The sequence below is a fragment of the Nonomuraea sp. NPDC050643 genome (assembly GCF_040654715.1).
Classification (GTDB): domain Bacteria; phylum Actinomycetota; class Actinomycetes; order Streptosporangiales; family Streptosporangiaceae; genus Nonomuraea.
This window is the reverse complement of the sequence record NZ_JBFAIM010000098.1, coordinates 1-47,729: the sequence shown is the minus strand read 5'-3', so window position 1 is coordinate 47,729 and position 47,729 is coordinate 1. Positions and strand designations below refer to the sequence as shown.

The window sequence follows — 47,729 nt, the reverse complement described above, 5'->3', positions numbered from 1 at the left end:
GCAGCGAAAGAGGCAACTGTTGACGATGATGCTATAGCAAATGTACGGTCGCGATGTCGCAGCGCCCACGACCGTTCGAGGGGCCCTGGAAGCCCGGGTGGCCCTGGAAGCCCGGGTGGCCCTGGAAGCCCTGGCGGGCCCGGAGGCCCTGGCGGGCCCGGAGGCCCTGGCGGGCCCGGAGGACCGGGGGGCGACGGTCCCGGCGGCCGGCGAGGGCGGCCCGACGAGGACGACGGCCGGCCTGCCCGTAGCGGCTGGAAGCGTTTCATCCCGAGCTGGAAGATCGTGGTCCTCGGCGTCACGGTCCTGGCCGCGGGCCTGTTCGGCATGATCATGGTGGCGTACGCCAACACCCCGCTCCCTCTGGAGACCCAGCGGCACGCCGTCGAGCAGGGCAGCGTCATCTATTACCGGGACGGCAAGACCGAGATCGCGCGCCTGGGCACCAAGCGCGAGATCGTTTCGATCTCCAAGATCCCGCTGCATGTCCAGGACGCCTTCATCGCCGCGGAGAATCGTACGTTCCGCACCGACCCGGGCATCTCGGTGTCGGGCATCGCGCGAGCGGTGTGGAGCACGGTGACCGGACAGCAGGTCCAGGGTGGCTCGACGATCACGCAGGAGATGGCGCGAGGGTATTACGACGGCCTCAGCCAGGAGCGGACGCTCCAGCGGAAGGTCAAGGAGATCTTCGTGGCCATCCGCGCCGGCAAGGAGATGTCGAAGGATCAGATCCTGGCCAACTACCTCAACACGATCTACTTCGGCCGTGGCGCGAACGGCATCCAGGCCGCCGCTCAGGCGTTCTTCGACAAGGACGTGAACAAGCTGACCCCCGCCGAGGGGGCCTACCTGGCGGGCCGGATCCAGAGCCCGGACGCGTTCGACCGGGCGGAGGCGGAGAAGAACTGGGCGCCGACCCGGGAGCGGTTCGCGTACGTCGCCGACGGCATGGCGATCGTCGACCCGGCGAAGTACGGGCAACTGCCCAAGACGGCGAAGTTCCCCAAGCTCGCCAGGCTGGACAAGAAGGAGACCCTCAAGGGGATCAACGGCTATATGGTCGACATCGTCCAGCGCGAGCTGGGTAGGCGGGGGATCACCAAGGAGAGCCTGCGCCGCGACGGCTACCGCGTCACCACGACGTTCGACAAGAAGCTGATGCAGGCCGCGAAGAAGGCGGTCGAGACCAACCTCGTCACCGTCCGCGACAAGCACGTCCGCGCGAACATGGCCGCCGTGGACCCGCGCAACGGCCGGGTGATCGCGTTCTACAGCGGCCGCGACTACCTGAAGAGCTTCACCAACAACGCCTTCGACGCCTACAAGCAGGCCGCGTCGGCCTTCAAGCCGTACGTGCTGGCCGCCTGGCTCGAGAGCGGCTACAGCCTCAAGAGCTACGTGTCCGGCAAGGGCCCGGTCACGCTGCCGGGCACCAAGCCGATCGGCAACTCGCACGACGTGGGCGTGGCCGTGCAGATCGACCGGGCCACCGCCGAGTCGGTGAACACGGCGTTCGCCACGATGGCGCAGGAGGTCGGCCTGAAGGAGGTCGAGAAGATCGCCGAGGGCGCCGGGATCGACAAGAAGGGCCTGGAGGAGGCCATCAAGGAGCACGCGTACGGCATGTCCATCGGCGCCGGCCTGGTCACCCCGGTCGAGCAGGCCGCCGGGTACGGCATCTTCGCCAACGGCGGCGTCCACCACGACGCGCACGTGGTCGTCTCGGTCAAGACGTTCAAGGGCGTGACCGTCATGAAGGAGGCCGGCCAGCCCAGAACGGTCATCACCGCGGACACCGCCGCCGACGCCACCTACGCGATGCAGCAGGTGGTCAAGTACGGCACCGCCGCCGGCACCGCGCTGCCCGGCGGGCGGCCGATCGCCGGCAAGACGGGCACCAACAACGAGAACAAGGAGGCCTGGTTCGTCGGCTACGCCCCGCAGCTCTCCGCGGCCGTCGGGATGTACAAGGAGATCCCGCAGATCGACCCGAAGACCAAGAAGGTCGTCAGGGACGCCAACGGCTACCCCCTGCCCAAGGAGGTCTCCCTCGGGAACATCCAGGGCGCCGGTGCGCCCACCAAGATCTGGCGTGACTTCATGACGATCGCGATGAACGGCAAGCCGGTCGAGCAGTTCCCGGCGCCCACCTTTGGCGGTCAGTCGCACGACCTGGTGCAGAAGCCGACGCCCAAGCCGACCCAGGACCCGTCCGAGAGCAGCGACGACGACCTCGGCAGCGACCCGGCCTGCGCCGCCGACCCGGCCTGTGGCGGCGGCGACCCGGACGACGGCTTCGACGGCGACGACGGCCCCGGCAGGGGCGACGGCCCGTTCGGGAACGACCGAGACGAGAGGCGCGACGGCCGCGACGATCGCGGCGATCGCGGCGGTCCCCGCGGCACCACCACCTCTGACACCGCCCAGACCGCCGGAGGCGGATAGGGGCGGGGCCGGGCCACGGCCCGGCCCCGCCCGGCAGGACGTCGGACGCTCCTAGGCCGGAATGACGCCGAGCTGCCGAAGCTGTGAGTAGACGTCGACCACGCCCCAGATCTCGGCGATCCGGCCGCCGGCGAACCGGATGATGAAGATCTCGTTGTACGTGACGGATGTGCCGGTGGGCGGCAGGCCCCGGTATTCGCCCTGGTGGGTCCCGGTGACCGTGTTCCGGAAGACGATCTTGTCCCCCTCGGCGATCGCATCCTCGATCGTCACGCGAATGTCGGGGAACGCGCGAAGGAGCACCGCCCACACCTGTTTGAGCGCCTGCGTTCCCGTCACGCCCGTCGGCACCGGCGCGTGGAACAGCACGTCCGGATGGACGACCTCGTCGATCGCCTTCGCGATGATCTCGGCGTCGCCGCTGTTGATGGCGTCATGGAAGCGGCTGAACACCTCTTTGTTGCTCGCCGCCGTGGTTGCTGACATGAGTTCTCTCCTGAGAGTCTGGATTCGTGAGGGTGGCCGGACCTGCGGGGGCTACGTGCTGTAGTTCTTCCCGATGGGCCGGCCAGGGATCGGCTTGGCGATGAGAGCGACGGGCACGAACAGGCAGAAGTGCCCGATCGCCATGGTGAGCGTCCAGAGCGCCTTGTCGTCGTAGAGGGCGGACGCCCTGGCGAACAACTCGTCGGAGACGCGCTCCCCGAACGGGTTCGGGGTGAGGACGGCCTCCACGATCTCCAGCGCGACCCGTTCGGCCTCGGTGAAGTAGGGGGCGTCCGGCCAGGTCGCCACGGCGGTGATGCGCTCCTCGGTCTCTCCAGCCTGACGCAGGCCGCGGGTCACCTGGATGGTGTGGTACGTGCTGCCGACGACCTGCGCGGCGCGGAGCATGACCAGGCTGATGGTGGACCGCGGAACCGCGCCGTTCCGGGCGATGTTGTGCACCGCCGCGGAGAGTTTCGCCAGCTCAGGGAAGAATTGGGTGAGATCGGGCAGACGCGATTTGACGTCGTCCTGCTCGGTCGCCGTAGGCGTGGACATGGAGGAGCCTTCCATCTCGACTTGAGCGGTTTCACCAGTCCGACAGCGCAGCACCCCGAAATGTGAGGAGGGGCGCCGGCCTCACAGTTCGCCGCGCTGTCTTGTCGAAGGGGTGAGGGCAGAGCCGACCGAGGGAGCCGACGACACCGTGACCATCCAGTCCGTGACCATCCAGTCCGAGCCAGGAGGAGGCCGGCCCGATCCCGGCATGAACGCGATCATGAGCGAGCGGCGGCAGCTCATCAATCTCGCCTACCGGCTCCTCGGCTCGCTGGCCGACGCCGAGGACGTCGTACAGGAGACCTACGCCCGCTGGTACGCCATGTCGCGGCAGCAGCAGGAGGCCATCGAGTCCCCCGCCGCCTGGCTGACCAAGGTCGCCGGGCGCGTCTGCCTCAACCTGCTCTCCTCGGCGCGGGCCCGGCGCGAGACCTACGTGGGCGAATGGATCCCCGAGCCGCTGCCCGAACCCAGGGAGTGGCTCACCGGTCGGCCGGACGTCGTCACCGCCGACCCGGCCGACCGGGTCACCCTCGACGAGTCGGTCAACATGGCCTTCCTCGTCGTGCTGGAAGCGATGACGCCGGCCGAGCGCGTGGCGTTCATCCTGCACGACGTCTTCCGCTACCCCTTCGCCGAAGTGGCCGAGATCGTCGGCCGGAGCCCGGCGGCCTGCCGCCAGCTCGCCTCCTCGGCCCGCCGCCGCATCCGCGACGCGCAGGCCCCCGCCACCCCGGCGGCCCGGCAGGCCGGCATCGTCAGGGACTTCAAGCAGGCCTGGGAGGCCAAGGACATCGAGGCCCTCGTCGGCCTGCTCGACCCCGACGCCACGGTGATCGCCGATGGCGGCGGCCTGGTCGGCGCCGCGCTCCGCCCGATCGAAGGCGGCGAGAAGATCGCCCGCTACGTCGTCGACATCGCGCGCAAGGCACCCGGCCTGACGATCCTGGAGCGCACGGTCAACGGCCGGCCCGGCCTCGTGGCTCAGCACGACGGCGGCACCGTGGTCGTGGCGGCGTTCGACGTGACCGGCGACCGGATCAGGCACATCTGGGCCGTGCGCAACCCCGACAAGCTCCGGCCGTGGACGGTGGGGGAGCGAGGCTGACCGGGCCGCCTCACATTCCTCACGGTTGCGCCGTCGGGCTACTGAGACGCCGTCCTGGGCGGCGTCGCCGGTCTCGTAGCCTCCAAGGAGTCACCCATGTTCCTGCGTGTCGCGGTCGCCCTGCAGACCCTGGCCCTCTTCGCCGCACCGATCACCGCCGGACTGCTGCTGTCCTCGCCCGGGGGACGGCTGCTGCACAGCATCTCGGCGTACGGGGTGTTCACCGTGGCCGTGCTGCACCTGGCCACCGCGATCCTGGTGTGGCGGCCGGGCGGCGGCCCGCCCAGGCCCATCCTGTACGCGGCCGTGTTCCTGGGCCTCACGCTGGCCCAGATAGCGCTGGGCATCGCGCAGGTGAAGACCCTGCACGTCCCCCTGGGCGTGCTGATGTTCGGCATGAGCGTCCTCCAGCTCGGCCGGGTCTGGACCGGCCACCCCGCTGGGGCGGCCGCCCCAGCGGGCCGGTAGGGCGGGCACCCGCCGTCCCGTGCGGGTCAGTCGCCGTTCTCCCACTCGAACGTGACGCTGACGACGGGCGTGTAGGCCATGATGCCCAGACTGTCGGTGACGAGGCAGCGCCACTGCGAGGACCAGACGCCGCTGTGGCCGTTCGGCGGGATCGGGCGCTGCCAGCCCGTGCTGCTGCCCGTGGGGCTGGCCGCGTTGGTGGCGTGGTCGCCGCTGATCTTCTGCCACGCGTACGAGTACGGCGGCACGCCACCCGTCGCCGTCACCGACACGGGCGGGCTGATGTACGGGGGCTGGGTGAAGACACGCAGGTAACCCCAGCTCGTGGAGCTCACGGTCGGCGGGTCGAGCAGGGCGGCCACGCGGACGGCCCCCTGTGCCGCGTGCGCGGCCGGGGCGAGAAGAGCCGTCGTGGCCAGCAGAATGACGGCACCGAGGGCAGGGCGGAGCAATCGGCGGACGCGCATGGGTTTCCCTCCGAGTCCAGGCGTGCACGTACGGTCGGCAAGACAGTGGAACGGGGAAGAGCAGAGAGCGCCTCCGTAGCGTAAATCAATCCTTCGGCGCGTTCCATCCGGCACGTCTCGCCCGCACCACCGGCACCACCGGCACCGGGCGTCGCGGCGGGCCCGGACGCGTGATCAGGGCTTGCGCCAGACGATGCTGTAGCGCAGCAGGAGGTGACGGCGGTACTCCGAGCCGGGCAGGATCTCGGCGGCCAGCTCGCGCATCTGCGCGTACGTCACCGGCGGCGGCCACACCATGGGCGACGGATGCTCCCAGCGGCCCTTGGCGACGCGGTGCAGGGTGCCGACGACGACTCCGGCCAGGTCGCGCGGCAGGTCGTGAGGCATGTCGCTACGGGCCAGGCCGACGACGGCCAGGACGCCGCCGGGGCGCAGCAGGTCGCGCATGCGGGCCAGCCCGGCGGCGGCGTCGAGGTGGTGCAGGGTGGCCACCGACGCGATGACGTCGAACGAGGCCGGCTCGAAGGAGTGGGTGAGGAAGTCGCCGAGGACGTAGTCGATGTCGTCCGGATGTTCGCGGGCCTGGCCGAGGCTGAGCGCGTCGAGGTCGATGCCGGTGACGTGTGGCACGGCCCGCCGGAGCGCGCGGGAGAGCATGCCCTCGCCGCAGCCGACGTCGAGGGCGCGCCGGGCGCCGTCGGGGACCGCGCCCAGGATGCGAGGGTGGTAGTGGATGTTGTGGTTCCACCGCTTGGCGTCCGTCACTGTCATGCGGTCATCCTGCCGGACACCTCCGGTTGGCGATCACCGTTCGGCGGCATCCGGGGACGGTCGAGCGCGGCGCCGGAGGTTCCAGATCCGTCTCACGGGGAATTGTCATAGATTGTCATAGAATGTCGGAATGTGGGGGGTGGTGTAGCGGCTGTGCTGATTCGGAATCCTGAAGAGGTGCGTCGGGGGTAAGCCAAGTGGCAGACATCCGGGACAGTGACGGACCCGCCGAGCAGGTCTTCGAGCGGTTCCTTCAGGGCGAGCAGGTGGACCAGAGCGTGCGTCCCGCCATCCTGAGGTCATGGCGGCGATGCCAGGAGTTCGGGCGCGCCCCGGAGAAACTGGGTTTCACCGACCCGATAGAGCTGGACCCCGACAGCTTCCTGATCCGGATGGCCCGGCCGATCCTGGAACGGGCGCAGCACATCGTCGCCGACGCGAACGCGGCCCTGCTCCTCGTCGACGACCAGGCGACCCTGCTGCTCCGCTACCTCAGCGACCCCGAGATGCGGAGATTCTTCGACAAGGTGCAGGCCGTGCCCGGAGTGGGATATTCCGAAGACCTCCTCGGGACCAACGGCACCGGCACCGCGCTGTGCGAGAAGCGGCTGTTCCGCGTCACCGCATTCGAACATCCGGCCCCCTGCGTGCGGCCGTTCACCGCCACCGGAGTCCCGATCCTGGACCCGCTCACCGGCCACGCCCGCGGCGCCGTGAGCATAGTCAGCCCCAACGAGCGCGAGGACCTGGCGATGAGCGTCCTGGTCCAGCGGCTGGCCCAGGACATCGAACGGCGGCTCCTGGAGCACAGCAACGAGCGCGAGCGCTCCCTGTTCGAGGCGTTCCTCCGGGCCGGAGACCTGCCCTGCCCGGTGTCGGCCGAGGACGTGGGGCCGTTCCTGCGCGACCTGCCGCAGGACGACCGCTTCCGGCTGGAGGAGCAGGCCACCGAGTTGATCGCGCACGGGCAGCGGGCGGCCGTCGAGGTCCCCCTGTCCCGGGGGCGGGTCGCCGTTCTGCGCTCGGTGCCGATGACCGAGCCCGCCGGCGTGGTCGGCGTCGTGGCGCAGGTGAGAATCCAGGGCGGCCCATGGGAGCGGCTCTCCGACGTCACCCTCTCCGAGATCCCGGATCTCGCCCCCGGCCACCGGCGCCTGACCCCACCGGACGCCGCGGAGGCGGCGGCGACGGGGAACGGCGCGGGTTCGAGCGGTAGTACGAATTTCGTTCCGGCGCCGAGGGCCGAGTCGCCGGTGGAGTCACAGGTGCCGGCCGATCCGTGGCTGTTCCTGTTCGGCGAGCCGGGCGTCGGCAGGCTCGCCGCCGCAGCCCGCAGGCGTATCAGGCTCCTGTACGAGGTCGCCACGAACATCGGCAAGACGCTCGACGTGACGCGCACGGCCGAGGAGCTCGCCGAGATGACGGTTCCGCGGTTCGCCGACTTCGTCACGGTCGATCTGCACGAGTGCGTCCTGCGCGGGGAGGAGCCCTCCGACCAGGTGGACACCGACATGTGCCGCGTCGCGTCCCGCCCGGACCGGGAGGATCTGTTCCCCGTCGGCGTGGGCGACGCGGTCCACTACCTCCCGTTCTCCCCGCAGGCCGACTGCCTGCTCGCGCAGGAGGCCGTGCTGTGGCCGCACCCGGGCACGGCCACGGCCGGTGACGCGAGCCTGTCCTCCGGGAACGGGATCCGTTCACTCATCGCCGTCCCGCTGCTCGCCCACGACAGGGTCCTGGGGCTGGCGACGTACATGCGGCTGGGGGCGTCCCCGCCCTTCGAGGAGGACGACGTCTCCCTCGCCGAGGAGCTGGTCGGCCGCGCGGCGGTCTGCGTGGACAACGCCCGCCGTTTCACGCGGGAACGGGCCACGGTCCTGGCCCTGCAGCACAGCATGCTGCCCGGCAGCCTGCCCGAGCAGAGCGCGGTCGAGGTGGCGCACCGGCACGTCCCGGCGCAGGCGGCGGCCCACCTCGGCTGGTTCGACGTCATCCGCCTGCCGGGCACCCGCGTCGCCCTGGTCGTGGGCGACGTCGCCGGGCGCGGCCTGCAGGGCGTGGCCACCATGGGCCGCCTGCGTACGGCCGTCGGCAACTTCGCCGCCCTCGACCTGCCGCCCGCGGACATCCTCGGGCATCTGGACGATCTGGTCCGCCGCTTCAGCCAGGAGGAGCACGAGCAGGCCGGCAGCGAGGAGAGCCGCCTGCTGCGGGACTTCGCCGCCCGTGACGCCGGATCCGGCGTCACCGGGACGACCTGCGTGTACGCGATCTACGACCCCACGTCCCGGCGCTGCACCCTGGCGTCCGCGGGCCATCCGACACCCGCGGTCGTCCACCCGGGCGGCGCGGTGGAGTTCCTGGACCTGCCCCCGGGGGAGCCGCTCGGGCTCGGGGGCCCGCCCTTCGAGACGGCCGAGGTGGAGCTGCCCGAGGGCAGCAGGCTCGTGCTCTACACCAACGGGCTCCTGGCCGACGACCGGGAGAGCGGCCCTCTCACCGGAACGGAACGCCTGCGCCTGGCCCTGGAGCGGGCCGGCGGCACGGCCGAGCAGACCGCCACGTCCGTCCTGGCCGCGGTGCCGCCCGGCGGTCTCACCGACGACGCCACCCTGCTCGTCGCCCGGACCTGTGCGCTGGAGCCCGGGCACATCGCCTCCTGGGACCTGGAGTCGGACCCGGCCGCGGTGGCCGGCCTGCGCACCGAGATCGCCAGGCAGCTCGCCGCCTGGGATCACGAGGAGCTGGCCTTCACCGCCGAACTGATCTTCAGCGAGCTGGTGACCAACGCCATCCGCTATGGCAGCGAACCCATTCAGGCGCGCATGATCCTGGACCGGACGCTGATCTGTGAGGTGTCCGACGCGAGCGAGACCTCCCCACGCCCGCGTCGGGCTTGCGATACCGATGAAGGAGGACGCGGGTTGTTCCTGGTCGCGCAGCTCGCCGAGCGCTGGGGCACTCGCTACACGCGCCGCGGCAAGGTCATCTGGGCCGAGCAGCCTCTGACCGGTGACGAGAACGAACCGTCACCCGCGTTCTCCTTCTTCGCCGACGACCTGTGATCGTGCCGCTTACCGGCGGCGGGCGTGCCAGTTGAGGTAGGCGACGGAGCTCAGGTAGGAGCCGTACTGCGGCTCGACGGCACGGGCGTCGTAGATCGAGCGTGAGTGGGTGAACACCGCGTCGTCCCACTGCGCGACCGCCATCCAGCGGGGGGCCTGGAGGTACTGCCCGGGGGTGGTGGTGCTGCCCGTGCCGTCGACGCGCAGGTAGGCGGTCGGGTGGCCGTCGGCGCCGGTCGGGGCGATCAGGTTCCTGCTGTACGTGCGCGCGAACCTGGCCATGTCCCGGCCGGTGAAGGCCAGCTTGGCGCGGAAGGCGGCGGCGGCGAACTCGGCGTCGATCGCGCCGTGGCTGAGATCCTCGACGGTGCGGACCGGGTTGCTGGACGGGGTGTACTCCGAGACGCCGTCGGCCTTGGCGAAGCCGGCGTACGTCCTGCCGAACGCGGGCCAGTACGACCACACGTAGGCGTCGTCGGCGTCCACCGTGAGCTCGCGGGCGAACATGCGGGCCATCCGCCGGGTCCGGTCGCGGTAGAACGGGTCGCCCGTGGCCGCCGCCAGCTCGGCGTAGGTCTGGCCGAGCGCCAGGCTCTGGTTGGTGGGCTGCTCGGTGCCGTCGTAGCCGAGCGGGGTGCCCTTGTTCCAGACGAAGTATCCGTACCCGTCGTCGGTCTGGCGCCACTCGTCGTCGTGCGCGGCCGCCGCGTCCCGCGCCGCCTTCAGGTACTCGACCGCCTTGCGCCGGTATTTCGCCACGGCCAGCAGCCGGGGGTCACGCAGCACGATCTTGGCGAACGTCGCCATCGGGTAGGTGATCATCCCGGTGTGCACGGTGAAGACGACCGGCTGCGAGACGAACGGGGTCGCTCCCAGGACGGGCACCGCGTTGCCGGACGGCGACGGCCGCAGGTCCTTGGCCGTCACCCGCGTCGGCGTCGGGAAGGCGTCGAGGATCCGGCGCACCGCGTAGTCGGCCGCCGACGGGTCCAGCGACAGGTCGGGGAACGTGGCGACCAGGTTGGTCCGGTTGTTCCTGACCTCCAGGGTGAAGCGGTCCGCCGAGCCGCCCGCCGTGACGGTGGCGACCGCGTCGTTGGCGTAGGTGAGCGAGCTGCGCACCTCCAGCAGCGGCGTCCCGCTCGCGTCCTTCAGCGTGACGGTCCCGACGGTGTACGGCGCCATCGCCCGCCAGGCCGGCAGCGAGCGGCCACGGTAGTCGCGCACCCCGCGCACCGAGTCGCGGCCGGCCAGCACCAGGTCGATGTTGGTGATCAGCCGGTCCAGGTAGTGGGTGTCCCGGTAGGCCTCGTACATGCGGATGAAGCCGGCCAGGACGTACGACTGCCCCCAGGCCAGCCCGCCGGCCTCGTTGGTGTCGCCCGGCTGCCCGGCGCCGCCGCTCGCGTGGAACGTCCGGTCGAACAGGTCGAACGTCTCGCGTGCGGTGTAGTCGAGGCCGGCCGTGGCGCGGGCGGTGCCGGTGAGGGGCGCCAGGAGGCCCATGGCCAGGGCGCCGGTGGTGAACTGCCTGCGGGACAGATGCATGGAACGAACCTTCCGAGAGGGGGGTGGAACGCGGTGTCAGCCTTTGACCGCACCGCGCATGCCTTCCAGGACATGGCGTTGCATGAGCATGAAGAAGACGATGACCGGCAGGATCGAGATCACCGTGCCGGCGGCCAGGCTGCGGACGTCGGTGCCGGTGATGCCCGCCAGGTAGGCGATGCCCAGCGCGATGGGGTAGAGCGAGGAGTCCTTGAGCACGACCATCGGCCAGATGAAGCTGTTCCAGACCGAGATGAAGCCGAAGACGCCGAGGACGGCCAGGGTGGGCCGGGCGGCGGGCAGCATGATGTGCCAGAAGATGCGCAGCTCGTGGCAGCCGTCCGTCCTGGCGGCGTCGACCACCTCGCGCGGCACCCCGGCGAAGGTCTGGCGGAGCAGGAAGATCCCGAACGCCGAGAGCACGCCGGGCAGGATCAGGCCCAGATAGCTGTCGGCCATCCCGATCTGGGAGACCACCAGGAACCTGGGCAGCAGCATGACCTCGCCGGGCATGAACATCGTGGCGAGGATCGCGAAGAAGATCAGGCTCCGGCCCCGGAAGCGCATCTGGGCGAGGGGGTAGGCGCACAGCGCCGAGACCAGGATGTACAGCGGCACCGTCACGCCCACCAGGAGCACCGAGTTGAGCAGGTAGCGCAGGAACGGGATCGCCGTCCACGCCTCCTCGGCCCAGGTGAGCACCGGCGGCCGGGGGATGATGTCGGGCGGGAAGGAGAAGACGGCCTGGCCGGCCGGTTTGAGCGCGGCCGACAGCAGGATCAGGAAGGGGCCGACGAACATCAGGGCGATCGCGACGAGCAGCACGTACATGCCCGCGCGCCGCGCGTAGAAGCCGAGCCTGTGGGTCAACGCTCCGCCTGCTTTCCGCCGGTGAGCCGATAGTTGAGCAGGGCCATGACGATGAGCAGCACCCACAGGACGAGGCCGACGGCGCTGGCGTAGCCCATGTCGTACTTCTCGAACGCCTCGGACCAGATGTAGTAGCCGAGCATGAGCGTGGCGTCCTGCGGGCCGCCCTTGGTCATGACGAACACCGTGGTGAACGCCTGCATGGCGTCGAGCATGGCCATCGTGATCGCGACCGCGATGTAGGGCGTCATCAGCGGCACTGTGATGCTCCACATCCGCCGCCAGGCGCCGGCCCCGTCGACGCGCGCGGCCTCGTACAGGTTGGCGGGGATCGTCTGGAGGCCGGCGAGGTAGATCATCATGTAGACGCCCATGCTCTTCCAGCCCTCCACGAGGATCAGCGCGGGCAGGGCCCAGCCGGGGTCGAGGAGATACTGGACGGGCTCGTCGAGCAGGCCGAAGCCGGTGAGCAGCCAGTTGAGGACGCCCTGCTGGTGGAAGACGTAGTTCCAGGCCACCGCCACCGCGACCATCGAGGTCACGACGGGCAGGTAGTAGAGCATCCGGAACGTCCTGATCCCCGGCAGTTTCTGGTTGACCAGCGCGGCCAGCGGCAGCGGCAGCACGACCAGCAGCGGGAACAGTCCGAGCAGGAACAGCAGCGAGTTGCGCAGCGCCGTCCAGAACCGGGCGTCGTCGAGGATCCTGGCGAAGTTGTCCAGGCCGGCGAAGACGGGCGGGCTCACGCCGTCGTAGTCGGTGAAGGAGAGCTGGAGCGCGGTGATCGCCGGCCAGGCGAAGAAGACGCCGAACAGCACGAGGGCCGGGATCGGAAAGAGGTACGGCGTGTACCAGCGCTGTCCCGGGATCCGACTGATGGCCATCGGCATCACATCCCTCAGAACCTAATTGTGCTGGCCGAAGTTCCTATAAAAACTGGCCAGAATGTGGACGGAGCCTATAAACGGCGTACGAAAGTCGTCAAGGTCCACGTCACCAGAGACTTGACGGTAGACGCGGCGGACTGCCAAGGTGCCGAAAGAGGCATTAAGGACGGCCATAAGAGCCTGGAGGTCTGCGGTGATGAGAAGAGGCGCCTTAAGGTCAGGAGCGCTAGCCCTGGCGCTCCTGACGTCCGGCTGTGTCGCCGGCACGTCGGGCGGCACCGCGGGAACGGCCGACGACCAGCCGTTCGAAGGCGAGGTCGAGTTCTGGACGATCAACCTGAAGAAGAACTACGGCGCCTACATCGACGGCCTGATCGCCCAGTACCAGAAGGACCACCCCAAGGTCACCGTGAAGTGGGTGGACGTGCCCGGCCAGGACATGGCCACCAAGCTGCTCGCCGCGGTGGCCGGCGGCGACGTGCCCGACGCGGTCAACCTGGCCTCCAGCGACCTGGGCAGGTTCGTCCCCTCGCTGGCCCCGCTCGACACCCTGATCAAACCCGCCGACCTGGCCGACTTCCAGCCCAACCTGGTCGAGCCGCTGCGCGTGGACGGCAAGCTCTACGCCATCCCCTGGTACAACGGCGGCACCCCGGTGGGCATCTACCGCAGGTCCGTCGTCACCAAGGCCGGCTTCGACGAGAAGGCCCCGCCGAAGACGTTCGACGAGGCGCTGGCCCTGGCCGGCAAGGTCTACGAGAAGACCAAGGTCTACGGCACCAACGACATCCCCGGCATCAACGCCGCCTCCGTCCTGCGCTACTACGGCATCGACCTGCTGTCGGCGGACAAGAAGAAGGCCGCGTTCAACACCCCGGAGACGGCCGAGCTGCTCGGCCGCTTCAAGAAGAGCTACGACGAGCACGCCATCGCGCCCGGCGCGGTCTCCAAGGACGTGCGCAACTTCCCGCAGAGCCTGGACAACGGCCAGCTCGCCCTGTCCGCGAGCACCTTCGCCGCCACGCTGCTCAACATCCAGAAGAACGCGCCCGAGATCTACGACGACCTCGTCGTCACCGAGCCGGTGCGGACCGAGACCGGTGGCTACCTGCTGCTCGCCCAGCAGACCTTCGCCATCCCCAAGTCCTCGCAGCACCAGCGGGCCGCGGCCGAGTTCGTCAAGTTCTTCGCCAACGGCGCCAACCAGCTCGCCTTCTGCAAGCTGGTGCCCATCTACCCCTCGACGATCTCCTCGACCAAGGACCCCTTCTTCGCCGGCACCGGCGGCGACGACCCGATGGACGTGGCCCGCCGCGTCATCGTCCAGGGGCTGCCGAAACTGGAGTACACCCCGCTCGGCACCCAGAAGGACATGGAGCTGTCGGAGTCCCTGGCCGAGGAGCTGAGGGCCTTCCTCCAGGGCTCCAAGTCCGCCGAAGAAGCACTCCAAGCCGCCGAGAAGCAATGGAATGACGCACTTGCCTAAGCTCAGAATCGGGATCATCGGGGCCGGGATCATGGGTCGCGGCCACGCCGAGGTCCTGGCCGCCCACCCGCACGCCGAGATCACCGCGGTCGCCCGCCGGCCCCTGGAACACGCCCCGGAGGCGGTCGTCCACCCCGGCTACCGGGAACTGCTCGCCTCCGGCACGGTGGACGCCGTGTCGATCACCACGCCCGACCACCTGCACGCCGACGTGATGGTGGCCGCCGCCGAGGCCGGCGTGCACATCCTGGTCGAGAAGCCGTTCACCACGACGGTCGAGGACGCCGACCGCTCCGTCGCCGCGATCCGGCAGGCGGGCGTGAGCGCGATGTGCCTGTTCAACCACCGCTGGGTGCCCGCGTACGCGCAGGCCAAGGAGCAGATGCCGCTCATCGGCGAGCCCGTCGTCGGCTACGCCCGCAAGGACGACACCATCCACGTGCCCACCGAGATGATCGGCTGGGCCGACCGCACCACCTGCGCGTGGTTCCTGTCCAGCCACGACATCGACCTCGTCACCTGGCTGTACGACGACCACGTGGTGGAGGTCTTCGCCACCGCCCGCCACGGCAAACTGCGCGGCCTCGGCATCGACACCCCCGACGCCATGCAGATCCAGGCCAGGTTCTCCCGGGGCGCGGTGGCCACGTTCGAGTCGGCCTGGATCTACCCCAGCACCTTCCCGACCATGGTGGACAGCTACGTCACCGTGGCCGGGGAGTCCGGGGTCATCCAGCTCGACCGGCAGAAGGAGAACATCCAGCTCGCCACCGAGCAGGCCTACTCCTACCCCAGGAACATGCTCCAGCGGGTGGTCCACGGGGTGCCCGCGGGCGCCTACCGCGACGCCATCCACCATTTCGTCGACTGCGTCCGTACCGGTGCGGAGCCTCTCGTCAGCGTGGAGAGCTCGCGGCACGTCACCGCCGTGCTCGCCGCCGCGCACGAGTCCGCCCGCACGGGGCTGCCGGTGAAGCCCGCATGAGCGACGACATCACGTACGTCGAGAAGCCGCCGCACGTCGACCGCGACCGGATGCGGCACATCAGCGACGAGGCGCTGCTGGGCGCGCTGGGCGCGCCGGACGTGGCCGAGGCCAGGCGCCGGCGGCGGCCCCGGCCGGTGCCCGCCGCGCTCCCCGCCGCCGGGGCGGACGAGCTGCTCGGCGCCGAGGTCGACTTCCTCGACAAGGGCCACGGCCGCTCCCGCCTGTACGGCTTCCACTACCTGCGCTGGATGAGCCCGCTGGTCACGGCCTACGCCGAGACCGGCGACCCGCGCTACGCCGCCGAGTGGGACCGCCTGTTCCGCCAGTGGTACGACGGCCGCGACCAGGTCCGGGGCGACTGGCCGGGCCTCGACGTGGTCTGGTACTCCCTCGGTGTGCGGGCCCGCGCCATGTACGTCACCGAGGCCCTGGCCGTTTTCGGCGACGAGCCCGCGCTGAGCGACGGGTGCTGGCTGCGGATGATGAAGACCGTCCTCGGCGGCGCCCGGTGGGCGGCCGAGGAGCACGACGCGTTCAGGTACGGCAACTGGCAGTTCGCCACCGCCTGCGAACTGCTGCACACCGCCCGGATCTTCGCCGACCTGCCCGAGTCGGCCGGATGGGCCGCCGTCGCGACGGCCCGCGTCCTGGAACACCTGGAGCACGACGTACGGGCCGACGGCGGACACCACGAACGCTCGCCCGGCTACCACGGCATGTGCCTCGAAGGTCTCGGCCGGGCCGCGGCCGTCGAACCCGGCCTCGACGCGCACCCGCGCTACCAGGCCATGCGCCGCTGGCTGGCGGTCCTCGCGACCCCCGCGGGCTGGGTGCCGCACCTCCAGGACAGCGGTGTCGTCTGGCTCGACGGCGACCTGCCCGCCGACGGCTCGCACAACCTGGCCGCCAGCGGCTACGCGACCTTCCGGCACGACCACTTCCACACGGTGGTCAACTACGGCCCCTACGTCGGCCACGAACTGGAGCCGCACAGCCACCACGCCGCGCTCGACTTCGTGCTGTCCGGCTGGGGCGTGCCGCTGGCCTGGGAGGGGGGCGGCCCGCCGTCCTACGACGACCCCGGCTACTACGACTGGTACCAGGCGACCAGGGCGCACAACACCTTGCTGGTGCCCGGCGAGGAGTACACCGAGGACCGCCGCGCGGCCTGCGACCTGTTCTCGGTCTCGCCGGAGGCCGACGTCTTCGCCGGGCACCACCACGGCTACGGCGCCCGCCACGACCGCGAGATCCGGTTCGTCAAGGGGCCGTCGCCGTACTGGGTGATCACCGACCGGATCGACGCGGAGGCGATCTGGCAGATCCACGGCCTCTCGCCGTGGACCGAGCGGGACGGGGGATACGCGGGCAGCCGCGGCCCGGGCCTCCTCGTCGTCCCCCTCGACCCACCCGACGAGGTCCTGTACGGGAGCGGCCCCGCCAGGATCCCCGACCCGCTGACGCGCACCGCCGAGTACGGCGAGATCCACTCGCTGGGCCTGCGCCGCCGCGACGGCCGTTTCACCGTGGGGGTCTTCCCCTACCGCGACGAGCCGCCCTCGGTCCCCGACGGATGGACGGTCCATGCTCATCGACGCTGACGCCATGCTCGGCCGCCACCCCCGCAGGGACGCCGGGCCGGGCACGGTCGCGCGGGCCCTGGCCGACATGGACCGCTTCGGCATCGCCGAGGCCGTGGTCGGTCACACCCTGTCCTGGCTGCACGACCCCGCGACGGGCAACAGGGAACTGCTCGGCCTGGTCGCGGCGGAGCCCAGGCTGCACCCCTGCTGGGTGCTGCTCCCCGACACCTGCGGGGAGATGGGCGGCCCCGCCCGGTTCGTGGCCGCCGCCCTCGACGGGGGCGTCCGGGCCGTCCGCGCCTACCCCGCCGACCACGGCTACGACCTGGCGGGCAGGGACGCGGCGCCGATGCTCGCCGCGATCGCCGAGGCCGGGCTGCCGCTGCTCGTGGACGCGCCGCAGATCGCCTGGCCCGCCGTGGAGGCGGTCGCCGACGCGCACCCGGGCCTGCCGATCGTCGTCGGCTCGCTCGGCTACCGCCTGCTCAGGCAGGCCGCCGGCGTACTGTCGCGCACCGGCAACGTGCACCTCGGGCTGGCCAACCTGTCCTCGCACCGGGGGCTCGAATGGCTCGCCGAGCGGTACGGCGCCCACCGCCTCGTCTTCGGCACCGGAGCCCCGCTGCGCGACCCGGCCGAGGCCGTCACCCGGCTGCTCTGGGCCGAGCTGGACGACGACGCCGTGGCCGCCATCGGCTCCGGCACCCTGCTGGGCCTGCTCAAGGCGGAGGCCGCGTGAACCCGCTCGTGTCCGCGCTGCGGGAGCGGCGCCCCCAGACCGGCGTCCGGATCGTCGACGCGCACGCGCACGCCGGCCCGTACAGCCTGTTCTTCATCCCCGACGCGGGACCGGAGGCGATGGTCAGGGTCATGGACCGGTGCGGCGTGTCGCACGCCGTCATCTCCAGCCACCTGGCGATCCAGCTCGACGCCGCCGCCGGCAACGCCGCCACCGCCGCGGCGGTCGACCTCGCGCCCGGCCGCTTCACCGGCTACCTGACCGTCAACCCCTGGCAGGATCCGGTGGGGGAGCTGGACAGGTGGGGCGACGACGAGCGCTTCGGCGGCATCAAGCTCCACCCCGACCTGCACGACTACCCGCTCACCGGCCCGCGCTACGCCCCGGTGTGGGACTTCGCCCAGCGCACCGGCTGCCCCGTGCTCACCCACACCTACGACGGCTCGCCGTACAACGACCTGCCCATGGTGGACCACGTGGCGGCGGACCACCCGGACGTGGTGATCCTCGCGGGACACGCGGGCGCCACGCCGCTCGGCTTCGAGGCCGCGATCGAGGTCGCGCTGCGGCGGCCCGGGGTGATACTGGAGGTCTGCGGGTCGTTCAACACCGGCGCCGACATCTCCAGAATGGTGCGGGAGGTGGGCCCGGACCGGGTGGTCTACGGGTCCGACTTCCCGTTCATCGATCTTCGGATGTCGCTCGGCCGGGTAATCTTCAGTGATCTGGCCGAGGAGGACCGGGCGGCGGTGCTCGGGGGAACGATGACCCGCCTGCTTCGATGGCGTTCGGGACTGGGGTGATCAAGAACATGGATCGGTTGCGTCCCGAGACACGGTCCAGGGTCGGGATCGGGGTGGTCGGCCCGCACGACCTCGTCGAGCAGATCGTGATGGTCGGCGCCGACCTGCCCGCCGCCGCCGACTGGCGGCTCGTGGGCGCCCCGCACGCCGGGGAACACGAGACGTACGAGAAGTTCGCGCGCATCGCCGACAGCATCGACGTCGTCCTGTTCACCGGCCCGCTCCAGCACGACCTCGCCCGGCAGGCGGGCGAGCTGCCCGTCCCCGCCACGCACGTCCCGATGAGCGGGGCCGGCCTCTACGCCAGCCTCCTGCGCGGCGTGCTCACCCAGGGCGTCGACCCGGCCAGGGTGAGCATCGACTCGCTGCCCGCCGCCGACGTCGACGAGGCCTACGGCGAGATCGGGGTGAGCACCGAGGGCGTCCACCTGTCGGAGTACGACAGGCCCGAGTCGGTCCGCGGCTTCATCGGCTTCCACGAGCAGCTCTACCGGCAGGGCGCCACCACCGCGGCGCTGACCACGATAAGGAGCGTCGCCAAGGCGCTGGCCGCCGCCGGGGTGCCCGCCCTGCGGATGATGCCCACCTCCCACACACTGCGCCTGGCCCTCAACACCGCCGCCCTGCTCGGCACCGGCAGCAGGCTCGAGGAGGCGCAGATCGCCATCGTCGTGGTCAAACTCGCCGCCTCCGCGCGGCCCGGCTACTCGGGGCCCGGCAACTACTGGCAGCAGGAACTCAAGCTCAAGCTCCACCAGGCGCTGCTGGCCGACGCCCGGCTCATGGGGGCGACCGTGGCCCCCCGCGACGAGAACAGCTACGTCGTCACCGCCACCCTCGGCGCGCTCGGCCAGGCCACCGACGGGCTGCGGGCGGCGCCGTTCATGGACCGGATCCGCTCCGACATCGGCGTCGAGGTCGAGGTCGGCATCGGCCTCGGCGGCACCGCCCGGGACGCCGACGCCAACGCCCAGGTCGCGGTGGACAAGGCGCGCAACGCGGGCGCGGCGGCGGCCTTCCTGGTGGGCGTCGACGGCGCCGTGCTGTCACTGCCGGTCCGCCGGCGCAGGCGCGCCGAGGCCGAGCCCGCCGTCGCCACCAAGGCCGCCAAGCTGCTGGAGCAGCTCATCGAGAAGCTCGACGACGGGCCGGACGCGATGGTGGTGGACGCCGAGATCGTCGCCGACGTGCTGGCCATCGCGCCGCGCAGCGCCCGCCGGGTGCTGCAGAGCCTGGTGGAGGAGGGGCTGGCCTGGCCCATCCCTCCCGTCAAGGGCGCCCAGGCGGGCCGACCGCGCCAGCCGTACCGGCTCGTCCGGGCCTGACCGATCCCTCCCCCCAGCCACTCCCAGGACCCCCAGGCACTCCCACAGGCACTTCCTGGGCGCCCCCGGCCGCCGCACGCGGCCACCAGGGCGTCGTTGCGCGTCGCCGCCCGGGGCGTGGGCCGCTCCCTCGGCACCCGCGCCTGGCGGCTTGGGCGGTGCGGGCCGACGAGGTGATCGCGATCACCGGATACCCGCGGTCGTCGGGTGCCCGCGCTCGCCTGGCGGGCCTTTTCGACGATCGCCGCGTCGCCGCCGAGTTCGGGACGATCACGAACACGTCGGCGGACCGGCTGCGGGCCAGTTTCCGGATGCGCTCGGCCGGCCCGGGTTCCCGCTCGATCCTCGGGCCGAGGATGGCGCGGGTCCGCCGGGTGAGCGGGCCGCTGCGGGCGCGACGGTCGGATCCCCGGGCGGCCGTCAGCCGTCATCGACGTTCATGCCCAGGGCGATCGCCCCCGTGCCCGCTCCTAGTGCCCGCCCCCGTGCCCGCTCCTCGTGTCCGCCCTCGTGTCAGCCGCCGTGCCCGCCCCCTGGACTGCGCTCGGCTCGCTCGTGGACGGGTCCGCGTGCGATGTGGCCATGTCCGTGGTGTTCAGCACCCGCAGGGCCGTTCCGGGCGGCCGGGTGGCCGGCTCTTCTGGGTCGTCGAGGGTGGTGGTCGCCGGGTTCTTGTGGTGCTCCTTCAGGAGCCGGAGCGGAGTCCGGCTCGGCGGTATTCGGTCGGGGAGCAGCCGACGTGCCGTCTGAACGCGCCGCGCAGGGCCTTCGCGCTCAGGTAGCCGGTGCGGGCGGCGATCACCTCGACGGGCAGCGGCGAGGTGGCCAGCAGCCGGCGCGCGTGCTGCAGCCGCAGGCCGGTGAGGTGGCGCAGGAACGTGGTGCGGCGCTCCTCGGCGAACAGGTGTGAGATGTAGAACGGGCTCGCGCTCACCGCCTCCGCCACGGTAGCCAGGCGCAGCCCCGGATCGGTGTAGTGCTCGGCCAGGTACTTCTCGGCCAGCGTGAGCACGTCACGGCGCGGAGGCGGCGGCATCAGCCGGCCGAGCGTCCCGCGCAGCCAGATGTGCAGGTAGGAGCGCTCGTGGATGTCGCCGACCGAGACGATGTCCTCGATCGGCAGCCGGGCGCACGCCTCCACCCAGTCGGTCGAGCCGTCGGTCAGCCTGGACCGGTTGGCCACGTCCACCACGAACAGCAACTGCCCGATGAGCCAGTTGCGCAGCGTCCGCGGGTCCACGTCCGGCTCGCGGGCGCACCGGTCCACCCACCCCGCCAGGAGCCCGGCCGCGCCGTTGCGGTCGCCGGCTCGTACCCGCCTGGAGAGCTCCTGCTCGATGCGGACGGGAGGCGCGAGCGCCACCCGCGCGGGCGGCGGCGGGGCGATCACCCGGTCGCCGCCGAGCACGAGCTTGTAGTCGTTGGCCATTGTGGCGTCCCGCTCGGCCGCCCCGGGGCCGCCCAGGCTCGGTGAGCCGAGGCTGACGGTGGCGGTCCAGGCCGTCTCGCGCACCATGTGCGCGCGTACCTCCTCCGCCAGCGTGGCGGCGTCGCTCATCAGGGCGTCGGGGTCGGCTCCGGTCATCAGCACGAGCCACTCCTCCGGCGGACGCGGGCGGCAGGTGGCCCCGGGGAGGCCGCGGGTGGCCGCCCGTACCACCTGGTCGGCGTGCTGGAGTTGGCGGCGCGCCCATGACCTTCCCCGAGCCTGCTCGGACGCCAAGTAGTCGTCGATGTCCACCAGGGCAGCCACAGCGTAGTCCATGCCTCTACTTTAGGCCGGCCGAAATTTGACCGTATTTACCAGCGTGCCGACTCCCGCCACCGTCGCCCTCATGGTGTCGCCGTCCTTGAGCGGGGCGATGCCGGCCACGGTTCCGGTCGCGATCAGGTCTCCGGGCATGAGCGTCATCCCGTCGGAGAGGTCCTCGATCAGCCGGGGGAGGCCGAAGACCATCTGCTTGGTGTTCGCCTGCTGCCTGACCTCGCCGTCGACCTCCAGGACCAGGTCGAGCGACTGCGGATCCGGCACCTCGTCCACCGTGGCGAGGAACGGACCGGCCGGGGCGAAGGTGTCGAACCCCTTCGACTGGTCCCACGGGACGTTCCTGCCGATGTTGACGAGCTGCAGGTCCCGGGCCGTCATGTCGTTGATCACGGTGTAGCCGGCCACGGCCTCGCGCCAGCGTTCGGCGGGCAGGTCCCTGGTGACCTTGCCGATGACGACCGCCAGCTCCACCTCGTGCTCCAGGTGCCGGGTGCGGGCCGGCGCCACCACCGGGCGGTTGTGGCCGGTGAGCGCGGACGGCGGCTTGAAGAACAGCACCGGCTCGGGCGGCACCTCCATGCCGCTCTCCTCCGCGTGCGCCCGGTAGTTGAGGGCCAGACAGCAGATCTTCGTACAGGTGGCCACCGGCGGCTCGAAGAGCACCGCGCTCTGGTCCAGCACGGGCCCCGCCGACCGCGCGGCCACCAGTTCGGTGAGCCGGTCGAGCCCGTAGGTGTGCAGGGCGGCCACCGGGTCGTCGCCGAGGTCGGCCAGGCTCAGCAGGCCACCGTCCGCGTGCAGGGCCACCAGCTCGACGGGGGCGGAGGGGTCTCGCCGAATACGTCCAAGGAACATGGCCGTAACCCCATCAAGGGCCCGCGACCACCACAAGCACCGAAATTTGCGCTGACAACCCGCTTCTTGTCCTCTTTCTTGTGGCCAGGCGAGGTCTGACCGTTTGATGGTCGGCATGACCCGGACTCTGGACGTCAGCCGCGACCTGTTCACCACCGCCCAGCGTTACATCGCTGGCGGCGTCTCCAGCGACGCCCGCCGCATGGCGGGCGTCCCGCTCTACGTGGACCGGGCGGCGGGCGCGCGGCTCTGGGACGCCGACGGCAACACCTACCTCGACTACGTGCTCGGCCAGGGGCCGGCGCTGCTCGGCCACTGCCCGCCCGCGGTGGTCGAGGCGGTCACCGCTCAGGTGGCCCGCGGCATCGTCTACTCCGCGCAGCACGCGGCGGAGGCCCGCGTGGCCGAACGGCTCTGCGCCATGGTGCCCTCGGCCGAGCGCGTCCGGTTCAACACGGTGGGCTCGGAGGCGGTGCACGCCGCCTGGCGGCTGGCCCGCGGCTTCACCGGACGGCCCAAGATCCTCAAGTTCGAGGGGCACTACCACGGATGGCTGGACCCCGTCCTCTACAGCGTGCACCCGCCCCTGGAGGCCGCCGGGCCCGCCGACCGTCCCGCTGCCGTACCCGGCACGGCCGGCCAGCCGGAGGCCGCCGACCTGGTGGTCTGCCCGTGGAACGACCTCGGCGCCCTGTCCCGGCTGATGGACGAGCACGCGGGGCAGATCGCCGCCGTGGTCACCGAGCCGGTGCTCTGCAACACCGGCGCCATCGAGCCCGACCCCGGCTACCTCCAGGGCGTGCGCGAGCTCTGCGACAACCACGGCAGCCTGCTCATCTTCGACGAGATCATCACCGGTTTCCGGCTCGCCCCCGGTGGCGCCCAGGAGTACCTCGGCGTCTCCCCGGACCTCTCGGTGTTCGGCAAGGCGATGGCGGGCGGGATGCAGGTGTCGGCGCTCGCCGGCCGCGCCTTCGTGATGGACGCCATCTCCTCCGGCAAGGTCGCGCACGCCGGCACGTTCAACTCCCAGCCCATCGGCATCGCCGCCGCCGAGGCCACCCTGCGCATCCTCGACGAGCAGCGGGACGAGGTGTACGGCACCCTGTACGCCCGGGGCCGGCAACTGATGCGCGGCCTGGCGGAGGCGGCGGCCAAGGCGGGGGTGCCGCTGCTGGTCGACGGGCCGGGGCCGGTCTTCCAGATCTACTTCACCGAGGCGTCCACCGTGCGCAACTACCGTGACTTCGCGGCGACGGACCGGGCCATGATGGGCCGCCTGCACGCCGCGCTGCTCGACCAGGGGGTCAACATGGTGCCGCGCGGCCTGTGGTTCCTGTCGACCGCGCACACCGAGGCGGACGTCACCGCCACCGTCGAGGCGTTCTCGGCGGCGCTGACCTCTCTGTGACCGGCGCGCCACGGCGTGCGCCGTGGCGTGCATGGTGGCGTGCATGGCGGCGTGCATGGCGGCGTCGCGCACGCCGCCGGCGTCAGGCGTGCGTGCCGGCGTTGTCGGCCCGCGCCGGGAGGAGCAGGGCGGTGACGACCACGGCCACGGACAGCACCGCGCCGATGATGAAGGCCAGCCGCATGCCGTCGAGGGCGGCGACCGTCTCGGCGACACCCGCGGACTCCAGGGCGTCGGCGCGCGCGCTCATCACGGTGATCACGAGCGCGGTGCCGAAGGCCGCGGCGACCTGCTGCAGCGTGCTCAGGATCGAGCTGCCGTGGGAGTAGAGCCGCGGTGGGACCGCCCCGAGCCCGAGGGTGAACACCGGGGTGAAGGTCGCGGCCAGGCTCACCATCAGCAGCGCGTGCAGAGCGAGGATCTGCCAGTAGGGCATGGTCATCGAGACCTGGGTGAAGCCGGCGAGCGCGAGCATGATCCCGATCGCGCCCGGGATGACCAGCACCCGGCCGCCGAACCTGTCGAACAGGCGGCCGACCGTCGGACCCAGCAGGCCCATCGCGAGCCCGCCCGGCATCACGAGGAGCCCGGTCTCCAGGGCGTTGAGCCCGCGGACGCTCTGCAGGTAGAGCGGCAGCAGGATCATCGAGCCGAGCATCGCCATGAAGGAGACCGACATCAGGATCAGCGCGACCGTGTAGGTGCGGTGGCGCAGGGTGCGCAGGTCGAGCAGCGGCACGCCGCGCCTCTGCAACGAGAGCTGGCGGAGCACGAAGACGACGATGGCGACCAGCCCGGCCGCCACGATCGCGGCGGCCACGCGGACGTCGCCGCCCTCGAACCGGCTGAGCCCGTAGACCAGACCGCCGAAGCCGGCCGCGGCGGCCGCCACGCTGAACCAGTCGATGCTGCTGATCTGGGGCGTGCCGATGTTCTCGAGCCGCTTCAGGCCGCTCCACGTGATCACGGCGGCGATGGGAAGCACCACGGCGAACAGCAGGCGCCAGGACCCGAACTGGAGGATCACTCCCGAGACCGCCGGGCCCATCGCGGGCGCGACCGAGATGGCCAGGGTGACGTTGCCCATCACCCGGCCCCGGTCCTCCTCGGGCACGACCTGCATCAGCGTGGTCATCAGCAGCGGCATCATGACGGCCGTGCCGGACGCCTGGATGATGCGGGCGCCCAGCAGCACCTCGAACGTCGGCGCGACGATGGCCAGCGCCGTGCCGAGCAGGAACAGGCCCATCGCGGTGGTGTAGGCGCCGCGGGTGGACACCCGCTGCAGGAACCACCCCGTGATCGGGATGACCGCGGCCATGGTCAGCATGAACGCGGTCGAGAGCCACTGCGCGGTCTGCTCACTGATGCTCAACGCGCTCATCAACCGCGGGATGGCGTTGATCATGATCGTCTCGTTGAGGATGACCACGAACGTGGCGAGCACCAGCAGTCGGATCACGGCCGGTGTGCGGCCTGAAGCGGTGGCCGCCGGCTTGGCGGGTGAGTCGAGCTGGGGGCTGGTCACGGTACCTCGATCGGGGTTGTCGGACGAAACACGGACAAGGCCGGCGTCCCGGTCTTCGGTCTCACACGAAGTTGTGGTCATGCACAGACTGACCGGCGCCACCGACAAAACTCATCGCCCGCCCACAACATTCCGGGAAGTGACACGAAAAATCACCCCGTTTTCCCCGGCAGGCGAACACCCCACCGCCGCCCAGGCACGATGACCGAGGGGCCAGGATGCTTTCAGGCGGTGGTGCGGGGCGGCGGCACAAGGTGGGCGCACAGGATGGCGGCGCGGGCGGTGCAGGGTGGCGCAGAGCGGCGCGGGCGGTGCAGGGTGGCGCAGGGTGGCGCAGGGTGGCGCAGAGCGGCGCGGGCGGTGCAGGGTGGCGCAGAGCGGCGCGGGCGGTGCAGGGTGGCGGCGCGGGGCCGGGCTACTCGAAGAGGGACGGGTCTCCCGTGCCTCGGCGGAGAATCTCGGGCTCACCCTGTGAGAGGTCGACGACGGTCGTCGACGTGGCGCCGCACTCGCCGGAGTCGATGACGGCGTCCACCACGTGGTCGAGCCGCTCCTTGATCTCCCAGCCCTGCGTCATGGGTTCGGTCTCGTCGGGCAGCAGCAGCGTGCTCGACAGCAGCGGCTCGCCCAGCTCGACCAGCAGCGCCTGGGTGACGACGTGATCGGGGATCCGGACGCCGACCGTCTTCTTCCGGGGGTGCAGCAACCGCCGGGGCACCTCCTTGGTCGCGGGCAGGATGAACGTGTAACCGCCCGGAGTCGCCGCCTTGACCAGGCGGAACAGCGCATTGCTCACATGAACGAATTGGCCGAACTGGGCGAAGTCCCTGCAGACCAGGGTGAAGTGATGGTCGCTGCCCAGACTGCGGATCTCCCTGATCCGGTCGATGCCCTCCTTGTTGCCCAACCGGCACCCCAGGGCGTAGCACGAGTCCGTCGGGTACGCGATCAGCCCGTCCCCGTGCAGAAGCCCGACGACCTGGCTGATCAGGCGAGGCTGGGGGTTGTCCGGATGCACATCGAAATACTTGGCCACACCTTGGATCTTAGAAGCGGGCCCGGCATCGCCGGCACGCGCCCCAGGGAGCCGCACCCGCGCGAGCCGCCGGCCGTGGCGTCACAGGGTATTCGTAGCGCATCCGCCCGTCCTCACATGTCGCGCGGAATACGGGTGAAGGGCGCGATTTCCCGGATACAGGCCACGCCCACCACGTCACCGGAGTCGCCGTGCGGTTCCTAGGGCGGCGGATCCCAGGACGGCCCCGGTCCCAGTCACCCTCAAGGCCGAGCCAAGCCGATGACAAGACCGGCTGTCTACGTTTCTCCGCTGGGGCCCGCGACTCCAGCATTCAAGGGGGACGAACAACGTGTCGTTACGAACGAAGATCGCGAGCATCATCGTGGCGGCGGTGACGGTCACCGTCGTCGCCGCTCCGGCCGTCGGGGCGCAGAGCCCGGGGCCGGTCAAGGGGACGCCGGCCGCTCGGTCCGGCCCGGCGCCGTACCTGACGCCGGACCTGCGGGAGGTCGTGCGACGGCAGGCGCCGCTGGTCGCGGCCGCCGACGGGATCAGGACGGCGGTGGAGGACGGCGGCGGCCCGCCCGCCGGGTACGCGGGCATCGAGCTGACCGGCGACCGGGTGGTCGTGTGGTGGAAGGACGAGGTTCCCGGCCCCGTCCAGGCCGCGATCCGCCGGGCGCGGCAGGGCGTCACGGTGGAGGTGCGGCCCGCCGCGTACTCGCAGCGCGAGCTGTCGCGGGCCGCGGACCGGCTCTGGGCCGCCTCGGGCGCCGGCAACGGCGGCCGGGTGCACGCCGTGAAGCTGTCCCTCGACGGGAGCGGGCTCACCGCGTCCGTCAAGGAGCGGGACGCCGCCGTCGCCCGGCGCGCGCTGCCGGAGGTGGGCGTGCCGATCAAGGTGACCGCGCAGGAGCCGATGAGGCTCACGACCTCCCGATGCGACGACGACGCCCCCTGGTACGGGGGAGTGGCGATCCGCAACAGCGGCTTCGACGGCGGCGGCTCCTGCGGCGGCGACGGCAACCTGCGCAAGCACTGCACCGCCGCCTTCGCCGTACGCCTCAACCTGGTCCGTCACCTGCTGACCGCGGGCCACTGCGGCGCGCCCGGCGACGAGTTCACGGACGCCGCGGGCCAGAGCATCGGCATCGCCGAGGCCGAGCACGTCCGGCACGACCTGCTGCTCATCAGGGTCACCGGCGTCGTCTCGGTGGGCGATGCCACGGGCTGGATCTGGGACGGCGCACCCGGGGTGAGCGACTTCGTCAAGCCGGTGGCCGGCTGGGTCTGGCCCCACAAGGGACAGTCGCTGTGCGTCTCCGGCGCGACGAGCGGGGCCACGTGCGGGCACGTGGTGGACGGCAAGTACAGCAAGATCTGCGGCGAGGACATCTACGGGGCCCGCGAGTGCTACGACGACCTGATCTCCGCCAAGCGGCCGAACGGCAGCACGAGCGGCGGTGACAGCGGCGGGCCGGTGTTCGACCTGACCGGCGACTTCACCATGGTGCGGGCGGTGGGCTCGCACACGGGCACCATCGCGTCGGGCGGCAGCGAGTGGACGATCTTCCAGGACTTCGGCACGGCCACCCGCGACTTCCCCGGGCTCGAGCCGTACCTCGGCTTCGAGGGGGATCCCGCGTAACCGAGGGCGGCACGCGCGGGGCCGGCCGGCGTGGCATCTCACGTGCCACGCCGACCGGCCCATCGTCCTGTTTGTCCGATAGATGCTTGACATCCGCAGATCCGACAAGTTAGCGTCCTCGAAACCTGGAATTAACGTTCACGTGAACGTTCATCAAGCCCAGGGACTTTCGATGGGAAGGACGCCTTGAGCGTGGAGACCACCCATGTCCCGGCCGACGATCTCCGCCGCGCACTGATCGCGGCGGATCCGAGGCTTTCCAAGTTCAACCCCCTGCCCCGCATTCTCGCTTTCGACGAGTTCAACACCGGAACGCACGGCTGGTGCGAACTCATCGGAAATCACGACGGCCACGGAGATCTCGACACGGTCGACGTCCACATGCGCGACTTCCGGCCGCCGCAGCTCAGCTCGTGCGATTTCTTCGACATCGGCACGCACGCCGCCATGAGCGGGAATTACGCGCTCAAGGTCGCCACCCGCCCGGTCACCGGGCACACCGCGGTCGCCATCCGCCGCCTGACCATGGCCCAGCGCGGCGTGGTGCAGTTCGAGACGTACTTCACCTACAAGAGCGAGGCGGCCACCGCCGAGTCGTCGCTCGGCAACAGCTTCGGCGACATCGAGTGGGACGGCAACCTGCACCCGTCGGAGGCCCAGTTCGGCGCGTTCACCGTGGCCACGGACCTGTGCGACGGCGAGGGCATCCGCTATCACTGCGTCGCCCGCTACCAGAACACCGACCTGGACAACCGGTTCACCAGGCGCTGGATCTACCCGGTCGTGCCCGAGCCCACGCCCAAGGAGAACCTGCACAACCAGGAGAACCTGTCGCCGGTCGAGGACTTCACCGCGCCGGACCCGGCGGACTGGCGCGCGCTGGACGAGGAGCCGCAGTTCCTCTGCTACAACGAGGTCCCGACCAAGGTCAATTGGCATTACCTGCGCTGGCAGTTCGACACCAGGACGCGCACGAATATCGAACTCCAGGTCAATGACCGGGTGATGGACATGCGCCAGGTCCCGGTGCCGCAGTACGCCGACAAATATGACGGCCTGGAGAACCTGCTCAATTTCTATGTGAGTGTGCGCACCCATTCTCCGGTGCGCAACTTCCTCTTCCTTGATTCCGCACTGATTTCCGTGGATTGGTGAGCACCGGCATGAGGCATGCTCTTACCGCCGTTCTGGAGCGTAATTCCACTTTCACCGCCGACTTCGCCACCGAGCCGTACGAGGCCGGGTGGGCGGCGGAGGCGCGCTGGTTCGTGAAGACCCTGGCGCTGGAGGGCGAGGAGCCCGCGCTGGAGCTCACCGCCCAGATCTCCCCCGACGGCCTGCACTGGTGCGACGACGACGAGAGCACCGCGCGGATCACCACGGAGCCGGGACTGGTGTCCCTGCGGGTGCGCGAGTTCGGTCACTGGCTGCGGCTGCGCGCCACCCTGCGCGGCGGCGACCCGAAGGCGAAAGTCCTGATCTACCTGGCGCTCAAGAGCTGAGAGGAACAGACATGACTGCAACGGAGGGAGTGGGCAGGCGACGGTTCCTGGCCCTCCTGGGAGCCGGGGTCGCCGGCGCCTCCCTCCCCGCGTTCGCCACCGGGTGCGCCCCTGGCGGCCCGGGGACGGCGCCCGCGTCCGGGCGGAGCCGGCCGTTCAGCGCGGCCTTCTACCAGGCGATCAACGACCTGGATCCGCACGGCGCGAGCGCGGTCGACGAGGCGTCGCTGCTGGCCAACCGCCAGATCTACGACACCCTCGTGGCCAGGAAGGGCACCGGGCTCGCGCCGAGCCTGGCCACGAACTGGCGTCAGCCCGACGACACGACGTGGGAGTTCACCCTTCGCGACGACGTCGTCTTCCACGACGGCAGCAAGCTGACCTCGGCCGACGTGAAGGCGTCGCTGGAGCGGCTGATGAGCTCCGACGGACCCCAGAAGCCCCTGTGGAGCGCGCTGGACGCCGTCGAGGCCCCCGACGGAAGCACCATCAAGATCACCACCACGGATCCCCTCGGCACCCTGCTGGTGAACCTGACCCTCGCCTTCATCGTGCCCGCCGCCCAGATCGGCAAGGCGGACCTCTCCCGCAAGCCCATCGGCAGCGGCCCCTTCGCCGTCGAGTCGTTCACCCCGTCCTCCCAGCTCATGCTCAAGGCCACCGCGAACCACTGGGGCGGCAAGGCCAAGGTGTCCGGCCTGCGCATGCCGTACATTCCGGAGGCGTCCACGCGCATGACGTCGCTGCAGAACGGCGAGGTCGACGTCACCTGGATCATCCCGCCGGACGAGCTCAAGCGGCTGGGCGGCGTCGAGGGCGTGAAGATCGAGAGCGAGCCGGGCCTGAACTACTTCCTCGCCTGGTTCAACTGCGGCCGCGAGCCGTTCTCCGACCCGCGCGTGCGCCGCGCGCTGTATCGCGCGCTCGACGTCAAGACCATCGTGTCCAGCCTGTACGGCGACGCCGCCACGGTCATGGACGCGCCCATCCCGCCCGCGGTCTTCGGCCACGCGCCGCAGCAGCCGTACGACTACGACCCGGAGCTGGCCAAGCGCGAGCTGGCCGAGGCCGGCCACGGTTCGGGCATCCGCACCTCGATGATGTGGTTCAAGGACACCGGCCCGCTGGCCACCGAGCTGGCGCAGTCGATCATCTCGGCCTGGGCCAAGGTCGGCGTCGTGGTGGAGCCGCAGCAGATCGAGAAGGCCGCCTGGATCAAGCGGCTGACGGCGCTCGACTGGGACATCGAGCTCCAGGTCAACACCGTGACCACCGGCGACGCCGACTACACGCTGGGCCGGCTCTACACCAGCGAGGCCAACCGGATGGGCTACAAGAACAAGGAGCTCGACGGCATCCTCGCCAAGGCCAAGTCGACGCCCGATCAGGAGGAGCGCAAGTCGCTGTACGCGCGGGCGTGCGAGATCATCTGGCGTGACGCGGTCGGCGTCTTCCCCGCGGCGCTGTCGGCCACGTACGGGCTGCGCTCCTCGGTGACGGGATTCGTCCCGGTGGCCAACAGCCAGCCCGAGTTCCGCACGGTGTCGGCCGCGGGGTGATCCACGTGGACCGCGACCGAGTTTGGGGATGCCATGCGTGAGGCACGCCGCACGACCCTGAAGGACATCGCCGAGAGCCTCGGCGTGTCGGTGAACACCGTCTCCCGCGCCCTCGCCGACAAGGACAGCGTGGGCGTGGAGACCAGGAACCGGGTCAAGGCCGAGGCCGAACGCCTCGGCTATGTGCCGAACGTCATGGCGCGCAACCTGGTCCTGGGCTCCGCGAGCACGCTGGGCATGGTGATCACCAATCCGTCCAACCCGTTCTACGCCCAGCTCATCAGCGGGATGGAGCAGCACTGCCGCCGGCACGGCTACTCCTTACTGCTGATGGCGACGGAGGAGAGCCTGGCCAACGAGCGGCGCGCGGCCGAGGAGCTGCTGCGCCGGGGCGTGGACGGGGTCCTCGTGGTGACGGTGCAGGAGGGGGCCGACCACTGGCGGCGCTTCCGGTCCGCCGGGGTGCCCCTCGTCCTGATCAACCGTGACGTCCCCGAGCTCAACACCGACCTCGTCGGCGTCGACCACGTCAAGGGCGGCTACGAGGCCGTCCGGCACGTCGTCGCCCAGGGCGCCAGGAAGATCTACTTCCTGGAGGAGGACCTGGCCGTCTCGTCGGTCACCGACCGGGTGGAGGGCTACCGGCGGGCCATGGCCGACAGCGGGCTGCCCGTGGAGCCGGACACCATGATCAAGGTGCCGACCCGGCGGCTGGAGCAGAGCGCCATGCCGTGGGACCCGAGCGAGGCCTACCGCCTGGCCAGGGAGGTCGTGCGCAAGGCGCAGCGGCCGGTGGCCATCGTGGCCGGCAACGACTACTTCGCCCTCGGCGTCTATCGGGTGGCCGACGAGGCGGGGCTGCGCATCCCGGAGGACGTGCTGGTGGTCGGCTACGGCGGGCATCCGTTCGCCCCCTACGTCATCCCCTCGCTGACCACCGTGGAGCTGCCGGCGTCGGCGATCGCCAGGTCCGCCGTGGACCACATGCTGCGCCGCCTGAAGGACCCCGTGTCCGAGGGCTCGCCGGAGCAGATCCTGTTCCCGCCCCGGCTCGTGGCGCGGGCCTCCAGCGGAGGGGGCGGCACATGACCGCCTTCCTCGGCCGCCGGCTGGCCCAGGCGCTGCTGCAGATCTGGGGCGCGATCACGATCGTCTTCATCGCCCTGCGCGTGCTGCCCGGCGACCCCGCCGAGCTGATCCTCGGCAGTCAGGCGACCCCCGCCCAGCTCCAGGCGCTCCGCGCGGAGATGGGCCTGGACGATCCGCTGATGGTGCAGTATCTGAGCCACCTGGGAGACCTGCTGCGCCTGGACTTCGGCGACTCCTGGCGGCAGGGCGTCGGCGCCTTCCAGGCCGCCCTTGAGCGGTTCGGGCCGACGCTGACCCTGTCGGCCTGGGCGCTCGTGATCACGGTGGTGCTCGGCTTCCTGGCCGGCTCCGCCGCGGCCCGGCGCGCCAACTCCCTCACCGACCACCTGATCTCGGTGTCGTCGCTGGTCGGCCAGGCGCTGCCGCCGTTCTGGATCGGCATCATGCTGTCGCTGATCTTCGCGCGGGTGCTGCAGATCCTGCCCAGCACGGCCGACGGGACGATGGCCAGCCTGCTGCTGCCCGCCTTCACGCTGGCCCTGCCGTTCGTGGGCTGGCTGGGCCGGCTCGTACGGACCGGGATCCTGGAGGAGATGAACCAGGACTACGTCCGCACGGCGCGGGCCAAGGGCCTGAGCCGGCGGGTGGTCTTCTACATCCACGTCCTGCGCAACACCATGGTCCCGGTCGTCACCATGCTGGGCCTGCTCATGGGCAACTTCATCGCCAACGGCGTCATCGTCGAGGTGATCTTCGCCTGGCCCGGGATCGGCTCGCTGCTGGTGGACTCCATCACCTTCCGCGACTACGCCGTGGTCGAGGCCGTCCTCACCGTGGTCACGGTCTGCTACATCACGCTCAACCTGCTGGTCGACGTGCTCTACACCTATCTCGACCCCAGGATCCAGTTGGAGAACGCATGACGCAGCTCCAAGCCCCCGAATCCCCTCCGACCGCCGGCGGACGGCCCGCCGGAACGGTCCTGCGGCGGCTGGCCGGACTTCCGCCGCGGGCCTACCTCGCGCTGGGGGTGATGCTGCTGTTCCTGGTGGCCGGGCTGCTCGGGCCGCTGCTGCTGCCCTTCGACGCCGCCCGTACCAGCCCGATCGACCGGCTGCTGCCGCCCGGCAGCGTGCTGTCCGACGGCACGGTGGCCCTGCTCGGCACCGACCAGGTGGGCCAGGACCTGCTGTCGGAGGTGCTGGCCGGGATGCGCACCTCGCTGACCGTGGCGCTGGTGACCGTGCTCGTCGGCGGCACGGCCGGGCTGCTGCTCGGCCTGGTGGCGGGCTACTTCGGCGGCTGGGCCGACGGGATCATCTCCCGGCTCGGCGACATCCAGCTCGCCTTCCCCAGCCTGCTGCTGGCCATCCTGCTCGCCGGGGTCCTGGGCCCGAGCATGGTCAACGTGATCATCGCGCTGGCCGTGACCCGATGGGTGATCTTCGCCAGGGTGGTGCGCGGCTCGGCGGTCGCCGTCCGCGATCGGGAGTTCGTGGACTCGGCCCGGGTGATGGGCGCCTCCCACGGGCGCGTCCTGCTGCACTACATCCTGCCGTCGTGCCTGCCGCCCCTGCTCGTGGCCGCGACCGTGCAGGTCGGCCTGACCATGGTCGCCGAGGCGTCGCTGAGCTTCCTCGGTCTCGGGGCGCCGGCCTCCCAGGCGTCCTGGGGCTCGACGATCGCCGAGGGCCGCGACTATCTGGCCTCGGCCTGGTGGATCGCCGCCGCGCCGGGCGCCGCCCTGGCACTGGTGGTGGTGAGCATCGGGATCCTCGGCGACCTGCTGCGCGACGCCTCCGACCCGATGACGGAGCTGTGACGATGACGAACCAGGCAGCGCCCCACCTGCTGGCGGTCGAGGACCTGGCCGTGGAGTTCGACACACCCCAGGGCCCGCAGCGGGCCGTACGGGGGGTGTCGTTCGAGGTCGGCGAGTGCGAGACGCTGGCGATCGTCGGCGAGTCCGGCAGCGGCAAGAGCGTGACCGCGCAGACGGTGATGGGCCTGATCCCGCTGCGGGCCCGGGTGGCCGGCGGGCGCGTCGTGCTGGAGGGCCGCGACGTCGTCGGCCTGTCCGACCGCGAGTGGCGGAAGCTGCGCGGCGAGCGCATCGCGATGATCTTCCAGGACCCGCTGAGCGCGCTGAACCCGTCGCTGACCGTCGGCTATCAGATCGCCGAGATGTTCCGCAGGCACCGGGGCATGGGCCGCAAGGACGCCCGCCGCCGGGCGGCGGAGCTGATGGACCAGGTGGGCATCCCGGACGCCGCGCGGCGCCTGGACGACCACCCGCACCGCTTCTCCGGCGGCATGCGGCAGCGCGTCATGATCGCCATGGCGCTGGCACTGGACCCGCTGCTGCTCATCGCCGACGAGCCCACCACCGCCCTGGACGTCACCGTGCAGGCTCAGATCCTGCGGCTGCTGCGCGAGCGCCAGCGGACCGACCGGCTCGGCATGATCCTCATCAGCCACGACCTCGGCGTGGTCGCCCGCGCCGCCGACCGGGTGGCGGTCATGTACGCGGGCCGCATCGTCGAGACCGGCACCGTCGCCGAGGTCTACGAACGCCCGGCGCATCCGTACACGCTGGGCCTGATGCGGGCGGTGCCGACCTCGCGCGACGGCGGCGCGCCGCTGGAGGCGATCGAGGGGCAGCCGCCCTCCCTCACCGATCCGCCCACGGGGTGCTCCTTCCACCCGCGCTGCCCGTTCGCCAGGGACGTCTGCCGGGAGAGCGACCCCGAGCCGCGCGTGCTCGGCCCACGCCGGGCGAGCGCCTGCCACTTCACCGAGGAGGTGATCGCGAATGCCCGCGAGCGCTGAGCCCCTGCTGGAGCTGACCGATCTGGTCACCGGCTACCGCCTGCGCAGCGGCATCGGCCGCCGTGGCGGGGAGGTGCGCGCCGTGGCCGGGGTGAGCCTGACCGTGCGCGCGGGCGAGACCGTGGGGCTGGTCGGCGAGTCGGGCTGCGGCAAGTCCACGATCGCGCGGACCATCGTCGGCCTCGTCCGCCCCTCCAGCGGCACGGTCCGGTTCGAGGGCCGCGACCTGGCGGCGCTGTCCGGCAAGGAGATGCGCAGGCTCCGCCAGGAGATCCAGCTCGTCTTCCAGGACCCGTACGCCTCCCTGAACCCGCGCATGACCGTCGCCGCGCTGATCAAGGAGGCCTGGCGGATCCATCCGGGGCTGGTGCCGCGCGAGCGGTGGGACGACGAGGTGCGCGCCCTGCTGGACCGCGTCGGCCTGCGGCCCGAGCACGCCGGCCGCTACCCGCACCAGTTCTCCGGCGGTCAGCGGCAGCGCATCAGCATCGCCCGCGCCCTCGCGGTCCGGCCCCGGCTGATCGTCTGCGACGAGGCGGTGTCCGCACTGGACGTCTCGGTCCGGGCGCAGATCCTCAACCTGCTGCAGGACCTGCAGCGCGACCTGGGCGTGGCGTACCTGTTCATCTCGCACGACCTGGGCGTGGTCCGCCACCTCTGCGACCAGGTCGCGGTGATGTACCTGGGCAAGATCGTCGAGATCGGCTCCAAGGAGAGCGTCTACCGCGATCCGTCGCACCCGTACACGCAGGCGCTGCTGTCGGCCGCGCCGAGCCTGGACGACTGGCGCGGCGGTGAGCGCGGCGAGATCGTCCTCACCGGCGACGTCCCCTCACCGCTGGACCCTCCGTCCGGCTGCCGGTTCCGCACCCGCTGCTGGCGGGCGCAGGAGCGATGCCGGGACGAGGAGCCCGCCCTGGTCGACCGGGACACCGGTCACCCCGTCGCCTGCCACTTCCCCGAGCCCATCCCGACGGCGGCCGGCACCGGCCGCCTGGTGAAGGAGTGAATCCATGCGAGGCACGTTGTTCTCCGCGCTGGCGGCGGGCGCCGTCCTGTCCACGACGCTGATCGCCGGGCCGGCCGCGGCCGGTTCCACCTGCGCGGACGCGCCGCGGGCCCCTGTGGTCACCGGGGCGGTGTTCAGCGAGCCGGTGGGCGGCGACGCCGAGGCCATCGTGCGCCGGTTATGCGACCTCGTCCACCAGACCCCCGCCGGGGCGCGCATCCAGATCGCGCACTTCGTCATGTCCGGCACCGTCGGCGCCCAGTTCGCGGACGAGCTCGTCGGCGCCCACCGGCGCGGCGTGGACGTCCAGATCATCCTGGACGGCGACACCCGCGGCGCCACCGTCGCCGGCCGACTGGCCGCCGCGCTCGGCACCGACCGCACGGACGGCTCCTGGCTGCACGTCTGCACCGGCCCGATGTCCGGCGGGACCGCCGCCTGCATCGGCGACAAGGGCCAGCACAACAAGTTCTACCTGTTCACCCGCACCGGCCGGGCCACCGACGTGGTGGTGCAGTCGTCGGCCAACCTGACCGACCTCAACTCCACCACCTACTGGAACAACGCCGTCGTGCTCACCGGCAACCGCCGCCTGCACGCCGCCTACGCGAGCTACTTCGCCGACCTGGCCGCCGAACGCAAGAACCTCGACTACGACCGTGTCGTCCAGACCGGCGGCCCCGGCGGCTCGGTACGCGCGCACTTCCTCCCCACCACCGGCCCCGACCCCGTCGTGGAGAGCCTGGCCGGGATCTCCTGCAGGGGCGGCACCACCATCCGTGTCGGCATGTCCGAATGGGACACCTACCGCATCGCCATCCCCGAACGGCTGCGCGCCCTGGCCGCCCGGGGCTGCACCGTCCAGGTCGTGGCCGGGATCATGGACGACGAGGTCGCCCAGGTGCTGCGGAGCCCCGGCATCGACCTGCGCGTCCTCGGCTCCGGCAGCGCCCTGCCCGGCCGCGTCCACTCCAAATACCTGCTGATCGAGGGCCGGCACGACGGCCGCCGGGTCTACACCGGCAGCCACAACTACAACGAGACCTCCCTGCGCCGCAACGACGAGACCCTGCTGCGTCTCGACGACCGGGACCTCTTCCGCCAGTACGTCGCCAACTTCGAGACCATGCGGGCCGCGACCGCGCCGGCGTGACGGGCATTCCGGCCCGCCCCAACCTTCGACACGCCCCGTCCTGGCCGTGGGCACCGCTCTCCTCCTCGCCGCCCCGGTGGCCGCGCACGCCGCCACCGGCCCGGCCGCCGCCTGGCCCTCCTGTGTGAAGGCCACCAAGCGCGCTTCTAGGGCTTCGGGAAGAATTCGCCACACATGATGCAACCCTTCCGGTGAGCGGCGGTATCTGGGAGGTTGTGGATCTCTTGAGTGCGGACGAGGAGTACACCGCGTACGTCCGCAGCCGTCTGCTCTGGTTACGCCGGATCGCCTACTCGCTGTGCCAGGACTGGCACCGCGCCGACGACCTGGTGGCGGGCACGTTGTCGATCCTGGTCATGGCGAGGGTGGCGCGGCGGATGACCCGGTCCACGGTGCTGGGCTGCCTGGCCGGGCTGCTGCTCGCCCTCGACGGCCTGCACTTCGTGCTCTCGCGGACGGCGCTGCTCGACGTGTTCCTGATGTTCTGGGTGCTGGCCGCCTTCGCCTGCGTCGTGGCCGACAGGGACTGGGTCAGGCAGCGGTGGACCGAGGCGTCGCCACCGGCGCCGGCCTGGCTCCGGCCCGGCGTCCGGCCCTGGCGGGCGGCCGCGGGGATCTGCCTGGGGGCCGCGTGCGCCGTCAAATGGTCGGGTGTCTTCTTCCTGCTCGCCTTCGCCCTGCTCTCGCTGCTGTGGGACGCGGGCGCGTGGCGGGCGCTGGGACGGCGGCCGCGGCCGGCGGCGGCCCTGCAGGGTTTTGCGGGCGCGTTCACCCTGGTCCCCGGGGCGATCTACGTGCTGAGCTGGAGCGGCTGGTTCCTGCGGGCGGAGGGCTGGGGACGCGGCTGGGAGCAGGCCACCCAGGCGGGGCCGGGGTTCTTCGTCCTCGACTCGCTGCGGTCGTGGCTCGGCTACCAGGTCCAGGTGCTCGGCTTTCACACCGGTCTGGAGACACCGCACGCGTACATGTCGGAACCGTGGCAGTGGCCGCTGCTGCAACGTCCGGTCGCCTTCCACTACCAGAGCCCGCCGGACGCCTGCGCGGCCAAGGACTGCTCGCAGGCGGTGCTCGGGGTCGGCACGCCGGCGCTGTGGTATCTCGCGCTGCTCGCCCTCCTCGTGCTCGTCGCCCGGTACGTGGCCGTTCGGGACTGGCGGAACGGCGTCGTTCAGGAGGGCCACGGGGGCGGCCGTCGTCGGAGCGGGCGCGCTCCTCGTCCTGCTCGACTTCTGGTGGCTCCATCCGGTCCTGTCCGGCGAGACGATCACGTACGCCGAGTGGTGGGCTCGGATGGTGATGCGCTCGTGGGTGTGACCGCGCCCTGGAACTCCGGCCTGGATCACTTTTGCGCCTAAACTTCCCTTTCGTCACGGTGAACGGAGGAAGGCCGGGAGCACTTCCTGACACGCCGCGCGCCCGGAGAACGTCCCCCCGAGGAGAGCCATGGAAGACGACATGAACCACCCGCGACGATCGCCGGTGCCGGTGATCGGGCCGGAGGTCGTGGCGTGAGGATTTCGCGACGCGCGCAGGCCGTCGCCCCGTTCTACGCGATGGAGTTCGGCAAGCACGCCGCGACGCTGGAGTCCCAAGGGCACCACGTCATCAAGCTCAGCATCGGTGAACCGGACTTCGGCGCGCCCCCGGCCGTCCGGGACGCGATGCGTGCGGTCATGGACGGGCGGCCGATGCCGTACACGGCGGCGCTCGGGCAGCCCGAGCTGCGGCAGGCGATCGCGCGGTTCTACCGGGACGAGCACGGCGTCGAGGTCGACCCCGCCCGGGTCGTCGTGACCGCGGGGGCCTCGGCCGCCCTGGTGCTGGCCACCGCCGCACTCGTGGACGCGGGCGACGAGGTGATCATCGGCGATCCGTCGTACCCCTGCAACCGGCAGATCGTCGAAAGCTTCGGCGCCCACGTCACGCTCGTCCCCGCCACCGCCGAGACCCGCTTCCAACCGGACGCGGCATCGGTGCGGTCGCACTGGACGGACGGCACGCGCGGGGTCATGATCGCCACTCCGTCGAACCCGACGGGCACCTCGATCCCGGCCGGCGAACTGGCGGCGATCTGCGAGCTCGCCCGCGAGCGCGACGCGTGGCGCCTGGTCGATGAGATCTACCTCAACCTGAGCGACCACGACGACCAGGGCCGCCCGCCACGGAGCGTGCTGTCGTCCGATCCCGACGCCATCGTCATCAACAGCTTCTCCAAGTACTTCGGCATGACCGGCTGGAGACTCGGGTGGTGCGTCGTGCCGGAGCCCCTCGTCCCGGCGATGGAGCGCCTGGCCCAGAACTACTTCCTCTGCGCGTCCGCCCCCGCCCAGCACGCCGCGCTGGCCTGCTTCTCCGCCGAGTCCCTCGCGGTCTGCGAGGCCCGCCGCGTCGAACTGGCCGAGCGGCGCGCGCTCGTCCTGGAGGGCCTGGCCCGGATCGGGCTGCCGGTCCCCGTTCCGCCCGACGGCGCGTTCTACGCCTACTTCGACGTCAGCCACACCGGGCTCACCTCCTGGGGGTTCTGCGAGCGGGCGCTGCGGGAGGCCCACGTCGCCCTCACCCCGGGCAAGGACTTCGGCCTCCACACCGCCGGCACGCACGTCCGGCTCTCGTACGCGGCGTCGGCGGACGACCTCCGCGAGGGGATCGCCCGGCTGGGGAGGTTCGTGGCCACCCTTGGCTGAGCCGCGTTACCTATTCCAGCGAGCCCGCGCGCACGGTTTTTGAGGCCACGCTCCGGATTCGATTTCTCTCCCACATCCCTAGATTTGTCGCGATTCGGACTCTCTGGGACGTGGAGGAAACGCGTGCGCAGAAGAACCATCGGTCTGGCGACGGCCCTGGCCCTCACCATGGTGAGCACCATGCCCGCGGCGGCGCTCGCCTCGGCAGGGGCCCCGCGCGGGCCCGAGCTGCTGTCGCCGCGGCCGCCCGATGTCAAGACGCTGCCCGAGCCCGTGGCGCAGGCTCTGGACGAGGCGCGGAAGCTGGCCGAGCAGCACCCCGACGACTTCGGCGAGCCGTGGGTGGATCCGGAGACGGGCCAGGTGGTCCTCGCGACGGTGACGGGAACCGCCGGCCGCCTGGCCGCCGCTCAGGGGAAGGACGTCGTCCAGCGGCAGGTCGCCCGGAGCAGGGCCGTACTGGAGAGGATCAAGGACGGCGCGATCGGGCAGCCGGACATCCCGGACGGGGCCGCCGTCCGGATGACCCGCATCGACGCCGAGCACAACCGGGTGATCGTCACGGTGAACAGGACCACCGACGCGCTGCTCCGGGCGCTGACGGCCAGGTACGGAGCCGACGCCTTCGCCGTCGAGGTCGACCCCGCCTTCAACCCCTCCAAGTCCAGCCGCTCCGACGAAGGACCCCACAACTGGGGAGGCGCCGCGGAGATGACGATCCGCCGGGCACCCGACGGGAGCGTGGCCGGATGCTCGTCCGGCATTCCCGTCTGGATGCCGGGTGACAAGTCGGGGATGCTGACCGCGGGCCACTGCATCCCCAAGGGCGGTTTCGTCTTCAACGGCAACGACACCAACTACATGGGCTGGGTCAGCGAGAACGACAGGGAGAACTGGTATGACGGCCGGGGGAGCACGCTGATCCCCGGCCAGAGCGTCTTCAGGGGCGACCTCGCGCTGATCGAGATCCCCAACGGGACCAGCGGCTACTACATCTATCGCGGATCCGTCAGCAACGCCTACACCTCGATCATCGGCCAGCTCGCGCCCCGGCGCACGGGCCTGGGCGACCAGTACTGCAGCAGCGGCTACAAGACCGGCGAGCTCTGCGGGTGGAAGGTCTCGAACTACGGGGTCAACATCAGCTACAGCGGCGGCGAGATCGTACGCAACGTCGTGTCCGGCTACAAGAGCGGCACCTGCACCGGCCACGGTGACTCGGGAGGCCCGACGTACTTCGTCATGTCGAACGGCCGGGTCCAGGTGAAGGGCATCCACTCGGGCGGCAGCAACCTCGACGGCTCGGGCGACTGCAGGGAGTACTTCACCGACGTGTGGGACGCCCTCGACGCCTTCCCCGGCATCTTCCCCCGCGTGCTGCCCTGACTCTGGTCAGCGCACGGAGGAAGGGGCACAATGATCCACTGTGCGCGAGTCGATCTTGACGGCGAGGGTGCGGGAACGGCAGGTCGTGGACGGGCTGCTGGCCGGCATGGCGGACGGCGGGAGCGGCGCGCTGATCATCACAGGCGAGCCGGGCATCGGCAAGACCGCGCTGCTCGAGCACGCGGGCGCCGCTGAAGGGTTCCTCCTGCTGCGCGCCAACGGCGTGGAGGCCGAGACCGAGCTCCCTTTCGCCGGGCTGCACCAGCTCCTTCAGCCCGTCATGCACAGGCTGAAGGCGCTGCCGCGCACCCAGGCGGCCGCCCTGCGCGGCGCGATGGGGCTCGGCCCCGCCGCCGGGGACCGGTTCCTGGTCGGCTTGGCCGTCCTGACGCTGCTGGCCGAGTGCGGTCCCGTGCTCTGCCTGATCGACGACGCGCAATGGCTCGACAAGCCCTCGGCCGACACGCTGATCTTCGCCTCCCGCAGGCTGAACGTCGAGGCCGTGGTGCTGCTGTTCGCCGCCAGGGACGACTGGCCCGCGCCCGCCGGGCTCGGCGAACTCCACCTGACGGGGCTGGACCCGGCCGCCGCCGAAACGCTGCTGCGCGAGCGGGCGCCCGGGCTCACCCCGCGCATGCGCGAACGGATCATGAACGAGGCGCTCGGCAACCCGCTCGCGCTGATCGAGTTCGCGGCGACGGCCGAGGCCGCCGAGCCGCAGGGCTTCGGCGGCCCGCGGGCCGCTCTGCCGATCACCCGGAAGTTGCACGAGACGTTTCACCGCCAGGTCGACGCGCTGCCGGACGCGGTGCGGCGCCTGCTGCTCCTCGCGGCCGCCGACGACACGGGCGACCTGGAACTGGTCCTGCGAGCCGCGGACCTGCTCGACGGGCCGGCCGAAGCCGAGCGAGCCCTGGAGGCGGCCGAGACCGCGGGCCTGGTGCGGATCGACGACGGTGTGCTGGCGTTCCGGCACCCGCTGGTCAGGTCGGCCGTCTACCAGGGCGCGCCCTTCACCCGCCGCTGCGCGGCCCACCGCGCGCTGGCCGACGTCCTGCTCACCTACGGCGACGCCGCCGATCGCAGGGTCTGGCACCTGGCCCTGGCCGCCACCCGATCCGATGACGCCATCGGGGCCGCCCTCGAAGGGGTGGCCGACCGGGCAGGCGGCCGGGCCGGGTACGCCACGGCGGCCGCCGCCTACGAGCGGGCCGCCCACCTGACCGCCGATCGCCGCCTGCGCGGTCTGCGGCTCTCCTACGCGGCCGAGGCGGCGGTCCAGTCGGGTCAGCTCGGGCAGGCGCGTGACCTCGCGCACCGCGCCGAGTCGCTCACCCACGACCCCGCCCTGCTGGCCGGTCTGGCGAGGGTGCGCGCCGCGGTGGAGTTCGAGCAGGGCTGCCCGTCGGACGCGGGGGAAGTCCTGATGAAGAGCGCCGAGTCCATCGAGCGGACCGACCCCGAACGCGCCGCGCTGATGCTGGCCGACGCCATCCGCAACTTCTCCTTCAGCGGCGACGCCGGCCCGGCGCACGACGCCGCGGGGCGGCTGAGCCACATCGACGTGCCACCGGGCTCGGCCCTGGCGCCGCTGGTCAGGGCGATGCGGGCGATGGCCGGCCTGCTGGAGGGCGGCGGCAGCGTCGGAACGCCCATCCACGAGCTGATCGCGGCGGCGCACCGCCTGCCGGCCCACCGGCCCGCCGAGCGTCTCCTCGCGGCGTCGCTCGCCCTCATCACGGCCCAGGACACGATCGCGCTCGAGCTCGCCGAGCCCGTCGCCGAGCACGCGAGGACGCGCGGCATGATCGGGATCCTGCCGCACGCGCTCGAGATCATCGCCGAGGCGCAACTGCTCGGCGGACGGCACGTGGACGCCCTCGCCAACGCCACCGAGGGGTACGCCATCGGCCGCGACATCGGCCAGCTCCACCGCTTCGCCCATCTCGGCGGCGTACTGGCCTGGCTGGCGGCGATCGGCGGCGACCACGAGCGCTGCCGCATGCTGGCCGAGGCGGGCATCCGCTACGGGAACGACCACGGAGTGGTGACGGCCGGAGCGCTCGGCACGTGGGCGCTCGGCCTTCTCGAGCTGGGCATGGGACGCGCGGCGCAGGCCGTCGCCCACCTGGAGGCGGTGCGGCACCCCATCGTCGCCGTGTGGTGCGCCGCCGACCTCATCGAGGCGGGGGTACGCGCCCACCGGCCCGAGCTCGCCGAGCGGTCACTGCGGACGTTCATGGAGTGGGCCCGGTCGGTCAGGCAACCGTGGACCTCGGCCATGGCGCTCCGCTGCCGGGCCATGACGACCTCGGGCGGTGGCGCGGGGGAGTACTACGAGGCCGCGATCGAGGTCCACGAGCGCTACCCGCAGCCGTACCAGCACGCCCGTACGTGCCTGGCCTACGGCGAGTGGCTGCGCAGGCGGCGCAGCCGGGCCAGGGCGGGGATCCAGCTCAGGACCGCCCTGCGGATCTTCGAGGACCTCGGCGCACGGCCCTGGGCGGACCGGGCGCGGGCCGAACTGGACGCCGCCGGCGAGGCCCGGCCGGGACACGGGACCGACGTCGCGAGCCTGCACCGGCTCACCCCCCAGGAACTCCAGGTCGTCCGGCTGGCGGCGGCCGGCCTCACCAACCGCGACATCGCCGGGCAACTCTTCCTCAGCCCGAAAACGGTGGCCCAGCACCTCTACAAGGCCTATCCGAAGCTGGGCGTGACGTCCCGAACCCAACTCGGCCACCTGGACCTCGGAACGCCCGCGGCCACCGCCCGTCCGTGACGCGCGTGCGGTCAGGGACGGCCCTGCCGATGCCGCCGTCGATGCCGCCATCGCGGTGGGCGTCGCGGTCGTCAGCGGTGGTCGGCGTCCGGCTCGGCGTCGCGGTCGTCTGTGGCGAGCAGGGCGGTCAGGCCGCCGCGGGCGTCCTCGATCACGATGGCCTCGGCCGCCGCTGAGTCGCCCGCGCGGAGCGCGCGGACCAGCGCACGGTGGCTGGCGTAGCGGTCGAGGCCGAAGTTCGGGTCGTGGGCCACGCGTTCGAGGCGACGGGCCCGGCTCTCGGAGCGGGAGAACACCCGGGTCTGGTCGAGCAGGCGCACCAGGACCGGGTTGTCGGCACAGGCGCTGACGGCGTCGTTGAACCGCTGCATCGTGTCGAGGAGCTGGTTGACGTTGCGGGTCATCGGGGCGCCGTCGCGATGGCGCTGCTTGATGAGGATCAGCAGGTCGTCGGCCTCGTCGAGGATGGCGTCGAGGTTGTCGAGCTGCTCGGACGTCACATGGCGGGCCGCGAACCTGGCCACCATCCCCCGCAGCGCGACCTCCACCTCGGCGAGCTCCTGCAGCGCGGTGTCGCCGATGGTCGAGACCTTCACCGTGCGGGGACCCGTGCGCTGGAGCAGGCCGTCCTGCTCCAGCCGCCTGATCGCCTCACGCACCGGTGTCGGGCTCACGGAGAGCCGCTCGGCCAGGCCGCGCTCCGTCACCTTCTGGCCCGGCCGGAGCTCGCCCGTGACGATGGCGGCCCGGACCGACTGGTAGGCCCGGTCGGCGAGGGTGTCGCTGCTGAGCGTTGCGAGGGATTCGGTGGCCACGGCCGTAGCTTACCTCCCCGCAATGGCAGCGAAATAGGCAACTGTTGACGATGATGCTATAGCAAATGTACGGTCGCGATGTCGCAGCGCCCACGACCGTTCGAGGGAGACATGGTGTCTCGCGTCCTGATCACCACCGACTATCTGAGGCCGGATGACGAGGTCGATCGATACCTGCGCCAGGCCGGACACGAGACCGCGCACCTGCCGATGCGCGGGCGGCGCGACCCGGAGGAGCTGGCGGAGGCCCTGCGCGGAGCCGAAGCGGCGCTGATCGCGAACGAGCCGATGACGGCCGGCGTGCTCGCGCGTGCGTTCGGCATGACGGTGCTCTGCAGCACGAACGTGCCCGCCGGCGAACGTCCGGACGAGTCCGCCCGCGTCAGCGATCGGTCCGGCGGACCGGCGCCCACCGTCGAGCCGTCCGGCGAGTCGGTGCGGTTCAGTGAGCCGTCGGGCGAGTCCGTGCGCCTCGTCGAGCGGTCCGGCGAGTCCGTGCGCTTCGTCGAACTGGACGAGCTCCTGGCCGACTCCGACTACGTCTCGGTCCACACGGCGCTCACCGAACGGACCCGGGGCCTGCTCGGCGAAGCGGCGTTCCGCCGGATGAAGCCGGGTGCCGTGCTCGTGAACACCGCGCGCGGCCCGATCGTGGACGAGCGGGCGCTCGCCGACGCCGTACGCTCCAGCGAGATCGCCGGGGCGGCGCTGGACGTGGTGTGCGTCGAGCCGCTGCCCCCGGACAGCCCGCTGAGGGACGTGGACGGGATCGTCGTGTACTCGCACCTGGCCGGCCAGTCAGCCGAGGCCCGCCGAGCCGCGGGACTTGCGGGCGCCGCCGAACTGGTCGCCTCACTCAAGGGCGCTCCCCGGTTCGCGATCACCCTCCCGGCCACCCCGCGAACCGCGCCGGTACCGGCATGAGCCGTGCGGGCTTGAGCGGTGCCGGCGTGAGCAGCGCGGGCGTGCGTGGTGTCGGCGTGAGTGGTGCGGGCGTGCGTGTGGCGTACCGGATCGCGGTCGTTTCGGGCGATGGGATCGGGACCGCGGGCATCCCGGCCGCGTTGGCGGTGCGGGGGACGCCGGGCGATCGCTTCTTCCGCCTCGACCACTTCGACTGGTCCTGCGAGCGTTACCTGAGGACCGGCCGGATGACGCCCCAGGACGGGCCCGACACGTTCTCCGGCCACGACGCGATCCTGCCGGGCGCCGTCGGCCGGCCGGCAACCCCGGCGTGAGGCCGTGAGGCCGAGTGATCCGACCCCGACCCCTCCGTCCGAGAAAGAAGCGAAGCATGGACAACACACCGGTCGACTCCGTCCGGATCATGACGCCCGTCGGCATGCTCGGTGCCGGATGGGACGAGGCCACGATAGAGCGCGGGCTGTCGCTCGGCGTCGACGTGATCACCGTGGACGGCGGCTCCACCGACTCCGGCCCGTACTACCTCGGGTCGGCGACGGCGAAGACCGCCGCGCAGGCGGTGGCCCGCGACCTGCGCAGCCTGCTCAAGGCGGCGGCCCGCGCGGACGCGCCGCTGATCATCGGCTCCTGCGGCACCAGCGGCACCGACAGCGGCGTCGACTGGGTGGCCGCGATGGTCACCGAGATCATGGCGGAGGAGGGCCTGGACCTCGCGGTCGCGCGGATCTACAGCGAGCAGGACGCGGCCGGCCTCAAGGAACACCTCGACGCCGGCCGGATCCACCCGCTGCCGCCCATGGGCGAGATCCGGGCCGAGACGCTGGAGAGCTGCACCCACATCGTCGGGATGATGGGCCACGAACCGATCGTCGAGGCGCTCCAGGCGGGCGCCCAGGTCGTGCTCGCCGGCCGCGCGACCGACACGGCGGTGACGGCGGCGTACCCGCTGATGAAGGGCCTGCCGGCCGGGCCGAGCTGGCACGCCGCCAAGATCGTCGAGTGCGGCGGCCAGTGCACCACCGATCCGCGCGCGGGCGGGGTGCACACCACGATCGACGCGGGCGGGTTCACGATCGAGCCGCTCGACCCGGGCAACGCGTGCACGCCGTACACGGTCGCCGCCCACATGCTGTACGAGACGGTCAACCCGTTCGAGATGCGTGAGCCCGCCGGAACCCTGGACGTGCGCGAGGCGACGTACGTGGCCGTGGACGAGCGTACGGTCCGGGTCGAGGGATCGCGGTTCCCGGTCGCCGACCGGCACACCGTCAAGCTGGAGGGCGCCCGGGTCACCGGCTACGAGACCATGTCGTTCAGCGCCGTCCGCGATCCGCTCATCCTCGCCGACGTCGAGTCCTGGGCCGGCCTCCTGCGCACCCACCTGCGGCGGCGGGTCCGCCAGACCCTCGGGCTCAAGGACGACGAGTACGCCTTCGACCTGCGCCTCTACGGCCACAACGCGGTGCTGGACGACCTCGAGTTCGACACCAGCCCGCCGCGCGAAGTGGGCGTGATGCTCCTCGTCAACGCCCCCGACCAGGCCACCGCCACGGCGGTGGCGAAGATCGCCAACCCGCTGATGCTGCACATGCCGACGCCCGAGATGCACTACCTGCCCAGCCTCGCCTTCGCGTCCTCGCCGGCGGAGGTCGAGCGCGGCCCGGCCTACGAATTCGTGCTCAACCACGTCGTCGACAGCATCACGCCCACCGGCATGTTCCGCATCGAATACGGAGACAAGCACCGTGACTGACACCCCAGCGCGCCCCATGGCGCCTCCGGCCACCATCGGTGACCTCGCACTCGAGGTCCGGTCCAAGAACGCCGGCCCCTTCTGGGTGACGATGGAGCTGTTCATGCGCGACGCGGACGGCTACCGGATCGTGGCGGACGAGACGTTCCTCAACGAGCAGGTGATCGCCGGCCTCTACCGCGTCGACGCCCGCACGATCCAGGTGTTCCGGATCCCGTCGCTCAACGTCGTCAAGATCTCCTTCCCGCGGCCCGTCACGCAGGGATCGCTGCGCGACCGCGACATGCACGCCGGCCAGCACCACGTCCCCCTCGCCGTGCTCCCCGTGCCCGCCACGTCGCCCGCCACGTCGCCCGCCACGTCGCCCGCCACGTCGCCCGCCACGTCGCCCGCCACGTCGCCCGCCACGCCGCCCG

The 47,729-nt window shown here is 71.4% G+C and carries 41 protein-coding genes; 29 read left to right on the top strand and 12 right to left on the bottom strand.

All coding sequences use genetic code 11. The features are described from left to right. Window positions 1–285 precede the first annotated feature (285 nt). On the top strand, window positions 286–2,448 hold the full coding sequence (locus AB0I15_RS61705) for a transglycosylase domain-containing protein (RefSeq protein ID WP_358118793.1): 2,163 nt from the start codon (window positions 286–288) through the stop codon (window positions 2,446–2,448). Window positions 2,449–2,499: 51 nt separating this feature from the next. Here the strand turns inward: AB0I15_RS61705 and AB0I15_RS61700 are convergent, their stop codons facing one another. Next, window positions 2,500–2,934, bottom strand: a complete 435-nt coding sequence (locus AB0I15_RS61700) for an ester cyclase (protein WP_358118791.1) — start codon at window positions 2,932–2,934, stop codon at window positions 2,500–2,502. A gap of 51 nt (window positions 2,935–2,985) precedes the next feature. Further along, the gene (locus tag AB0I15_RS61695) at window positions 2,986–3,492 is read right to left on the bottom strand and encodes a carboxymuconolactone decarboxylase family protein (RefSeq protein WP_358118789.1); all 507 of its coding nucleotides are present in this window, start codon (window positions 3,490–3,492) and stop codon (window positions 2,986–2,988) included. A 148-nt stretch (window positions 3,493–3,640) separates the two neighbouring features. On the opposite strand from AB0I15_RS61695, the gene sigJ reads away from it, so the two are divergent. Both sigJ and AB0I15_RS61685 read left to right on the top strand, forming a co-directional pair. Beyond that, window positions 3,641–4,600 (top strand): RNA polymerase sigma factor SigJ, encoded by a 960-nt coding sequence (sigJ, locus tag AB0I15_RS61690; protein ID WP_358118787.1) that lies wholly within the window; start codon window positions 3,641–3,643, stop codon window positions 4,598–4,600. Window positions 4,601–4,696: 96 nt separating this feature from the next. Next, on the top strand, window positions 4,697–5,068 hold the full coding sequence (locus tag AB0I15_RS61685; RefSeq protein WP_358118785.1) for a hypothetical protein: 372 nt from the start codon (window positions 4,697–4,699) through the stop codon (window positions 5,066–5,068). 26 nt (window positions 5,069–5,094) lie between these two features. On the opposite strand, the gene AB0I15_RS61680 is transcribed toward AB0I15_RS61685, so the two are convergent. Together AB0I15_RS61680 and AB0I15_RS61675 are read right to left on the bottom strand one after the other, a co-directional pair. Next, window positions 5,095–5,535: a hypothetical protein gene (locus tag AB0I15_RS61680; RefSeq protein ID WP_358118783.1), complete on the bottom strand. Its 441-nt coding sequence runs from the start codon at window positions 5,533–5,535 to the stop codon at window positions 5,095–5,097. A 174-nt stretch (window positions 5,536–5,709) separates the two neighbouring features. Next, a complete protein-coding gene (locus AB0I15_RS61675) occupies window positions 5,710–6,306 on the bottom strand; it encodes a class I SAM-dependent methyltransferase (RefSeq protein ID WP_358118782.1) in 597 nt (198 codons plus the stop codon). Window positions 6,307–6,503: 197 nt separating this feature from the next. On the opposite strand from AB0I15_RS61675, the gene AB0I15_RS61670 reads away from it, so the two are divergent. Beyond that, window positions 6,504–9,371 (top strand): SpoIIE family protein phosphatase, encoded by a 2,868-nt coding sequence (locus tag AB0I15_RS61670; RefSeq protein ID WP_358118779.1) that lies wholly within the window; start codon window positions 6,504–6,506, stop codon window positions 9,369–9,371. A 9-nt stretch (window positions 9,372–9,380) separates the two neighbouring features. Here the strand turns inward: AB0I15_RS61670 and AB0I15_RS61665 are convergent, their stop codons facing one another. The 3 genes from AB0I15_RS61665 to AB0I15_RS61655 are packed head-to-tail and all read right to left on the bottom strand — an operon-like array spanning window position 9,381 to window position 12,673. Continuing rightward, entirely contained in the window at window positions 9,381–10,919 is a 1,539-nt protein-coding gene (locus tag AB0I15_RS61665) for a hypothetical protein (RefSeq protein WP_358118778.1), read from the bottom strand. 36 nt (window positions 10,920–10,955) lie between these two features. Continuing rightward, window positions 10,956–11,789: a carbohydrate ABC transporter permease gene (locus tag AB0I15_RS61660; protein ID WP_358118776.1), complete on the bottom strand. Its 834-nt coding sequence runs from the start codon at window positions 11,787–11,789 to the stop codon at window positions 10,956–10,958. Then, window positions 11,786–12,673 carry a sugar ABC transporter permease gene (locus AB0I15_RS61655; RefSeq protein ID WP_358118774.1) on the bottom strand — a complete coding sequence of 296 codons (888 nt, stop codon included), beginning with the start codon at window positions 12,671–12,673 and terminating at the stop codon, window positions 11,786–11,788. Before AB0I15_RS61655 ends, AB0I15_RS61660 begins: the two co-directional genes overlap by 4 nt. A 199-nt stretch (window positions 12,674–12,872) precedes the next feature. On the opposite strand from AB0I15_RS61655, the gene AB0I15_RS61650 reads away from it, so the two are divergent. The 6 genes from AB0I15_RS61650 to AB0I15_RS61625 are packed head-to-tail and all read left to right on the top strand — an operon-like array spanning window position 12,873 to window position 19,600. Beyond that, on the top strand, window positions 12,873–14,162 hold the full coding sequence (locus AB0I15_RS61650; protein WP_358118772.1) for a sugar ABC transporter substrate-binding protein: 1,290 nt from the start codon (window positions 12,873–12,875) through the stop codon (window positions 14,160–14,162). Further along, entirely contained in the window at window positions 14,146–15,147 is a 1,002-nt protein-coding gene (locus tag AB0I15_RS61645; RefSeq protein ID WP_358118770.1) for a Gfo/Idh/MocA family oxidoreductase, read from the top strand. The genes AB0I15_RS61650 and AB0I15_RS61645 overlap by 17 nt, the downstream gene beginning before the upstream one ends. Next, the gene (locus AB0I15_RS61640) at window positions 15,144–16,751 is read left to right on the top strand and encodes a heparinase II/III family protein (RefSeq protein WP_358118768.1); all 1,608 of its coding nucleotides are present in this window, start codon (window positions 15,144–15,146) and stop codon (window positions 16,749–16,751) included. The genes AB0I15_RS61645 and AB0I15_RS61640 overlap by 4 nt, the downstream gene beginning before the upstream one ends. Further along, window positions 16,735–17,472 (top strand): amidohydrolase family protein, encoded by a 738-nt coding sequence (locus AB0I15_RS61635; protein WP_358118767.1) that lies wholly within the window; start codon window positions 16,735–16,737, stop codon window positions 17,470–17,472. Before AB0I15_RS61640 ends, AB0I15_RS61635 begins: the two co-directional genes overlap by 17 nt. Then, on the top strand, window positions 17,469–18,275 hold the full coding sequence (locus AB0I15_RS61630) for an amidohydrolase family protein (RefSeq protein ID WP_358118766.1): 807 nt from the start codon (window positions 17,469–17,471) through the stop codon (window positions 18,273–18,275). Before AB0I15_RS61635 ends, AB0I15_RS61630 begins: the two co-directional genes overlap by 4 nt. Further along, a complete protein-coding gene (locus AB0I15_RS61625; RefSeq protein WP_358118764.1) occupies window positions 18,254–19,600 on the top strand; it encodes a transcriptional regulator in 1,347 nt (448 codons plus the stop codon). The genes AB0I15_RS61630 and AB0I15_RS61625 overlap by 22 nt, the downstream gene beginning before the upstream one ends. A gap of 685 nt (window positions 19,601–20,285) precedes the next feature. Here AB0I15_RS61625 and AB0I15_RS61620 read toward each other — a convergent pair. Together AB0I15_RS61620 and AB0I15_RS61615 are read right to left on the bottom strand one after the other, a co-directional pair. Continuing rightward, on the bottom strand, window positions 20,286–21,365 hold the full coding sequence (locus tag AB0I15_RS61620; RefSeq protein WP_358118762.1) for an AraC family transcriptional regulator: 1,080 nt from the start codon (window positions 21,363–21,365) through the stop codon (window positions 20,286–20,288). Window positions 21,366–21,374: 9 nt separating this feature from the next. Continuing rightward, the gene (locus tag AB0I15_RS61615) at window positions 21,375–22,223 is read right to left on the bottom strand and encodes a fumarylacetoacetate hydrolase family protein (RefSeq protein ID WP_358118760.1); all 849 of its coding nucleotides are present in this window, start codon (window positions 22,221–22,223) and stop codon (window positions 21,375–21,377) included. 115 nt (window positions 22,224–22,338) lie between these two features. Between AB0I15_RS61615 and AB0I15_RS61610 the strand changes: the two genes are divergently transcribed. Further along, entirely contained in the window at window positions 22,339–23,634 is a 1,296-nt protein-coding gene (locus tag AB0I15_RS61610; protein WP_358118758.1) for a glutamate-1-semialdehyde 2,1-aminomutase, read from the top strand. Window positions 23,635–23,716: 82 nt separating this feature from the next. Here AB0I15_RS61610 and AB0I15_RS61605 read toward each other — a convergent pair whose 3' ends face one another. Both AB0I15_RS61605 and AB0I15_RS61600 read right to left on the bottom strand, forming a co-directional pair. Beyond that, on the bottom strand, window positions 23,717–25,162 hold the full coding sequence (locus tag AB0I15_RS61605) for an MDR family MFS transporter (protein WP_358118757.1): 1,446 nt from the start codon (window positions 25,160–25,162) through the stop codon (window positions 23,717–23,719). 415 nt (window positions 25,163–25,577) lie between these two features. Then, window positions 25,578–26,198 (bottom strand): L-threonylcarbamoyladenylate synthase, encoded by a 621-nt coding sequence (locus AB0I15_RS61600; protein ID WP_358118755.1) that lies wholly within the window; start codon window positions 26,196–26,198, stop codon window positions 25,578–25,580. A 331-nt stretch (window positions 26,199–26,529) separates the two neighbouring features. Between AB0I15_RS61600 and AB0I15_RS61595 the strand changes: the two genes are divergently transcribed. The 14 genes from AB0I15_RS61595 (at window position 26,530) to AB0I15_RS61530 (ending at window position 43,821) form a co-directional block, all read left to right on the top strand. Continuing rightward, complete coding sequence (locus tag AB0I15_RS61595; RefSeq protein WP_358118754.1) at window positions 26,530–27,828, top strand: trypsin-like serine protease; 1,299 nt, start codon at window positions 26,530–26,532, stop codon at window positions 27,826–27,828. Between the two features lie 192 nt (window positions 27,829–28,020). Further along, window positions 28,021–28,983, top strand: coding sequence for a DUF6772 family protein (locus AB0I15_RS61590; RefSeq protein ID WP_358118752.1), 963 nt, complete (start codon window positions 28,021–28,023; stop codon window positions 28,981–28,983). A gap of 8 nt (window positions 28,984–28,991) precedes the next feature. Beyond that, a complete protein-coding gene (locus AB0I15_RS61585) occupies window positions 28,992–29,330 on the top strand; it encodes a hypothetical protein (protein ID WP_358118751.1) in 339 nt (112 codons plus the stop codon). 11 nt (window positions 29,331–29,341) lie between these two features. After that, window positions 29,342–30,889 (top strand): ABC transporter substrate-binding protein, encoded by a 1,548-nt coding sequence (locus AB0I15_RS61580; protein ID WP_358118749.1) that lies wholly within the window; start codon window positions 29,342–29,344, stop codon window positions 30,887–30,889. Window positions 30,890–30,922: 33 nt separating this feature from the next. Next, window positions 30,923–31,978, top strand: coding sequence for a LacI family DNA-binding transcriptional regulator (locus tag AB0I15_RS61575; RefSeq protein WP_358118748.1), 1,056 nt, complete (start codon window positions 30,923–30,925; stop codon window positions 31,976–31,978). Next, entirely contained in the window at window positions 31,975–32,901 is a 927-nt protein-coding gene (locus tag AB0I15_RS61570) for an ABC transporter permease (RefSeq protein WP_358118746.1), read from the top strand. Before AB0I15_RS61575 ends, AB0I15_RS61570 begins: the two co-directional genes overlap by 4 nt. Beyond that, window positions 32,898–33,800: an ABC transporter permease gene (locus AB0I15_RS61565; protein ID WP_358118744.1), complete on the top strand. Its 903-nt coding sequence runs from the start codon at window positions 32,898–32,900 to the stop codon at window positions 33,798–33,800. Before AB0I15_RS61570 ends, AB0I15_RS61565 begins: the two co-directional genes overlap by 4 nt. 2 nt (window positions 33,801–33,802) lie before the next feature. Then, entirely contained in the window at window positions 33,803–34,807 is a 1,005-nt protein-coding gene (locus tag AB0I15_RS61560) for an ABC transporter ATP-binding protein (RefSeq protein ID WP_358118743.1), read from the top strand. Then, window positions 34,791–35,816 (top strand): dipeptide ABC transporter ATP-binding protein, encoded by a 1,026-nt coding sequence (locus AB0I15_RS61555; RefSeq protein WP_358118741.1) that lies wholly within the window; start codon window positions 34,791–34,793, stop codon window positions 35,814–35,816. The genes AB0I15_RS61560 and AB0I15_RS61555 overlap by 17 nt, the downstream gene beginning before the upstream one ends. A gap of 4 nt (window positions 35,817–35,820) precedes the next feature. Further along, a complete protein-coding gene (locus tag AB0I15_RS61550; RefSeq protein ID WP_358118739.1) occupies window positions 35,821–36,969 on the top strand; it encodes a phospholipase D-like domain-containing protein in 1,149 nt (382 codons plus the stop codon). 215 nt (window positions 36,970–37,184) lie between these two features. Further along, window positions 37,185–38,324 (top strand): phospholipid carrier-dependent glycosyltransferase, encoded by a 1,140-nt coding sequence (locus AB0I15_RS61545; RefSeq protein ID WP_358118738.1) that lies wholly within the window; start codon window positions 37,185–37,187, stop codon window positions 38,322–38,324. A gap of 153 nt (window positions 38,325–38,477) precedes the next feature. Next, on the top strand, window positions 38,478–39,653 hold the full coding sequence (locus tag AB0I15_RS61540; RefSeq protein WP_358118736.1) for a pyridoxal phosphate-dependent aminotransferase: 1,176 nt from the start codon (window positions 38,478–38,480) through the stop codon (window positions 39,651–39,653). 123 nt (window positions 39,654–39,776) lie between these two features. Further along, entirely contained in the window at window positions 39,777–41,039 is a 1,263-nt protein-coding gene (locus tag AB0I15_RS61535; RefSeq protein WP_358118734.1) for a S1 family peptidase, read from the top strand. 40 nt (window positions 41,040–41,079) lie between these two features. Continuing rightward, window positions 41,080–43,821, top strand: coding sequence for a LuxR C-terminal-related transcriptional regulator (locus tag AB0I15_RS61530; RefSeq protein WP_358118733.1), 2,742 nt, complete (start codon window positions 41,080–41,082; stop codon window positions 43,819–43,821). A 71-nt stretch (window positions 43,822–43,892) separates the two neighbouring features. Here the strand turns inward: AB0I15_RS61530 and AB0I15_RS61525 are convergent, their stop codons facing one another. After that, on the bottom strand, window positions 43,893–44,636 hold the full coding sequence (locus tag AB0I15_RS61525; protein ID WP_358118731.1) for a GntR family transcriptional regulator: 744 nt from the start codon (window positions 44,634–44,636) through the stop codon (window positions 43,893–43,895). A gap of 111 nt (window positions 44,637–44,747) precedes the next feature. Here AB0I15_RS61525 and AB0I15_RS61520 point away from each other — a divergent pair, with 111 nt between their 5' ends. From AB0I15_RS61520 to AB0I15_RS61505, 4 genes are all read left to right on the top strand, one after another. Then, window positions 44,748–45,560, top strand: coding sequence for an NAD(P)-dependent oxidoreductase (locus AB0I15_RS61520; RefSeq protein WP_358118730.1), 813 nt, complete (start codon window positions 44,748–44,750; stop codon window positions 45,558–45,560). Window positions 45,561–45,631: 71 nt separating this feature from the next. Next, the gene (locus AB0I15_RS61515) at window positions 45,632–45,874 is read left to right on the top strand and encodes a hypothetical protein (RefSeq protein WP_358118728.1); all 243 of its coding nucleotides are present in this window, start codon (window positions 45,632–45,634) and stop codon (window positions 45,872–45,874) included. 56 nt (window positions 45,875–45,930) lie between these two features. Then, window positions 45,931–47,313 carry an acyclic terpene utilization AtuA family protein gene (locus AB0I15_RS61510; protein ID WP_358118726.1) on the top strand — a complete coding sequence of 461 codons (1,383 nt, stop codon included), beginning with the start codon at window positions 45,931–45,933 and terminating at the stop codon, window positions 47,311–47,313. Next, on the top strand, window positions 47,306–47,729 hold a 424-nt coding region (locus AB0I15_RS61505), incomplete at its 3' end, for a DUF4387 domain-containing protein (RefSeq protein WP_358118724.1). The genes AB0I15_RS61510 and AB0I15_RS61505, both read left to right, overlap by 8 nt.

Excerpts from the sequence above, each read along its gene's own strand:
- AB0I15_RS61575 (WP_358118748.1), top strand. The coding sequence starts at position 30,923 with ATGCGTGAGGCACGCCGCACGACCCTGAAGGACATCGCCGAGAGCCTC.
- AB0I15_RS61565 (WP_358118744.1), top strand. The coding sequence starts at position 32,898 with ATGACGCAGCTCCAAGCCCCCGAATCCCCTCCGACCGCCGGCGGACGG.
- AB0I15_RS61650 (WP_358118772.1), top strand. The coding sequence starts at position 12,873 with ATGAGAAGAGGCGCCTTAAGGTCAGGAGCGCTAGCCCTGGCGCTCCTG.
- AB0I15_RS61640 (WP_358118768.1), top strand. The coding sequence starts at position 15,144 with ATGAGCGACGACATCACGTACGTCGAGAAGCCGCCGCACGTCGACCGC.
- AB0I15_RS61645 (WP_358118770.1), top strand. The coding sequence starts at position 14,146 with ATGACGCACTTGCCTAAGCTCAGAATCGGGATCATCGGGGCCGGGATC.
- AB0I15_RS61620 (WP_358118762.1), bottom strand. The coding sequence starts at position 21,365 with ATGGACTACGCTGTGGCTGCCCTGGTGGACATCGACGACTACTTGGCG.
- AB0I15_RS61610 (WP_358118758.1), top strand. The coding sequence starts at position 22,339 with ATGACCCGGACTCTGGACGTCAGCCGCGACCTGTTCACCACCGCCCAG.
- AB0I15_RS61700 (WP_358118791.1), bottom strand. The coding sequence starts at position 2,934 with ATGTCAGCAACCACGGCGGCGAGCAACAAAGAGGTGTTCAGCCGCTTC.
- AB0I15_RS61570 (WP_358118746.1), top strand. The coding sequence starts at position 31,975 with ATGACCGCCTTCCTCGGCCGCCGGCTGGCCCAGGCGCTGCTGCAGATC.
- AB0I15_RS61585 (WP_358118751.1), top strand. The coding sequence starts at position 28,992 with ATGAGGCATGCTCTTACCGCCGTTCTGGAGCGTAATTCCACTTTCACC.
- AB0I15_RS61635 (WP_358118767.1), top strand. The coding sequence starts at position 16,735 with ATGCTCATCGACGCTGACGCCATGCTCGGCCGCCACCCCCGCAGGGAC.
- AB0I15_RS61510 (WP_358118726.1), top strand. The coding sequence starts at position 45,931 with ATGGACAACACACCGGTCGACTCCGTCCGGATCATGACGCCCGTCGGC.
- AB0I15_RS61615 (WP_358118760.1), bottom strand. The coding sequence starts at position 22,223 with ATGTTCCTTGGACGTATTCGGCGAGACCCCTCCGCCCCCGTCGAGCTG.
- AB0I15_RS61560 (WP_358118743.1), top strand. The coding sequence starts at position 33,803 with ATGACGAACCAGGCAGCGCCCCACCTGCTGGCGGTCGAGGACCTGGCC.
- AB0I15_RS61580 (WP_358118749.1), top strand. The coding sequence starts at position 29,342 with ATGACTGCAACGGAGGGAGTGGGCAGGCGACGGTTCCTGGCCCTCCTG.
- AB0I15_RS61675 (WP_358118782.1), bottom strand. The coding sequence starts at position 6,306 with ATGACAGTGACGGACGCCAAGCGGTGGAACCACAACATCCACTACCAC.
- AB0I15_RS61685 (WP_358118785.1), top strand. The coding sequence starts at position 4,697 with ATGTTCCTGCGTGTCGCGGTCGCCCTGCAGACCCTGGCCCTCTTCGCC.
- AB0I15_RS61665 (WP_358118778.1), bottom strand. The coding sequence starts at position 10,919 with ATGCATCTGTCCCGCAGGCAGTTCACCACCGGCGCCCTGGCCATGGGC.
- AB0I15_RS61680 (WP_358118783.1), bottom strand. The coding sequence starts at position 5,535 with ATGCGCGTCCGCCGATTGCTCCGCCCTGCCCTCGGTGCCGTCATTCTG.
- AB0I15_RS61655 (WP_358118774.1), bottom strand. The coding sequence starts at position 12,673 with ATGGCCATCAGTCGGATCCCGGGACAGCGCTGGTACACGCCGTACCTC.
- AB0I15_RS61520 (WP_358118730.1), top strand. The coding sequence starts at position 44,748 with ATGGTGTCTCGCGTCCTGATCACCACCGACTATCTGAGGCCGGATGAC.
- AB0I15_RS61550 (WP_358118739.1), top strand. The coding sequence starts at position 35,821 with ATGCGAGGCACGTTGTTCTCCGCGCTGGCGGCGGGCGCCGTCCTGTCC.
- AB0I15_RS61625 (WP_358118764.1), top strand. The coding sequence starts at position 18,254 with ATGGCGTTCGGGACTGGGGTGATCAAGAACATGGATCGGTTGCGTCCC.
- AB0I15_RS61555 (WP_358118741.1), top strand. The coding sequence starts at position 34,791 with ATGCCCGCGAGCGCTGAGCCCCTGCTGGAGCTGACCGATCTGGTCACC.
- AB0I15_RS61695 (WP_358118789.1), bottom strand. The coding sequence starts at position 3,492 with ATGTCCACGCCTACGGCGACCGAGCAGGACGACGTCAAATCGCGTCTG.